Raw genomic sequence first — 57,671 nt, 5'->3', positions numbered from 1 at the left:
TTCAATCTCTAACAGGACACCATAATGCAGTCCGGAAACCGGCACCACAGCGCGGGCGGGTTTCCAGCTCCCCAGCCACTGCGCGTAAAGCGCATTAAAATCATCCCATAATGCGATGTCAGCCAGATAGACTCTGACCATCACCAGTTGCGATCGGGTAAGATTCTCCTGGCGCAGGCAGGTATCCAGACTGGCAAAGACCTGCAGGACCTGATCGGCAAAGGGCGCGGCGCTGAGCATCTCCCCTGCGGGCGTGGCCGGTAACAGACCCGAAATAAACATCATTCCTGCCCCCAGACAATAGTGGGAGTAATGACCGGGATGCGGCTGATCATTGATATCACGCGCCTGCAATCGCTGAAGCATATTTTCTCCTTACATCATACCGGGTTGTTTCAGGGCGCTGCCATCGCGGAAACGACTGTAACGGAACGCCGTGGGGTCCACGATGGGATCATCACCGGTCACCAGATCGGCCGTCAGGCGGCCGGCACCGGGCCCGATGCCAAAGCCATGCCCACTGTAGCCCGCCGACAGAACCAGACCGGGAAGCTGTGGCACGGTGGAGATGACCGGTATATCGTCAGGCATACAGTCGATGACGCCGCCCCAGGCCTGCGTGACTCGCAGCCCGGCCAGCGCAGGATACTCACGGCCGATGGCCATCAGCCCCTTTTCCACCACGCCATCCGACACCGTCGGGTCCAGAATGCGGATTTTTTCAAAGGGTGACGGGCGCTCCATTGACCAGCGCGCCAGCGACTCCGGTCCCTGTAAAAAGGAGGTCAGGCGAATTTTGGTTTCCAGATTGAGCCGACGTGCTTTGTATAACGGGAAGAACTGACGGGCATATTTCAGCCCCTGAATGCCGGGCTCAAGACGACCTGTGCCGGACAGTGCGATGGTATAACCGCCGTCCGAGCGTGGCCGACAGGCAAACGCATCCGTATAGAAAGGCCGGGTAATCACCTGTTCGACGGGATAAGTACGAAACGCACTGCCGATGACATTACCTGCAGGTAAATCGATGCCTTGCCGGCGACAAAACAGCGATGTCCAGGCACCTGCGGCGCAGACCACGCGCGAGGTTTTAATCAGACCTCTTTCCGTGATCACCCCACTCACCTGACCTGCCGAAATATCCAGCCCGCGCACCGCACAGCGCTGAAACAGAAAGGCGCCTTTTTTCACCGCCGCCTCCATCAGGCCTGGCGCGGCAAGCGCGGGATCGGCATAACCGTCATCGGGTGAATGCACGCCGCCTTTCCACGCTGTGCGGCTACCGGGCGTCATGGCTTTTGCCTCTGCGGCATTGAGAATCTGGCTACGAATGCCGTATTGCTTCGCCATTTTCCCCCAGTTATCCCAGTTGCGGATGTCCTTTTCCGCGCACGTTGCATAGACCAGCCCGGTGGCGCGGAATCCCACGTCCATGCCGATTTCCTTGCTCAGTTCATGCCAGCGTTGCAGCGCATGCAGGATCAGCGGGATCTCCCGTTCATCCCGGTTAAGCTGGCGGCACCAGCCCCAGTTACGGCTTGACTGTTCAGCCCCGACCAGGCCCTTTTCGATCACCGCCACCCGATAGCCTTTTTGGGTGAGCGCCCAGCAGGTTGCCGCGCCGACAATGCCTGCCCCAATAATCACTACATCCACCGAGTCGGGAAAATGCGTACTGTCCTGAACCAGCCTGAGCGGTGCGGGCATAATATCTGCTCTCCAGCGAAAGGTTAAAAATCGATTAATACACTTTTATAGCGCTGACAGGCCTCAAAGGCCTGGCGGCCCAGATCTTTACCAAAGCCGGATCCCTGAAAACCGCCGGTAGGGATAATGAAATCCCAGGTGCGGCGATAGCGGTTAACCCACACCGTTCCGCTGTCCAGCGCGCGCATTAAGCGCATCGCCCGTGGCATGTTCAACGTGTGGACGCCCGCGCACAGGCCAAAGACCGCATGCTGCGCCAGCGCCAGGGCTTCTTCCTCATCGGTAAAGGTCTGAATGGTCAGCACCGGTCCAAAAATCTCTTCGTGCAACGCCACGTTATCCGGGCCGACGTTCTCCAGCAGTGTGGGCTGCCAGAACCAGCCTTCTTTCGTATTGTCGTAGCGTTTTCCACCCACCAGCACCCGCGCCCCCTGAGCGACGGACTGTGCAATAATCGTGGCCACTTTTTCACCCTGGCGTGCGTCAATCAGCGGACAATACCGTGTTGACGCGTGCCAGGTCATGCCGGGCACGGGTTTCTGACAGCGTGCAATCAGCTTTTCTGTAACACGTTCAGCAATGCCTTTCTGAATAATCAAACGTGTTCCGGACACGCAGGCCTGACCGGCATTCACCGTGAATCCCAGAAAGAGGCGCTCGGCAATCTCGTCGGCGTCGCCGGCGTCATCAAAGACCAGCTGCGGGCTTTTGCCGCCCAGCTCCAGCGTGACCGGTTTAGTGCCGTGCAGGGCCGCCTGGCTCATAATCGCCGCACCGGTGGCAGTGGAGCCGGTAAAGGAGACCTTGCGCACCAGCGGATGCGCTACCAGCGCATTACCGGTGACCTTGCCGCTGCCCTGGATCACATTCAGCACACCGGATGGGATCCCCGCCTGCACCGCCAGTTCGGCCAGACGGGCCGTTGAAAACGGCGTCAGTTCAGACGGCTTCAGCACCACCGCGTTGCCTGCCGCCAGAGCCGGGCCGCATTTCCAGGAAGCCATCGACAGGGGAAAATTCCACGGCGTGATTGCGCCGATCACCCCATAGGGCTCAGGCACCAGCATGCCCAGGCTACTGTGCTGCGTTGGAAACACGTCACCGCTGTATTTGTCCGCGCATTCGGCATAAAAACGCAGGGCCGCCGCGGTAAAGGGCACTTCGATATTGCGTGCATCGGTGACGGGTCGGGTCGATCCGACGGCTTCCAGCTGCGCCAGGTATTCACTGTCTTTTTCGATTAAGTCTGCCCAGCGCGAGAGGGCTGCACCCCGTTCTCGTGGCGAACAACCCGACCAGCCGCTGCTGATGCGCCGTGCTTCGGCCACGGTCACGGCATCGTCGACGGTACGGGCATCCGCCTCATGGATCTCTGCATAATGCTGACCGTCAGAAGGCCGTTTAATGCCCATAGCCTGACCGCTGGCGGATACAAATTGTCCGTCGATAAAGTGTCCGCTGGACAGGTGAACGTCATCGGGATTGAAATCAGTCATACGTGCCTCTTGAAAAAAGAAAGGAGCGGGACATCACCAGCCGGTGACGCGATGCCAGACTTCGTGTTCCCCGCTCTGGCTGTCCATTACCTGATACCGGGTGTGCATTCCGGCAGTGGCGCAGGCGTGATTGGGCAAAATCCGCAGCCGGGTCCCGAGCGAGAAATCCGTGACCTGGTGACCGCTGTCGGGCGGAATGGCGATAATGCCGTGTTCCTGATTGGTGGACGACAGCAGGAGTCCGGTGGATCGCCCTTCGCTGTCACATACCAGACCGTAGGCAAAGTCGGTTTTTTGCGAGGCGGTGCCACGGTCGCGCGACATCGCCATCCAGCCTGCATCGACAAACAGCCAGCCTTTTTCAGCGTTGTGGCCAATTACCGTGGTGACAACAGAAAGCGCGATATCGTCGGCGGTGCAGACGCCGAGGTTGGTCATAAACAGATCGAAAGTGGAAAACACCCCGGCGCGCACTTCCGTTACCCCGTCTAAATCCCTTACGGCATGGGCCGTGGGCGTTGATCCCACGCTCACTACCGGACAGGTCACGCCAGCCGCGCGAAGGCGCTTAGCCGCTTTGATGGCGGCCTGGCACTCCGCCCGTGCCGCCTGTGCAATCTCGTCCTGCGTACGACAGTGATACGATTCCCCCGCGTGAGTTAACACTCCTTCGACATGCATTCCGTTCTGCTGCAAATACGCGCCAATGTCGGTCAGGGCGCTGTCGTCCGGTTTTATGCCGCCCCGATGACCATCGCAGTCAATCTCGATAAACACGCTAAAGGCCACCTGATGCTGCTGCCCGTATGCAGATACGGCCTGCGCCTGTGTCAGACTGTCGAGCAGAAGATGCACTTGGGCACCTGGACGCAGACAGGCCGCGATGCGCGGCAGCTTGTCCGGCGCAATCCCCACGGCATAAAGGATATTGCGGTAACCTGCGGCAGCAAACGCCTCGGCTTCAGCCAGTGTGGACACCGTGGCCGGTGAAGCCCGGTCACGCAGTAGCCAGGGGGCCGACTGTACCGTGCGTAGCGTTTTCAGATGGGGGCGAATCTGACAGTGCAGGCTATCAATATGATCGTAGAGCCTGCGGATATTCCGCCTGAACTTCACTTTGTCCAGCAGCAGATACGGCGTTGTCAGTGAGGGATCGTTAAGCATCATTGTCTGTCCTGAGGGGTTTACTGGATGCTCTCATCAATGCATTTAGTTTAAAATGCAGACACACCCAATTAATGATTAGGTTTGAACCTAATGATCAACAGTGACGATCTGCGGTTTTTTCAGGTGATCTCCGCCAGCGCGACCCTGGCCGCCGCCGCCCGCTATCTGGATATCACACCACCGTCCGTGACCCAGCGGCTGCAGCACATTGAACAAAAAATGGGCATTAAGCTTATTTTGCGTCCGGCAAAACGGATCATTCTGACCGACGAAGGTGAAGCGTTATTAGCACGCGCGCGGCTGATTTTGCATGAGCTGGACCAGCTACAGGATGTGATTGACCAGACCCGAAACCGGATAAGCGGCACGTTGCGGGTACTGGCTCCGCTGGGCTTTGGCTCGGAATATATCGCGCCCTTGCTCTCCGATTATGTTGACCAGCATCCCGATCTCAGCGTGGATCTGATGCTGTCAGACAATCCGAACTGGATGCAGGCCGATAAATGGGACGTGGCGATCTATATTGGCAACCTGCGGGACTCGTCGTTGTACAGCACCCGAATTGCACCTAACCGCCGCGTGCTGTGCGCTTCGCCGGATTATCTGCAGCGCCACGGTGTGCCCACGCATCCCGCTGAACTCACGCAGCACCACTGTCTGGTTATCCGTGAAAATGCTGAGGACGTGACTCGTTGGGTGTTTGCGCATCAGCATGACCCGGTCACCGTCAAAATTACGCCCCGTCTGGCAAGTAACGATGGTCGGGTGATTAAACGCTGGGCGCTGCAAGGCAAAGGGATTATGGTGCGCTCGATCTGGGACATCAGCAGTGAAATTAAACAGGGGCGACTGGTCCCACTCCTGCCTGAATTTATGCTGCCGCCCGCCGACATTGCCGCGCTGACCAGCATGCCAGAAATCAAACGCCTGCCCCGTACTCAGGGCTTTATCACGTTACTGAAAACCACCTTTAGCGCGCCGCCGTGGATGCAGAACGAACAGTAAGCCACAGGTCTTGTTGGGGGGACAGGCGTGCTTCGCGGTCCACAGGGCTTATCAGTCGCTCACGCCAGCTGTTGCGAACGGCATGAGGTCTGAAGCACACAGGAAACGGGTTGAGTGTGCTTGAATCGCTTTGTGTTAGTGACGGTATCGCCTGGCCGGACAGCCCGTGAAAATTGTGCTTAAACGGCCAGGCGTGCTTGACCGTACCCGTGCGCCCGCCTCCAGCGGATAAATCTTCGTAAAAAAAATTATTTTTTTCTGCATCCAGTGACGCCCCTGCTCTCGTATCTCTCTTTGCAAGACACTTACCCACTCTCTCTTATGAGGATTTACGATGAAAAAGTTCTTCGCTGTTGCCGTAGTTTCAAGCGCATTCCTGTTTACTGCCGCCTCATTTGCCGCAATGGAGTCGGGCTCCGTGATGGTCGGTGGCGCTGCGATGTACCCTCAGAAAAATATCGTTGAGAATGCGGTGAATTCGAAAGATCACACCACGCTGGTGGCGGCGGTGAAGGCGGCCGGTCTGGTTGACACACTACAGGGTAAAGGGCCGTTTACCGTCTTTGCCCCAACCAATGCCGCGTTCGCGAAACTGCCCGCCGGTACCGTCGATAATCTGCTTAAGCCGGAAAACAAAGCGCAGTTGACCAGCGTCCTGACCTACCATGTTGTGGCAGGCAAATACGACATGAAAGCGCTGGAGAACAAGATTAAGCAAGGCGGCGGTCATGCTGAACTGAAAACCGTTAACGGCCAGCCGTTGTGGATTATGAATAATGGCCCACACAATATTCAGCTGAAAGATGCACAGGGTAACGTGGCCAATATCAGTACGTATGACGTCAACCAGAAAAACGGCGTGATAGATGTGATTGATACCGTATTAATGCCGAAGTAATTCTCTATACTCAAACGGAAAATCACATCATTCAGGATGATTATGGACAAGGTGCGGGCAGTGGAGCAGGTAACCCTGATGCAGGCGATCGTGAAAGGCGATCGCCTGGCGTTCGAAAAACTGTATCGGCAAACCTCGCCGCACCTTTTTGCCATTGCCTTACGGATGTTACGCCATCGCCCCTGGGCGGAAGAAGTGCTGCATGACTGCTTTCTCACCATCTGGAGCAAAGCGGAGACCTATGATCCAGCGCTGAGCGCGCCGATGACCTGGATGACGCAGATCGTTCGTCATCGTTGTATTGACTGGTTACGTAGCGGACAGGCGCGCATGGCCAGTACAGAAGAACCGCATGATGATGCCCTGCTGGTCGTCGATACCGACGAACCGGACAGCAGGCCCGATGATGCCCAGGCTGCGCGCCTGCGTCGCTGTATGGAAAACCTTAGCAGCGAGCAACGGCAGAGCGTTACGCTGGCCTATTATCAGGGCATGTCACACAGCGATATTGCTCACTGGCTACAGCAGCCGGTAGGTTCGGTGAAAAGCTGGATCCGCCGTGCCATGGCCCACCTTCGGGAATGTGTCGGACTATGAACAGACAACAACGTGACGATGCACTCTCTGCCGAGTACGCCATTGGTACGCTGCGTGGCCCCGCCCGGTTACGCTTTCAGACGCGCCTGCTGACCGAGCCAGATCTGGCCGAACAGGTTGCCAAATGGCAAACGTTACTCGCTGGGCTGGACAGTCAACTGATACACGAAATCCCGCCGGATCGGGTCTGGAAGAAAATTGCCCTGAATCTGCCCGAAAAACCCTCTGCCCGCCCTGCCCGACGCGCCGCACTGGGCTGGATGGTAGCGGCGGCCATTGCGGTCCTTGCCCTTTTTTCCTGGCGCATGTTTTACGTGCCAGAGTTTACCCCGCTTACCGTCATGAGTGACGCTCAGCAACACAGCCAATGGGTGGTCAGCGCCGACCACGATTTAACCCAGCTACGGGTGACGCCATTGCAGCCGGTAACGGCTGACAGCCACACCAGCCTGCAGTTATGGCTGATTCCAACAGGCAGTCGTCCCATTTCGCTGGGGTTACTTAACACTGAACAGGCCACCCAACTGACACTGAAACGGCAAGATTCCCTGAAAAACGCGGTGGTCGCCATCAGCCGGGAGCCGCGGGGCGGCTCACCGACGGGGCAACCCACCGGGCCCGTACTTTACAGTGGTAAAATATAGGCCCGACATGCAGTGGCAGTCCTGTCACTGCGTGTCACCGACATATCAGAAATGTTGCCAGTTTGCGTCCTGATTTGATGCCGATGCGCTCGCTATCGCGAAGGCGGGTTTGAGCGGCGCCACCGTGCGCGCCTGTACAGCGGGAGCCTCGGTCAGCACGAAGGCGGCAACAAGATCATTCAGTGCGCCTGCCTGATCCATCAGCGAGCGCGATGCTGATGACGCTTCCTGCACCAGCGCGGCGTTCTGTTGCGTAACGTCATCCATCTGATGCACAGCCTGATGGACCTGACTGATGCCCAGCGACTGCTCCTGAGACGCAATGGCAATCTCATCAACCAGATCGGTGACCTGGCGAATTGCATCATTCATGCGCCCCATATTTTCCCCGACCTGCTCTGCCTGGCTGACGCCCGTTTCCACATAACGCATCGACGATTCGATCAGATCTTTAATCTCCCGTGCGGAGGCCGACGAGCGTTGGGCAAGATTACGCACTTCACCGGCCACCACGGCAAAGCCACGCCCCTGCTCGCCGGCACGGGCGGCCTCAACGGCGGCATTGAGTGCCAGGATATTGGTCTGAAACGCCACACCTTCAATCAGCGCGATGATGGCGGTGATTTTCTCCGAACTCTGTTTTATGTCGGTCATGGTGCCTAACATGGTGTGCACTTTGTCAGAGCTGTCACTGGATATCTCACGCGCGTTTTTAGACAACTGGCTGGCAAGACGGGTATTTTCAGCCGTCTGACGAACCGTTTCGCTCAGTTCAGACATGCTGGCCGCCGTTTCCTCAAGCGACGCGGCCTGCTGTTCGGTTCGTGAGGAGAGATCTTCGTTACCGGCTGAAATTTGCGACGAGGCCGTGCTGACCGAGTGGGCGGACCGTTCGACGGCAGACAAAGACTGCGCCACATTCTCCACCAAAGCATTAAATGCTTTTGCCGTTAACCCGATTTCATCTTTACGTGCGTCATCGGCACGCAGCGTTAAATCAAGCCGCTCGCTGGCGTGCTCCATGGTTGTGCGCATACCATTCAGATGGCGACGAATGCTTAATATAGTACGAACAGATAACGCGCCCAATATCAGGATAATGGCGCTGGAACCGGCGATTAAGGCCCATAAGGTTTGATGATAAACGCGGTTATTCTCTTTTTGAAAAGCCGCGCCCACCTGCACATTAAACTGCAGTTGGTTCTGATAACTTTCAATGAGATCACGGATAGACTGCCCCACACCGTCCGGGCCTTGCAAGGCGGAAAGAGAATGAGCGTCATCATGCGAACGCGAGTATTCAAGGAAGGCAGGTAAGCGCGTCTGGATCTGTTTAATCAGTGCCAGCGCATGTTCACTTAACTGCTTATCCTGATCGTTGGTAATTTCATTTTTTAAATAGAACAGGGTCAGGCCTTTCAGCGTATCCATCTTCGCAGCGATTTCTTTTTCGAACTCAACCTGCTTAGCCGAATCTTTGGCACTCTGGTGGCGATAAAGCGATACGTTAACCCGATTACTGCCGTTGACCATTTTATCAAGGTCTACAATTGAAGGTAGCGTGTTGTCTTGCACGTACTGAAAACGCGACTGAAAGCCTGCTAACACCATGATGACGATCACTACCATCGCGACCATAGCGGCGGAGAGTAGAGAAAACGTCAGGAAAAGTCGCTGTGTAATAGTCATATTAAAACCCCGAATATTAAGACGGTAATTCTGTAAGTAATGCTGAATAACGCCAGCAATAAATATATCGACGCTTCAGGCATTAGCATTAATGTTAGATGGTGCTGTGTCGCAAAGATATCAGGACAAAACGTTTATTTTCATAAAAACAGATTAGCCCGCTGAATGAGAGTTTGACTATTAAAGGCAGAAAGGAAAATTAAAAAGAAGAAGTGATAATGATTAAAAATAAACAAAAATTATTTTAAGCCATCGTTTATCCAACCTTATTTAAAACGACACACGACATTAATCAGTAAAAGTTGGCTAAAGACAGCGCAAAATCGTCTTCACCCCCTGTCCACGAAACCGTATTTGTCTTTTATTTTTTGAAATTAATTAGCCTTAAAAAATCGCTGACAGCATTAATCATAAATAAGGACTATTAAAAAATATTTTTTTAAAACGGCAGAGGCTGCGTGGTGTTTCCTGTACGGGCTGATTACACTTTGAGGAACTGTTCTGAGCGTGCACGGACGCGTCCGCATGCTGTTACGAGGGAGGCAGCGTTGAGATGAGACCTTATCCGCGTGTGTTGACCTGGCAGGCGAATCACGCGTCAGGGGGAAACGGTAGCGGTAAAGGGTCAGCGTCAGGCCTCACTGCCGGATAAATCGACAGTTGTATAAAAATGCCGTAAAAATAAAGCGCAAAGCTGTAAAAATGCAGTACATAACATCACCAGCTACTCCCTAATTCACAGCAAAACGCGTAATGTCATGCTCAGCGTCAACCGGTGTAACTGTCGGTTTGAAGCTTATGATGACGTGAAATACAACAGGACATTAAATGGCCCAGTCTGAAAAGCAATCCCTTCCAGCCGGTATGCTGGCAGCAGCAGGGATCGTATTTGGTGATATCGGTACCAGCCCGCTTTATACCTTAAAAGAGTGTCTTTCTATCCTTCCTTCTGGCGCGGTCACCGAAGAAGCCGTGATGGGCTTTCTGTCGCTGATCTTCTGGGGACTGATGCTGATTGTGACGGTGAAATATGTCATGTTCATCATGCGCGCCGATCACGATGGCGAAGGGGGAATACTGACCTTAATGTCGCTGGCCCGGCAAAATGTTGGCGCCACGCTCAGCCGCATCATTGTGCTTGCCGGTTTGACGGGCGGCGCCTTTTTTTACGGCGACGGCATTATCACGCCGGCCATCTCAGTGCTGTCTGCCGTTGAGGGGATCGAGGTTGTTGCACCCGCGCTGGATCGCTATATCGTGCCGCTGGCTGTGGTGATTCTGACTCTGTTATTTGTGATTCAAAAACACGGCACTGAACGGGTCAGCCGCGTCTTTGGGCCGATTATGCTGGTGTGGTTTATCACCCTGGCGATACTGGGCGTGCACGGAATTCTGATGAATCCCCATGTTCTTCATGCGCTCAACCCGGCATTTGCGCTGAAATTTCTGCTGAATCATGAAGCCCTGTCTTTCGCAGCTTTGGGCATGGTGGTGCTGGCGGTGACCGGTGCGGAGGCCCTGTATGCTGACATGGGGCATTTGGGGAAAACCCCCATCAGGCTGGCGTGGCTGATCATTGCCCTGCCTGCTCTGGTGCTGAACTATTTCGGTCAGGGGGCGCTGGTGCTGGCCAGTCCCGGCGCGATACAAAACCCGTTTTATATCCTGGCCCCGGTCTGGGCGCAGATTCCGTTAATCATCCTGTCGACGCTGGCCACCGTTATTGCGGCTCAGGCGATCATTAGTGGGGTTTATACCCTGACACATCAGGCAATTCGTCAGGGCTTTTTGCCGCCGATGCGCGTCATTTTCACCTCGGCAACCGAATCGGGGCAAATCTACATTCCGGTAGTGAACTGGTTACTTTTCGGTGCGGTGACCGTCGTCATCCTGGCCTTCCGTCAGTCCTCGGCCCTCTCTTCGGCGTACGGCATCGTGGTGACCGGCACCATGGTTCTGACAGCCTGCCTGGCCGGTATCGTCGCCTTTAAAAACTGGAAATGGCCGCTGCCCGTGGCGCTGGTTTTCCTGCTCTGTATGTTGGCGATCGACGTTCCGTTGTTTATTTCCAACCTGATGAAACTGCTGTCGGGCGGCTGGGTTCCCGTGTTGCTGGCGATGACGATGCTGATGCTGATGCTGATCTGGAGCGGAGAGCGTTCAAGGCTCATTCGTCGTCTGACTGACGATCCCGTCAGGTTAAAAGCCCTGATTAGCTCGCTGGAGGCTTCGCCCCCGATGCGGGTTGGCGGTACGGCAATTTTTCTGACCCGCAAAGAGTATGAAATTCCGCAGGCGCTGCTGCATAACCTGAAACACAACCGGGTGCTGCATGAGCGGACGGTTCTTCTGCATATAAAAACGGTTGACCTGCCGCGTGTTCATAACCAGAAGCGCATCGCGCTACGTCAGCTTTCGCCGTCCTTCTGGCAGGTGACGGCCGAATACGGCTGGCATGAACGGCCTTCCATGAAAGATGTGTTGCACCTGTGCGGGCTGGAAGGATTTGGCTGTACGTTAAATGAGGCGTCGTTTTTCACCTCTCACGACACGCTGGTGATGAAGAAACGACGCGGTCTGGCACATGCCCGTGGTGCCATCTTCCATTTCTTCCAGCGCAATGCGTTACGTGCCCATGAACAGTTTATGATCCCGCCAAACCGCGTCATTGAGCTGGGTGGGCAAAAAGAGTTTTGATTGACGTACCCGGGCAGCGTCTTCATGTGACGCTGCCCGGGTTATTCCCTCCTCAGCCTTTACGCACCGTGGTGACGGGTCAGTACGTCTGGCCGGAAGCGGCTCAGCCAGTCCTGAGCAAAGCGCGCATAATCCGCATACGCACCGCCCTGGGCAGCCAGTTGCTGGAAAACATTAAGCTGTTCGGGTGGACGGCGATGCTGCCCAAGCTTCAGCGTGCCGCTGATGTGGCTAATCTCTATCCTGACACCGGTGATGCCCTGCATCAGTTTTTGTTGATAATCATCGGGAAGCCGTTGTTTATCCTGCCTCAGGCCCGGTTGAAACGCGGCTAACATTCTGTCCAGCGACTGGCCCAGTTCCGCCTGCGTCATCAGCCTGCTGATGCCTTTCACGCTGACGGCGGCATAGTTCCAGGTTGGAACGGCAGGTGACGCCAGATAGTAATCCGTACTGATAAAGGCATGCGGACCCAGAACGCTCAGCAGGCACGGCTGCTGCGCCAGCGCAACCCGTTGCGGATTATTGCGTGCCAGATGTGTTTCAAGAACGTTTTCACCGTTGAAGCAAAACGGAATATGGCTGATTTGCAGATCGCTGCTCACCAGCGTTCCAAACGTGTGCTGCGTGAGAAAATGTCTGCACTCTTCCGGCGTCATGCTGGTGTCTTTTACGTTAAGCATTCACAATATCCTGGCTGAATTCCCTTTCGTCTTTATGCCATTAACCCCTCACCTCTGTCACGCTGCGAAACGTGACAGGATGAAAAAGGAGCAAGCGATGTCAGAAATCACTTCAGGACAGTGCCACTGTGGTGCGGTTGCGTTTACTGTTGAACTGCTGGATGGACTGAATACGGCCCGACGCTGTAACTGTTCATTTTGCCGGATGCGCGGTGCCGTGGTGGTGTTTGCCCTTGCTTCGGGGCTGACGATCCACAAAGGGAAAGCGGCGCTGAGTGAATACCGCTTTAATTCCGGACAGGCGGTGCATTATTTCTGCTCGGTTTGTGGTATTTACACCTTCCACCAGAGCCGCTCTAATCCCGAACAGTTCGGGGTTAACGCGGCGTGCCTGACAGGCGTTTCCCCTTTTGATTTCGCCTCCGTTCCCGTGACGGATGGCATGAACCATCCCAAAGATGGGGGCAAAGGCGGCGTGGCGGGACATCTGATTTACCAGCCGGAAACGTCATGATCCCTTCAGGTCAGCGAACGGACCTGTTCGAGCATCAGCAATGAATGGCTGAAAATCGCATCGGCCACCACCAGAGAAACCTCTTCTGGCAGGCTGTCACGTACCCGGATCATCGCAGCCGGTAAAGCAGATACAAAGCCATTCAGGATAGCGTGCATCTGCTCCTCACTGAACCGCATGCTGCGGGCACTGGCCAGAAAGTGTGAGGGCGCGATCTGCGTGATGCGATGCAGCTTGCCCGCCGGGCCTGTGACACCAAGGGGTAACTGGATGTCATCGCGGTCCATTTTGCGCTGAGAGAGCGCGGGCCAGGCGGAGACCAGACACCGAAACGGTGCCAGCCGAAAACTCCCCTCGCGCTCGATGAACAATCTGATATGTCGGGCATCCAGACTGGTGATGCCTGTTAACCACTGAAATACCAGGCAACGCATTATCGCTTCGCGATCGGTAAGCGCGCTGCGCGATCCCATCAGTAATCCCATCAGTGCCTCAAGGCCCGGACCGCCCGATTGTTCATGACTGCACGCGGGCGGGAATCCCAGCGCCTGGCACAGGTTTTCGGTGGGAAGGCGGTAGCACTGCGTCCGGTCCGCATTCCAGCGACGGTCGTCACGCGTGATGCACAATTGCCTGCCCCCGCCTTCCTGGTGAAGCGGCCTGGCATCCGGTACAGGCAGGCCCAGTTCACGCGCCAGCGCAAGACACAGAAAGGCGTTGTCGCTGTCGGCATGTGCGCTGGCCATATCGGACATTATGGATTCGTCATCCAGCTCAACGGGCTGCTGGTTTACCGGCAGCATGATAAGTGCACCCGGTAACCGGTGTCCCACTTTTTGCAATACGGCGAAAACCCCACAGGATTTTGTCTGGAAAGCATGATTCTTTTCCTTTTCTGTCAATGGGATAGGCCTTATCAGGTTTTCGAAGAAATAGCTCACCCTGACTGAGTGGTGGGCGGCACGTTGCAGCGGCAGTGACAGTGAGAGAGGCCGGGTGAGCGGATGCTGAAGCCAGCTGGCAGCGTACTGGAAGCTCAGCGTCCCGTCATGATGCTGCATTAACGTTCCGACCCGCTCACCGTTCATCCAGGCGATGAGTTTTGCCATTACCAGGCATCCTCCGCTGGCGTGGTCGGGGGCGTTTTGATCTGCAGCGCCAGAGCAATATCCAGCGCCTGCAAAATTTTAAACAGCGTTTCCAGTGAGGTAGACTCAGGATAATTTTCAAAATGAGACAGCGTTGCCTGTTTCAGGCCCACGCGTTTGGCCAGGTCGGTTTGGGTCCAGCCCTGCTGCTGACGCAGGCGTTTCAGCTGATTGGCTAACTGCCGGGGACTGTAAATCATCTTGCGCGCTCCATCATTCATCAGAATTTATCCCTTGGAGGGGATATTTATAGCGTAGATGCCCCTTTTGATAACGGCAATATTATCCCTTACAGGGGATATAAGGACAAAAAATGAGCAGGCCCGTTAACACCACTTTTTCGCTGACCGTGACTCACACGCTGAGTGAGCAGGACAAGCAGGATCTCTTTACCGGGCTGCGTGCCTGGAATCATCAGTTTATTGACACGGCGTTATGGGGACCGCTGTCGGTCATGTGTCGTCACGATCAGGGGCCGTTACAAGGCGGGCTGGCTGGCAGCATTAAAGGCCGCTGGCTGTGTATTGATTACCTGTGGGTCAGTGAAGCCCAACGTGGTGCGGGCCTGGGCGGTGAGCTGATTCGAGCTGCGGAACAGGCAGCTGTGGCCAGAGGCTGCCACAGCGCACAAGTGGATACCTTTAGCTTTCAGGCCCTGCCCTTTTACCAGAAACAGGGCTATGTCCTGAAAATGTCGCTGCCGGATGTTCCCGAAGCCGGTATGCAGCGTCATTACCTGACGAAAACGTTGTGCGAGCACACCTAAACGCGCCTGCCCATCCGCTTAATGGGCAGGCGAAGGCCTCAGTCGGCAACATTGACCGAGCAGGTGCTTAACATCCGCCAGTGTGTCGGCAGCACACGCGTTTCTCCCGTTACCGTTACGGTGCTGACGCCATGAATATCACGGCACGAGGAACCTGTCTGCAACTCGAACTCTCCCGGTTCGACAATACGTTTACCATCGCCACGGGTAAAGTTGAGCATATCGACAGGAAGCGTAAAGCACAGTTCGGCTGACGCGCCTGGCGCCAGCGTGACGCGCTGAAACGCTTTCAGTTCCTGAAGCGGGCGTACCCGGCTGGCGATTCGGTCACGAACATAGAGCTGGATCACTTCGCTGCCCTGCCGTTCCCCCCGATTGGTCACGGTGATCCGCAGGCGGATCTCGCCATCGATCGCGACCTGATCCTGTTCAGGCTGAGGCGCGCCCCAGTCGAACGTCGTCCAGCCCAGACCGAAGCCAAACGGATAGCGTGCGCCAAAATGAAACGCGATGGGCGTTCCACCGCTTTTCAGTTTGTGGTTGTAATAGAACGGCATCGCGCCGACGTTTTTCGGGATACTGACCACCAGTCGCCCCTGCGGTTCTGCCCGCCCCGTCAGCACATCGGCAATCGCCCAGCCGCCTTCCTGGCCCGGCGCCCAGGCGAGCATAAAGGCCGCGACGCGCTCCTCCATTCCTTGCAGGTTGTAAGGTCGCCCACCCGTCATCACCACAATCAGGGGCTTACCTGTGGCGGCCAGCGCCTCCAGCAGCGGCTGCTGAACGCCGGGCAGAGTCAGGCTGTCGGTATCCGATCCTTCGCCTACGGTGCCGCTTTGAAACAGCCCTGCCAGATCCCCCACGCAGGCAATCACGACATCGCTTTGTCGGGCAACCTCAACCGCCTCGTCAATCAACCCGGTATCCTGAGACACCGGCGACTGCTGCATTGGTTTCGCCCCGCTGTCCCCCGGGAAAACCGGCGCACCGGCGGTGCGGGTTTCAATGATATGGCACCCTTTGGCATAGCGGACCTGCTGCTCACCCAGATAGTGTTGCAGTGCGGCCAGCGGCGTGGTGACCTGCGATGTTTCTTCCAGCATATCGCTGATGATCAGGTGAACCGGAAAACTGTAGCCGCTCAGCAAAGCCAGCGGATCGTCAGCACAGGGCCCGACTACCGCCACGCGCGCGCCGGTTTTCAGCGGCAGAATCCCGTTATTTTCCAGCAGCGTAATTGACTGTGTGGCGACCGTACGCGCTACCTGACGGGTTTCCTCGTGCTGAAGACAAATGTCCGCTTCACGGATGTACGGATCGTCGAATAACCCCAGGCGAAATTTTTCTGTCAGGATACGGCTGACAATACGGTCAATCGTCTCCATCGACAGCAGTTGACGGGATACCGCCTCGGCCAGATGACGCGCGCAGTCATCCTTAGGCAGTTCGACATCCAGACCGGCATTAAACGCCAGTGCCGCCGACTCCGCCGCATCCTGCGAAATGCCGTGATGCTGATGTAGCAAACTGACGCCGCCATAGTCCGCCACGATAAGGCCATCGAATCCCCACTGCTCCCGAAGCACGTCGGTCAGTAAAAAACGATCGCTGTGGCTGGGTTGATTATCGATGTCATGGTAAGCGGGCATGACCGAGCCGGCATTAGCCAGCTTTACGGCCATTTCGAACGGCAGCAGGAACGTGTCGTTCAGTTCGCAAAAACCGAGATGGACAGGCGCATGATTGCGCGCACCTTCGCTAAATGAATGGCCTGCATAGTGTTTGAGCGTAGCCAGCAGATCGCGCCGCTCGCCCTGTAAACCTTCGACATAGGCCGTTGCCATCACGCCCACCAGCCAGGGATCTTCTCCAAAGGTTTCTTCCGTTCTGCCCCAGCGGACATCCCGTGACACATCCAGTACCGGAGCCAGCCCCTGCTTACAGCCAACGGACCGCGCTTCGGCACCGATATGCTGTGCCGCCCGTTTCACCAGCCCGGCATCCCAGGTAGAACCGTAGTTAAGCGAGGACGGAAAGAGCGTAGCGCCTTTGCAGAGTAAACCCACGAGGCACTCCTCATGAAACAGGGCCGGGATGCCAAGGCGCGAGCCTTCAACCAGGTCGCGTTGTAAACGGTTCGCGGCACGCACGCCAGTGACGGCATCAACAATGTGCGTGCCCAAAGGACGGGTAATCTGACCGACGCCGTGCGTTAACTGCGCCTTCAGGATGGTGTGTTCGCTGACGCCCGTGAAGTCATCGCTCAAATCGCTTCGCGGCTGATGATTGCCCTGTTCATCCAGGATGAGCCAGTAGGCGTGCATCTGGGCGAACTTCTCTTCGGCCGTCATGCGCGACAACAGATCGTCTACGCGTACGTCAATGGGCTGATGAGGATCCTTATACATCTCGGTCATGTTTCTCTCCTTTCGCTGAGATCAAATTGTGTTTTCAGCATCGTGTCGGGCTTCTGCGGCGCGTTTTGCCGCCAGCGCTTCGGCAATCGCATTGACTCGCGGGCTGTTAAGTTGATAGAAAAAAAGCAGAAGCAGCATGGCGATAAACAGCACGCCGGGGATGATGTTATGCATCAGGTTGATGGTGGTAATGACCTGGGGTGACTGTGCAGCGACGCCGGGTTGGTAGTGCACCAGACCGAGGATCCAGCCCACGACGGCACCGCCCATGGCCAGGCCAAATTTGATGGCAAATAAGGCGGTCGAGAAAACCAGGCCGTCGAGACGTCTGCCGCTGCGATGTTCTTCATAATCCACGACGTCAGAAAACATATTCCATTGAACAGGCGTGGTCAGATTCTGAACAAAGCCAAAAACAATATTTAACCCAATGATTAACCAGACCTGGGACGGTGGAATTAAATAAATGACCGTCAGAAAGAAAACAAAACTGACAAGACAGACCTGATAAGCACAAATGCGGTCGAATTTTCCTAATATACGTTCTGATAAAAATGCACCGCATAATGCGGCTATCATGCCCGTCACAATAAAAGTAAAGACCAGGTCAGGTCGCCGTAAGACATAATTCATGTAATACAGGGTCGATGAGCCGCGCGTCACGACGGCGGTCAGGAGCAGGATGTTAAAAATAATAATGATGCGCCACTGATTGTTTTTAGCGAGCAGCTTGAGATCCGACCACATTGACCCCGCTGTATCGTTGTGGGGTAAATAACGCTCACGCGTCATAAAGAAGCAGCAGTAGATTAACACCACGCCCAGAAATCCCATCAGGCCCATGGCGTAAAGGTAACCCTTTGCCTTGTCTCCCTGCCCCAGCCATTCGACCAGCGGCAGGCCGATCACCGTGACCACCAGTCCGCCGATAAACGCACAGGCAAACCGCCAGGATTGCAGCGAATGGCGCTCGCGTGGATCCAGGGTCAAGGCTCCGGGCATCGCGCAGTAAGGCACATTGACAGCAGAATAAATAAAACTGAGAATTGCATAGGTGACGCAGGCATAGACAATTTTGGCGGTCGGGCCTGCATCCGGCACGTAAAAGGTGATCAGGCAACTGACGCCGAACGGAATCGCGAACCACATGAGCCACGGGCGAAAACGGCCATGACGGGTTCGGGTACGATCGACCAGTGCCCCAATACAGGGATCGACAAACGCATCGGCCAGGCGCACCACTAAAAACATGGTGCGCATAATCGCGGCCGGTAAGCCGAACACATCCGTGTAAAAATAGGCCAGAAATAAGGTGGCGGTTTGCCATACCATCGAACTGGCGGCATCACCGATGCCGTAACCCAGTTTTTCTTTCGTTTTAAGCTCAGAGGATATAGTCATTATAATTCGCCTTATAATTCGGTAATTACCTGTCTTAATCAGCTATCCCTGGCCCACGCGCAGGCAGGCCCGGCTCAAGTATTAGTAAACTGCGCCAGGTCAACAATTACCGAAATTAACAGCCAAATTATGATTTTTAGTTTTTTCTGTGGTTTGTGATACAGGACATATTGATTACTCTCTAATATAAAATTTTACGCGAACCGGGGATGAAAAATAGCGATGTGCATCTGGCATTAATCTGTTAAAAGCCCCTTTAGCACAAACCGACTGGGAAAATATGCATTTTTGAAATAGTATTGTTTAGTTACTATTTGTATTGTGTTCTGCCGCGTTATGACAAATAATATCCCTTCAGGGACAGTTTTACCGCTTGAGACGCTTTATCCTGCCCATTGACAGACAGAAAACGACGCCATTCGCTCGAATAATGGTTAATTAACTGAACGTCATAGTGAAAAGCTTGTAAAATCAGTGCAGGATAACCGCGAGGGCCGCAGTAACTTTTAAGAGGAAATGGAATGCTTGAACTGTTTGACGTCAGTTACGAAGAACTGCAAACCACCCGTTCAGAAGAACTTTATAAACTTCGCAAGAAAACATTTAGCGATCGTCTGGGATGGGAAGTCATTTGCAGTCAGGGAATGGAGTCCGATGAATTTGATGGGCCCGGTACACGTTATATTCTGGGAATCTGCGAAGGACAATTAGTGTGCAGCGTACGTTTTACCAGCCTCGATCGTCCCAACATGATCACGCACACTTTTCAGCACTGCTTCAGTGATGTCACCCTGCCCGCCTATGGTACCGAATCCAGCCGTTTTTTTGTCGACAAAGCCCGCGCACGTGCGCTGTTAGGTGAGCACTACCCTATCAGCCAGGTCCTGTTTTTAGCGATGGTGAACTGGGCGCAAAATAATGCCTACGGCAATATCTATACGATTGTCAGCCGCGCGATGTTGAAAATTCTCACTCGCTCTGGCTGGCAAATCAAAGTCATTAAAGAGGCTTTCCTGACCGAAAAGGAACGTATCTATTTGCTGACGCTGCCAGCAGGTCAGGATGACAAGCAGCAACTCGGTGGTGATGTGGTGTCACGTACGGGCTGTCCGCCCGTCGCAGTCACTACCTGGCCGCTGACGCTGCCGGTCTGATAAGATCCAGTTCTACACCCAGTCTGATAGCCTGTCGGGCGTTACTGACGCCCAGTTTCACAACCACATTCTTGATGTGAAACTTCACGGTACTCACAGAAATGCCCGTAATAGCGGCTATCTCAGCATAGGTTTTGCCCATACTCGCCCAGTACAACACCTCATTTTCACGCGAGGAAAATATCGTTTTGTCCGCGCTCTGATTTAACGCCGGGGCTCGCTCGCCTTCGGTACCGGCCAGGCGGTACATCTGCTCGTTAAAATCAATCAGCAGCATCTGCATCGTGCCCTGTTCGGCAGCAAGGCGTTGCTCCAGCGCAGCCTGATCGTTGCCTTTAATGATCACGGACAACAGAGCAAGGTTGTTCATGTGGTCGTGCAGGACATAGGTAAAGCCGTTAACAATGTTGTATTGCTTGGATAAAGAGAAAATTTTGGTGAACCGCAGGTCGGACATCAGCGTAATATTCTCATCCCAGGCAAACGGCGAGGTGCGTTTAAAGGCCGTGAGAATAACCGGATCGGTCAGCTGAAAGTTGTTAGCGCGGTATAACCTAATCCATTCGTCAGGATAACTGGAAATAATCAGAACATTTGAAGGATTTTTTTTGCTCACAACAGTGTAAGCGTAATCCGGACTACCCAGCGGAGATAACTTTCTCTGTATGTAAGTCTGAAGCGTATCCGTTATTGTTTGATTTTCAAGGAAAAAAGAAAACATTCAGGCTCCATGCTGCTTCTTTTACTTAACGTGGACTTAACCTGCACTATAGTACAGGTAAGATGATACTTAAGAGTAACTTACAATGAATCATTCAGAGGTTACAATGGCTTCAGTTGTTTAGCGGTAAAAAAAAACCTGACCTGTACGGCCAGGTCGCTAAAACAGCCAACACCAGGGAAAACGTCCGGCCAGACGTCACAAAATATAAAGTGATGCTGGCCGGGACACTCATAGTAACATCTTTGAAACATTTGTACAAACATTCACGGTTACTCAATCTGCAGCAATTCTCCCCCTTAATGACTGTTAATACAATCTCTTATTTTCTCCCGTAATAACTGCTAGTTTCTCAGCCACTTAGGCGCTATTCCCCTTTCGTGCACGCCCTCTCTGTTTCCTGTCAGGCTGGTCTGCGCCCCTGAATGCGGCCCCGCTGGCCCTATATTCCACTATTTCCGCTGCGCTTATCGGTAAATTCAGGGGATTTAAAACGTCTTTTTGCCGTTTTTTAACTGCCTGAGCGCAAATAATAAGCATTTGAATGTGACAAAAATCACATCTGTGCCAGGCTTAAGTTCTCTGACACGACTGTTTAAGGAGCTTACGCATGACAACGTCAAATAAGGCTATTCTCGATCCCGATCGTTTCCCGAAGCCGCCGTTCAGACAGCAGCCGCAGCAGGCACCCGGCCTGGCGAGCGAAATGGACCCGCCACCCGACCACGGTGAAACCAGCTATCGTGGTCACGGTCGTCTGACTGGCCGTAAAGCCCTGATCACAGGGGGAGATTCCGGTATCGGTCGCGCTGTGGCCATCGCCTATGCACGTGAAGGTGCCGATGTGGCAATTAACTATTTGCCAGAAGAAGAGTCCGATGCGGCTGAAGTGATTAAACTGATTGAAGCCGAAGGCCGTAAAGCCGTGGCCATTCCCGGCGATCTGCGCTCAGAAGCCTTTTGCCAGAAACTGGTGAATGAAGCCGCCGACAAACTGGGCGGACTGGATATTCTGGTCAATAATGCCGGACGCCAGCAGTTTAATGAATCCATTCGTACGCTGAGCACCGAAGATTTCGATGCCACCTTTAAAACGAATGTTTACGCGCCCTTCTGGTTAACAAAAGCGGCGCTGGCTCACCTGCCGCGCGGTGCAGCGATTATTAATACCTCATCTGTGCAGGCGTTTAAACCCAGCGATATCCTGCTGGATTATGCGCAGACCAAAGCCTGTAATGTAGCCTTTACCAAAGCGCTGGCAAAACAGCTGGGGCCGGAAGGCATCCGCGTGAATGCCGTTGCGCCAGGTCCGTACTGGACACCGCTGCAGCCCAGTGGCGGCCAGCCGCAGGAAAAAGTGGAACAGTTTGGTGCTGATGCGCCGCTGGGCCGTCCCGGTCAACCGGTTGAAATCGCACCGCTCTATGTCACTCTGGCTTCCGATGAGTGCAGTTTTGCCTCCGGTCAGGTGTGGTGTTCAGACGGCGGTACAGGCACAGTGTAACGCATCGATCTCCGTCGATATGATGGCCGCCCTGTGCGGCCATTTTTAGTTCAGTCCGATGCCAGCATAGCCATGATGGCAACCGCCGCGTTGATACGCTCCGGATTGGGATAGTTTTTATTGGCCAGCAGGATTACCCCGCTGTTTTGTTGCGGGACGAACGCGATATAGGCACCAAAGCCCTTTGTGGAGCCGGTTTTGTGCACCCAACTGGCGCGATCCATGGGTTGAGCCGGGCTCAGAATGGTCGCGGGCTGTGTGGACAGCGCGGCCTGAGTGTCACTGGCGGCAACGATCGTCTGGCTGTCAATGGGCCAGGGGTAAATTTCCCACCCCAGCCCCTGATACCGTTCACCTGCGCGCAGGTAACGAGATTGCGCGGTCAGAATGCCATTGCGCAATGCCGTATTCCCGGACGACAACCCATTGGGATTCGCATTGGCCTGCATAAAAGTCATCATGTCGCGCGCGGTGGACTTCACGCCGCTGGTCTCTGCTGACAGCATACCCGGCGAGACGCGTACCGGTTTACCGTCCTGATAACCCCAGGCGTAATCAAACATCATCGACGGGGGCACCGTATAAAAGGTGCGTGTCAGCCGCAACGGCGTGATAACGTCCTTTTGCATCGCCTCCTCAAATTCCCCCTTCACCATCAAATAGCCCAGCAGACCAATACTGACATGAGAATAGTGACGCTGTGTACCCGGCGCGGCGTCCGGTTGCCACAGCTGCGCGTAAGCCAGTAGTTCATCCTGACTGGTTACCTCATCGGGCAGATGTAACGGCAGTCCGCCTGCGCTGTAGGTGGCAAGATGGACCATCCGTCGGCTTTGCCACTGCGGGCCGTTTAACGCGGGCCAGTAGCGGGAGACCGGATCGTTCAGACGCAGCGCACCGTTACGAATCAGCACGCCCGCCAGCACGCCCGTGAATGTCTTACTGACGGACCCCAGTTCGAACAGCGTATTTTCTGTTACCCGCCGGTCGCTCGCGGTATCGGCCACACCAAAGTTAATGTACTGAGGGCGACCTTTATACAGCACGCCGACCGACATGCCGGGAATGCCCTGCTGCGCCATCAGCGGATCAATCACGCTTTTCACCCGTTCGGCGATGGTCTGAGACGACAAGTCAGCCGCCTGGGCGCTGGCGGTAAACGCAATCAGTAATGCAGTGAGAAAAGATTTCATCAGTACTCATTCAGGTGACAGGTTATTGACACTGTGCCGCACAGGATTGCACACAGAGCTGTGCCTGAGTACTGCAGTCACTTGAGTTTCGCGTATTACAATGAGATTGCTCAACATAACAGCGAGTCTGACAGCTGGAGAGATCACATTTCGCCGCGACGGGCGTGAGTTGCGGCAACGGTGTGCGAGGGGGAAACGTGTGAGCGGGCTGCGCCAGGGCGCTGCTGCCCATGAAGCAGGTCAGCAGCAGAGCATACAAGTTTTTCATAACCGATCTCCAGAGATATGCGTCAGACAAGTATGATGACTCTGACGCATAACGTCTGGTAAATCTTGCTAAATTGAGAGCGCGGGCGGATGTTCCACGGCCTGGACCACGCCACGGCGATAAATATCGTTCAGTCTGGCGCAATACTGACGCGGATCGTGCTGCTGCTTGATGCGCAGAATCGCGCCCTCGCCTTTTTCCGTTAACAGCTGTGGCTGCGCAAGAATGTCCAGCAGGGTTGTCTTAATGCCGTCTATTAATGCCCGACGTAGCCGGTGTTTCTCGGCTTCGCTGTTGACCTGATATTCGCGGTCATCGTTGAGTTCGCCATCAATCAGCCAACCGGCGGTGGGCGGATTAATTTCAGGCAACGCACGAACGTTACTGGTCAATACCGGACAGCCGCTGGCCTGCATTTCCAGTACGGAAAACCCGTAGGTTTCCTGCCAGGTCGGCAGCAACCCCACATCGCTTTGCTGGAACAACTGCATCAGTTCACGATTATCCTTGCGGGAATGGTGCGTGAAGCAGGCATGGCGCGTGATGCGATCTTCAATGTCCCGATAAAAGGCGTCGTTATCCTGGAAAGCGCGATGGGCAACATTATGACGTTTCGTCAGCTCACCAATCAACTGAACGTCGAGTTGGCCAGCATCAATCTGTCCCGTTTCAATCAGCTCGCTGATGGCCAGCACGACTTCTGCGCCTCCTTTACGGTAAAACTCGTTGCCAACGAACACCAGGCGGAGTTTATCGCTTTGCCGTGGGCGCTTCTGTTGCGTAAACAGGGTTTGCGGTGGATGCATCACCAACGTTTTTGCGCGAATTTTCGCGGCGACATCGGGTTTAAACAGCTTCATCTGAATATGCAAGGTGGCATCGGAAATGGCGATCAGGCCAAAACAGTTATCCTTGAGCAAATACGGAATCAGTTGTTTGAGTTCAGGATTATCCTGCTTGGCGACGCCCGCTACAGGTAGAACACGCGGCAGCTCAGTCTCGAAGGTCGCGACCCAGTTCATGGGCGTAATGGCGACTTCATTAAACAGATGCAGGATATCGGGCTTCTCCCCTATTGCGAAGGGCACGGGGACAAACACAAAGCGTTTATTCTTCTTGAGTAAACGTGTACGCAGCGGATTGAGGAAATAAAACAGGTTGCGCTTTTTCAGGTTGATGTAGTGATTGTCCGGATTCACCAGGATATTGCGCTGCTCCGGATAGTGCGTATTGCTGATGCCAATTTTCATGAAAGATTCCGAAGTCGTTGTTGTAGGGCGTGATCTATATCACGCTCTGAATTGCATGTTTCATAGGCAACATCTTAAAAGCGCGTGGTTTATGTGGTTTACAGAATATTCCTGCACTGGCGCGGTGCGGCCTTTTGCACGGTTTGCGTGCAGGCTGGAAAGATTATTCCTCAATATCAGCGAGTTGCGCCCTGTTCATGCGGGTTGCCGCCTTTTCATCGCCTGGAACAAAAATTGCAAGATATGACGCAATGCAAAGGAGAGAACATATGAAAGCGATCGTTATCGGTGGCGGAATGGGCGGCATGACGGCGGCCCTCGCGCTGGAGCAACAGGGTTTTCAGACGGAAGTCTATGAGGCGGTAAAAACCATTCGGCCCGTCGGCGCTGCGATTTCGGTCTGGCCAAATGGCGTGAAATGCCTGAATTCGCTGGGCCTGAAAGACAAAGTCCGCGCGCTGGGCGGTAATATGGCCTTTATGGCCTATAAGGATGCATTGTCGGGTGAAACCCTGACACGGTTCAGTTTATCGCCGCTGGTGCAGCAGGTAGGGGAATTCCCCTATCCGATTGCCCGCGCCGAGTTGCAGGCCATGCTACTGGATGCCTACGGCCGCGACAGAGTGCATTTTGGTAAACGTATCGTGCAGGTGGAACAGCACGCCACGGGCGTTGTCGCCACCTTCGAAGACAACAGCCAGGCTGAAGGCGATTTTCTGGTCGCGGCAGACGGCACGCACTCTGTTGTGCGGGACTATGTGCTGGGGGAAAAGCTGCCACGCCGTTACGCGGGCTATGTGAACTGGAACGGTCTGGTGAACATTGATGAGTCCATCGCGCCTGCGGACCAGTGGACAACCTTTGTAGGGGATGGCAAGCGCGTATCGTTAATGCCGGTAAGCGGAAACCGCTTTTACTTTTTCTTTGATGTCCCGCTGCCTGCGGGGCTGGAACAGGACCGCACTACCGCGCGTGACGATTTGCGCCGCTATTTCAGCGGCTGGGCAGCCCCGGTGCAAAAACTGATTGCGGCCATTGATGTGGACACCACCAACCGGGTTGAAATTCACGATATCGAGCCGTTTCAGCGCTTCGTGAAAGGCCGGGTGGTGCTGCTTGGCGATGCCGCGCACAGCACCACGCCGGATATTGGTCAGGGCGGCTGTGCCGCGATGGAAGATGCCATTGTACTGGCTTCAGCCCTGGCTGCGCATTCGCTTGGCATCGAAGATGCGCTGCTGCGTTATCAGGCGCGCCGCGTTGACCGTGTCAAAGACCTGGTTCTGAAAGCGCGCAAGCGTTGTGATATCACGCATGCAAAAGATCCGGTGATGACGTCGGAGTGGTATCAGTCATTAAGAAATGAAACCGGCGAGCGCGTACTGGCGGGCTTGTGCGAGACCATTGAAGGCGGTCCGCTGGGGTAAAAAACAAAGGGCGGATTCTCCGCCCTTTGTTGCTCAGTCGGCCAGGCCGCGATTTTTTAACATCGGCTCAAGCTTCGGTTCGCCCCCGCGCCAGGCTTCATATAACGCTTTGAGATCACTGCTGTTGCCGCGAGACAGGATTTGCTGGCGGAAAATATCGCCATTTTTGCGCGTCAGCCCGCCGTTTTCGACGAACCACTGGTAGCCGTCATCCGCCAGCATCTGCGTCCAGATATAAGCGTAATAACCCGCGGCATAGCCACCGCCCCAGATGTGCTGGAAATAGCTGGAGCGATAGCGCGGCGGGACGGCCGCCATATCGAGATCATCACTGCGCAGCGCCTGTTGCTCGAATCCGTCAACGGACTGTACCGGCTGACTGCCATCCAGGCTGTGCCAGTGTAGGTCCAGCAACGCGGCGGCCAGCAGCTCGCTCATCTCGTAGCCTTTATTAAACTTGCCCGCCCTGATGATTTTTTCATGCAGCTCGGCGGGCATCTGCTCACCCGTCTGGTAATGGCGGGCATAATGACGAAACACCTGTGGCTCGCTGGCCCAGTGCTCGTTGATTTGTGAAGGGAATTCAACAAAATCACGTGGCGTTGCTGTGCCGGACAGGCTGGGATAACGCTGGCTGGCAAACAGGCCGTGCAACGTATGCCCGAACTCATGAAACAGGGTTATCACCTCATCCCAGCTCAGGAGCGCGGGTTCCCCCTCCGCGGGTTGCGTGTAGTTGCAGACGTTGTAAATCACGGGTTTGCTGTCGAGGAGCGTGGACTGATTAACAAAGTTGCTCATCCAGGCGCCACCGCCTTTACTGTCGCGTTTGAAGAAGTCCGTGTAAAACAGCGCAAGCCCACTCCCGTCAGCATCGAAAATTTCGTACACCTGTACATCCGGATGGTAAACCGGCAGATCGTGACGTTGCGCGAACGTAATACCATAAAGCTGCGTGGCCGCCCAGAAAACGCCCTGTTCCAGGACCGTGTTGAGCTCAAAATAGGGCTTGATCTGATTCTCATCTAAATCGTACTGCGCTCGCCTGACCTGCTCGGCGTAGAAATTCCAGTCCCAGGCGCTGAGGGTAAAATCCCCCTGCTGCTTGTCGATCGTTTGCTGAATCGCCGCGGCTTCGCGTTCGGCCCTTGCCCGGGCGGCAGGCACAATATTACGCATAAACGCCAGAGCGGCCTCGGGCGTTTTGGCCATCTGATCCTGCAGTTGCCAGGTCGCAAAACTGGCGAATCCTAACAACCTCGCCTGTTCGGCACGCACCTGTGACAGCCGAAGCACTAACTGTCGGGTATCGTTATCATCGTTTTTCTCACTGCGCGTCAGGGCCGCATGAAACAGGGCCTGGCGCGTTGCGCGCACCGTCAGCGATTGCAGCGCGGGCTGTTGCGTCGTGTTTTGCAGCACCAACAGCCACGCGTTTTCCAGACCGCGCGCCTTCGCGGCGGCCCTGGCGACGGCCAGATCGGACGCGCTCAGACCGGCTAACTGTTGCACATCCTCGACGACCAGACCGCCGGCCTTCGTGGCCGCCAGCAGCTTATTCGTGAACTGGGTACTGAGCCGCGCCGCCTCCTGATTCAGGGTTTTCAGTTGCTGTTTCTGCGCTTCGGGCAGATTGGCACCGGCAAGCTGAAAGCGCTGCCAGAGAATTTCTACCAGACGTCTGGATTCGGCATCCAGCTGGTTTCGTTGCACATAGACCTGATCGATGCGTGAAAACAGCGGACGATTCAGCATGATCTCATCATTAAGCGCGGTCAGTTGCGGCGTAATCTCTTCATCGATCTGTTGTAAATAGGGGCTGGTATTCGCCGAGGTCATGGCATTAAACACCAGGCTTACCCGGGTCAGCAGCTGGCCACTTTTCTCCAGCGCTTCACAGGTATTCTGGAACGTCGGGGCATCAGCGGATGTCGCAATGGCCAGGACTTCCTGACGTTTCTCTTCGATACCGGCATGCAGCGCGGGCAAAAAGTCCGTTTCCTGAATCTGGTCAAACGGTGGCGTGTGATAAGGCAGACTGCTGACGCTAAAGAAAGGGTTTTGACGGGCGTTCATAGGCGCTCCTGATAGTCTACACAGTGTTTCATAGTGGCAGGTCGCCTCGGGCAGAACAACCTATCCGCGTTGTTGCCGGTACACCGCAATAATCTCACCCGCAATCGCCACGGCGATTTCGGCGGGCAGTTTCCCTTTTACATCGGGTAAGCCCACCGGGCAGCGCAGGCGCGCCAGCCGGACGTCGTCGATGCCTTTGCCGGCCAGACGATAGCGAAAGCGCTGGCTTTTTGTCTGCGAGCCAATGACGCCCGCGTAGTGGAAATCTCCCCGTTTGAGAATGGCTTCACAGAGCGCCAGATCCAACGGATGGTGGTGCGTCATCACGATATAATAGCTGCCAGCGGGCGCCTCAGCCACTGCGTCCAGCGGATCGTCAGGCTGCTGGATGCGCACCCCGGGCGGCACGGATAAAAAAACATTTTCCCGGCTGTCAATCCAGTTAATGTGACAGGGTAACGTTGCCAGCACATTCACCAGCGCCTGGCCCACATGGCCCGCGCCAAACACCAGGATTTCCGGCTGTGCCTGTAACAGGGGTTCGAATAACATGGTGGTCATGCCGCCGCAGCACTGGCCCAGCCGTGCCCCCAGACTGAAATCCTCTGTGTGCGGGCTGGCCTGCCCGCTTTTCAGCAGTGCGCGGGCCTGCGCGATACACTGAAATTCCAGATGTCCGCCGCCAATTGTTAAAAAGGTTTCCTTCGCCGTCACCACCATTTTAGCGCCGCCGTCCCGGGGCACCGAGCCACGATCGCGCAGCACAGTGACCAGTACGCAAGGCTGGCGCGTTTCACGGAGATGGTGCAGGATGCTTATCCAGTCATGGAAAATCATCCGCGCCTCCCGGCCATACGCTGTGCGCCCCAGAATACCCGCTCCGGCGTAGCAGGCGCGTCCAGCCCCGGATGTTGGCGATAGTCCGCGAGACTGGCGACCGCATCCTGTAATGCGCACCAGGCGGCGATCCCCAGCATGAAAGGCGGCTCGCCCACTGCCTTGGAATGGAATACCGTATCCTGCGGATTCTTACGGTTTTCGACCAGTGTGACGCGCATATCGGCGGGCACATCGCTGATTGCCGGAATTTTGTAGCTGGCCGGACCGTTCGTCATCAACTGGCCTTTGTCATTCCAGACCAGTTCCTCACAGGTCAGCCAGCCCAGCCCCTGCACGAAGCCGCCCTCGACCTGACCGATGTCAATGGCTGGATTCAGTGAGGCCCCGACATCATGCAGAATATCCGCCCGTAATAACCGGTATTCGCCCGTCAGCGTATCCACGATCACTTCGCAACAGGCGGCCCCGTAAGCGAAATAGTAAAACGGTTCGCCCCGACCAGCCTGACGATCGTAGTGGATGCCAGGCACGCGATAATATCCCGTCGCGGAGAGCGGCACCTGATTAAGCCAGGCAAGCTGGGCGACCTGAGCGAACGTGTAATAGTGATCGCCTGCGCGCACCACGCCGTTGTTGAAACTTACCGCCTCGGGGAGACAGTTATGTAGCGAACACAGCATAGTGCGCATGCGTTCACGCAGGATTTCCGCCGCATTTTGCGCCGCTTTGCCGTTCAGATCCGTACCACTGGAAGCCGCGGTCGGCGACGTATTGGGCACTTTGCCGGTGTCTGTGGCGGTGATCTGGATCTTATCGATATCGATTTGCAGCACCTGCGCGACAATCTGCGCCACTTTGGTATTGAGCCCCTGGCCCATTTCCGTTCCGCCGTGGTTGAGTTGTACTGTGCCATCGGTGTAGATCAGAATCAGCGCACCGGCCTGGTTGAGAAAACTTGAGGTGAAAGAAATCCCAAACTTCACCGGCGTCAGCGCAAGACCGCGTTTTAGCAGCGGACTGCTGGCGTTAAAGGCCGCGATGGCTTCCCGCCGCGCGTGGTAATCACTGCTGATTTCCAGCTGTTCCGTGATCTCATCCAGCAGATTATCTTTCACCTGCTGGTGGTAATGCGTGATATTGCGCTCGTGTTTACCGTAGTAGTTCCGTTTACGCAGCGTCAGCGGATCGATTCCGCGCTCGCGGGCGATATGGTCCATAATCTGCTCTATCGCCACCATGCCCTGCGGGCCGCCAAACCCGCGAAACGCAGTATTGGACGCGGTATTGGTGCGGCAGCGGTAACCGGTAATCCGCGCATCGCCGAGGTAGTACGCATTATCGGCATGAAACATTGCCCGATCCACAATCGATCCGCTGAGATCCAGTGAGTAACCACAGTTACCTGCCAGATCGATTTTCACGCCACACAAGCGGCCGTCATCCTCAACCCCCACGTCGTAGCGCACAAAAAACGGATGCCGTTTGCCGGTAATACGCATGTCATCACGCCGCGCGAGGCGCATTTTCACGGCGCGCCCGGTCAGCCTGGCGGCGACAGCACACAGGCAGGCAACACCGGCGGCCTGGGTTTCCTTGCCGCCAAATCCGCCGCCCATACGCCGCATATCAATCGTGACCTTGTTCATGGTGATGCCCATGACCTCGGCCACCAGCTTTTGAATTTCAGTGGGGTTCTGCGTCGAACAAAAGACCTGCAATGCGTCGTCTTCGCCGGGAATCACCAGGGCGGTTTGCGTTTCCAGATAGAAATGCTCTTGTCCGCCAATGTGGAACGCCCCCTGAACCCGGTGCGGCGCGCGCGCCAGTGCCGCCTCAACGTCACCGCGCTGATGAATATGGGGTTCCTGCACGAAGCTGCCCTGCTTCAGCGCGTCTTCGACATCCAGCAGCGCCGGAAGATTGGCGTACTCAATCATCGCCGCGTTAGCGCCCTGACGCGCCGCTTCAGGCGTTTCGGCCAGTACGGCAATCACAATCTGGCCCACATAGTGGACGATATCCTGTGCCAGAAGCGGATCGCCTGGCTGCAAGGGCCCGATATCATTGACGCCGGGCACATCCTGCCAGGTCAGTACGCGAACTACGCCCGGAACCGCGTAACAGGGTTGCAGATCGACACGTGTAATACGCGCATGCGCGTGGTCGCTCAGACGCGGACAAAGGTGCAGTAAGCCCGGCTGTTCTGCTTTATCATCAATATATTGCGCTTCACCGGAGACGTGTTTTTCCGCACTTTCGTGTTTTTGACTGCGTCCTACGCCCGTGGTCATATCGCTGGCGAACAGGACGGGTAACGCAGATTCAGGCAATGCCGGACGATTATGAGACATAGCGGCTTACCTCTGTGATGGCGAGTCCGTTTGAACGGTAAACATAACGACGCAACAGGTTACAGGCGACCTGCAGACGGTAATCTGCGCTGGCCCGGAAATCGCTCAGCGGCTGAAACGTCGCTTCCAGCGCCTGACAGGCTCTCGCCAGCGTTTCCGGCGATAAGGCGGTACCACACAGCGCCTGTTCACAGGCGGCCGCACGAAGCGGCGTTGCCGCCATACCGCCGAATGCAATATGCGCACGCGTGACGATGCCGTTATCGGTATGAATATTAAAGGCGGCAAATACCGCTGAAATGTCATCATCCAGTCGTTTTGAGACTTTCCAGGCCACAAAATCCGGTGACACCGTCACTTTAGGAATCAGAATGGTGTGAATAAACTCCCCCGGCCTTAGCACTGTCTGTCGGTAGCCCGTGAAAAAGCCATCGAGCGGCACGGTGCGTTGCGTGTCGCCGTGCTGCAGCAGTAGCGATGCATTAAGCGCCAGCAGCGTAGGCGAGGCATCACCAATCGGCGAAGCGTTTGCAAGGTTGCCGCCCAGCGTGCCGAGTTGACGAATTTGTAGCGAGGCAAAGCGCGTCAGCATTCCGGCAAAACCCGGAATCCGCGTCGCCATAAAATCGGCGATGTGCTCCAGCGACGCAGCGGCACCCAGTTGATAGTGTTTATCGTCCTCGCCGCAGGCTTTCAGTGCGTCAACCTGCCCCAGGGCAATCATTTTGGGGAGATGCTGGTCGCGCTGGGTAATCAGCAGGCTGAGATCGGTGCCACCCGCCAGCAATGCGGCATCAGGATGGGCGATACAGCATTCGGCAAGCTGCTGCACGGTTTTCGGGATAAAACAGGTGCGACCGTTCTTTTCCAGCGTCTGGATAGCCTCGTGTGTCAGGTTCATCAGCTGTTCAGTCACCTGCTGTGCCTGACGATCAAAGCTGTCGGGCTGAACATCGCTCAGGCTTTGCTCGGCAGCCGCCATGATGGAACGGTAACCGGTACAGCGGCACAGGTTACCCGCCAGCGCATGTTCGGCCTGCTGACGATTCCACTCAGGCTGGTTTTTTTGCAGACTAAACAGCGACATGACAAAACCCGGCGTACAGAATCCACACTGCGAGCCATGGCAGTCCACCATCGCCTGCTGTACCGGATGCAGGCTTTTTCCCTGGCGTAAATCCTCAACCGTAATGAGTTGCTTACCCTGTAGCCCACTGACCAGCATCAGGCAACTGTTCACGGTCTGATAGGTGAGCTTCCCGTCTACGACACTGCCCAATGTGACGCTACACGCGCCGCAGTCGCCGGAGGCACAGCCCTCTTTGGTGCCGCAGCGACGCTGATGCGTACGCAAATACGACAGGACCGTCAGATTGGGATCGAGATGCTCTTCTGTCACCGGACGGTCATTAAGCAGGAACTGAATCATGCGGCGTTCTCCTTTGCTGCGGATTGCCAGACCGGGCGACCGTTAACCCAGGTTTGTACGATATTTCTGTCATCGCCGAGCGTCATCAGCACAAACAGTTTTTCCCAGATATCTTTACTGTTTGCCATGCGTAACCTCTGCAAGGCGGACACGGCGGGATCCAGCACCACAAAGTCCGCTTCTTTGCCCGGGGCGAAGTTACCGATGTGTTTATCGAGATCCAGCGCATGGGCGCCGCCCAGTGTGGCATGATAAAACGCTTCTGCGGCGCTCAGTTTGTACTGCTGCAGTTGCCCCACTTTGTAGGCTTCTCCCAGCGTTTGCAGCATATTGAAGGTGGTGCCGGCGCCTACATCGGTGCCGATGCCCACCTTAACGCCCTGCTGCCAGCTCCGCTGGATATTGAACAGGCCGCTGCCCAGAAACAGATTTGAGGTGGGGCAAAATGCTATGGCGGAGTTCGTATCATGCAGGCACTGCCACTCCTGTGTTTCCAGATGCAGACAGTGCGCGAATACGCTGCGGCGCCCGGTCAGCTGATACTGATGATACACATCCAGATAACCGTTATGGTCAGGAAAAAGCTGCTTCACCCAGGCCACTTCGTGGGGGTTTTCGCTAAGGTGCGTATGAACCCAGACATCCGGGTGACGCTGGCGAAGCGCCTGAACTTTCTCCAGCAGCGCCGGAGAAGAGGTCGGAGCGAAACGCGGCGTCAGCGCATAATTAAGGCGGCCGCGCTCGTGCCAGCGCGCAATCAGCGCCTCCGTCTGGGCATAGCTCTCTTCTGGCGTTTCTGTCAGGTAGTCCGGGGCATTGCGATCCATCATCACTTTGCCTGCGATAATACGCATATTGAGCGCCTCGGCTGCGCTGAACAGCGCATCTACCGACTGCGGGTGCACCGTGCCGAAAATCAACGCGCTGGTCGTGCCGTTCGCCAGTAACTGCTGCAGGAAAAATGCCGACATCTGCGCGGCATGATCCGGGCAGTGATACTGCGCTTCCACGGGAAAAGTGTACTGATTCAGCCACTCCAGCAGTTGCTCGCCAAAGGCACCGATCATTTCCGTTTGCGGATAATGAATATGGCAATCGACAAAGCCCGGGATGATCAGCTTACCGCGCAGGTCAATCATGACGCCTGCATTCAGGCTGTCTGTGCTCTCCTGCCAGGGACGCAGATCGACAACACGCCCTTCACGCAGCGTCAGCACGCCATCGTCCAGATAGCGTGCCTGCGCCAGTATCGATTCGGGATCGTGTGCCACTGCGGCAAAATCGAAGAAGCTGGCGCGAATCGCCGCGTCCGTATATGTCAGCATAATGTTTCCTCTGCCGGGCGGGATAAATGTCGCCCTGTGCCTTAACCCTGGTCTCTGTTTGAACATTTTGCAAGAGTCATGCCAGCCTTGCTTATAAAATAAAAACTTATATATCAGCAACTTAATCAAAAATATTCGTTGCGCAACGAAAAAACGTCTTAATACACGACGCAAACGGTTGCCATTCTTTCGCAATCGGTTGCCTGCATGATGATGGCCAAAATGCGCCTTGCCAGCCTGAGGGGTTTGCACAATAACGGGGCAGGCTGCACAATAACGGCGCAGACCGTGGGCGACCGTGCACGTAAAATTCAGCGGACATCGCCAAAAATGCCGTGTTAAGGTGAAAGGAACACCATGAAACGGAATAAGGGAAACACGATGATTATTTTTGTTACGGGGGCAACGGCAGGGTTTGGTCAAAGCATTACCCGCCGGTTCATCGAAACAGGACACAAAGTGATCGCAAGCGGCCGTCGCGCAGAACGTCTGAAAGCGCTGAAAGACGCGTTGGGCGACAACCTGTATACGGTGCAACTGGATGTGCGCAACCGGGCCGCCATTGAAGAGGCAATTGCACACCTCCCTGCAGAATGGCGCGACATTGATGTGCTGGTCAATAACGCGGGTCTGGCATTAGGCATTGAACCGGCGCACCGGGCAGATGTGAATGACTGGGAAAATATGATCGACACCAACACGAAGGGGCTGGTGTATATGACGCGCGCCGTCTTGCCTGCGATGGTTGAGCGTAACGTCGGTCATATCATTAATATCGGGTCGATTGCCGGAAGCTGGCCCTATGCGGGCGGTAACGTGTATGGGGCCACCAAAGCCTTTGTCCGTCAGTTCAGCCTGAACCTGCGCACCGATTTGCACGGCACCGCCCTGCGCGTAACGGATATTGAGCCAGGCCTGGTTGGCGGCACCGAATTCTCTAACGTGCGCTTTAAAGGCGACGATGACAAGGCTGATAAGGTTTATGAGGGCGCGACAGCACTGACGCCGGAAGATGTGACTGAAGCGGTTTACTGGGTGGCAACCCTGCCTAAACACGTCAACATCAACACCCTGGAAATGATGCCCGTCAGCCAGACGCTGGCAGGCCTTAAAGTGCATAAACCCTGATTAAGAGGCCAGCCCTCGGGCTGGCTTTTTACGCTTTGCCCCAGCCCAGCACGATAATCAACATGCCGCTGAACGCAATCAGCGCACCACTCCAGTCCCAGATACTCAGTTTCACCCCGTCTACGATGCGCAACCAGACCAGCGCCGTGAGAACATAAACGCCGCCGTAAGCCGCGTATACGCGTCCACTTGCCGCCGGATGGAGCGTCAGCAGCCAGACAAACAGCGCGAGACTCAGTGCGGCAGGCACTAACAGCCAGGCCGACGCGCCCTTTTTCAGCCACAGCCAGGGCAAAAAACAGCCTGTGATCTCTGCCAGGGCGGTAATAAAAAACAGTAATGCAGTCTTGATCAGCACGTTAATCTCTCAGGCAGGTAAACGACATGCACACTGCTGGTGAGCATCTGAGCGGCAATGGTATACTATTGCGCACAGGCTGCAAAAGTTTACCCACAGGTAAGCCCGTGTTAACTGAAGGATATTACGATGAAAAAATTGCTTCCGGTTCTGATGGTGGCCCTGCTTTCTGTCACGGCATTTGGCGTGAGTGCAAACACCGATCGCCTGATAATTGAAAATGGCAGTAGCGCGCTGAATAATGAAGCGGCCCGTCAGAGTAAAGAGCAGTGGAATGACACGCACATGCTGCGCAATAAAGTGAACCGCCGGGTGGAAAAAGAGTTTGATAAAGCGGACCGCGCGTTTGATACCCGTGACAAGTGTGAGCAGAGCGCTAACCTGAATGCCTACTGGGAACCCAACACGTTGCGCTGTCTGGATCGCCGCACCGGTCGTCCGGTACTGCCGTAATTTTCAGCTATAGTAATGACTGACGCATGACAAAAGGAAAAGGTTATGAAGATGAAGCATGCATTACTGACAGTGACGTTTTTGACATTCCCACTGCTGGCGCAGGCCTCCTGTGAATCCGTAAAAGCGGATATCAGCCAGAAAATTATCCAGAACGGTGTGCCCGAATCAGGCTTTAGTCTGGATGTGGTGCCCAACGATCAGGCCGACCAAGCGGGCGGACAGGTTGTCGGTCATTGCGATAACGACACACAGAAAATCGTTTATAAAAAGCTGGGTCGTGATGACGGGGCGGTGGTCCCTGACAGCGCGGGTAGCTCGCAGGACACCTCAACGCAGTAACGCTCAGGGCGACATTGTCGCCCTTCTCTTTTTCGTTTTCTCTCCTGTTCCCGTCCGAATCGCACCCTGACGACTAAACGGTCCGGTATCAGTCGGCCTGTTGCGGCTGCTGACGCGGCATTTTTCCGGCGACCCACATCGCCGATAACGCGATAACCAACGCCACGATAAACACCCAGTGCAGTGAGGCAGCAATCGCCTGTAACAGGTGCTGCAGCTCATCCGGAGCCAACTGGTCGCGGGTTGTCTGCGACATAATTTGCTGCACCGGATCCTCTGCATGTGGCAACCGCCACTGCAGGTTGAGGTTTAGCACGGCGCCCATCACCGCCGTTCCCAGCGCGGAGCCAATCATACGGCTGAACATTACCGACGCCGTGCAAATACCGCGAATGCCATATTCGGCATGATTCTGCACAGACACCAGAAACGTCGTGCTGGTCATCCCCATGCCGGTGCCGATGAGGAATGAGGTGAAGCCTGCCTGCAGTAGCGAACTTTCTCTGTGTAACAGCAGCAGTAAGGCGCTGCCTGCAATTAACAATAATGCGCCCAGCTGGGCGGTAAAACGATAGGAAGTGAACAGCATCAGGCGGCCACTGACCGTACTGGCCAGCGGCCAGCCGATGGACATCATCGCCAGCGCGGTGCCGGCCTGAAATGGCGAACCGCCCGTGACGCCCTGTATCCATGTCGGTAAAAACGCGCTGACGCCCATCATGGTCGCCCCAATCACCAGGTTGCCTATATTGCCGGCAATAATCAGCTTACTCTGCCAGAGACGCATCGGAAACAGGGGCGCCTGTGCCTGCTGTTCATGGCGGGTTAACTGCCAGCCGGCCAGCCCGCCCACAAGTAAAAACAACAGGAGCCAGTAGCCCAGTTGTTCTGCCTGTAACAGGGCAATCAGTACGGCGCTGATGCACAGCGTCAGCCAGCCACTGCCAATCAGATTCAGTGACGGGGCCGGCTGTTTCTGTGAATGTGTTGGCAGCAGGATGGCCAGCAACAGCATACTGATGATGCCAATCGGGACATTGACCCAGAAAATCACCGACCAGTTGAAGTGCTGGACCAGCCACGCGCCCGAGAGCGGCCCGACAATCGCCGCCACGCCCCAGACGCTGGACAGCCAGCCCTGCACGCTGGCCCGCTCACGGGGGGAATAGATATCGGCCACAATCGTGGACGTCAGCGGCATGATGGCCCCGGCCCCCAGGCCCTGAAAGGCGCGGAACACGATGAGCCAAAACATGCTGTGCGCAAAGCCGCATAACACCGACCCTGCCAAAAAAAGCGTGATGCCCAGAAACAGCATCCTCTTTCTGCCCCACAGATCCGCCAGGCGCCCATAAAGCGGTACGCTTATGGCCTGCGTCAGCAGGTAAACCGAAAATACCCAGCCAAACTGCGCAAAGCCCCCGAGCTGGGCGACAATTGTTGGCATCGCGGTGGCCACAATAGTGACTTCGATGGCGGCCATAAACATGGCGAGCATGCAGGCGAAAAGAATCCAGTTGCGGCGCAGCGGCGCGGAAGTGCTGTTGATCATGATGCTCCCTTTTTGCGTTCCCTAAGGCTAGCGCAAATCTGCGCGTCCAGGAATCAATTCAGTGCTTTTGTGACGTTGTCACCTAAATCGGGGTGAATCAGGTAGTTTCGCTGTTAAACCAGTTGTAGTAAGGGCTGCGGCGATTTTGACACCATGCTATCTCCATGATTTTACCGATAAAAGCTGGCGCGCTTCGCTTGACGTTGCTATAGGTTTAAAACTGCGTTGACTGTGATTAACGAAATTACGCAGAAATTCGCAAACGTTTTACACGTTTAACAATCGGCATGGTTTTGGACGCGGCGGCCCTTTTTGTGGCGTCTGTCATGTCGGTTCAGGGTTTGATAACAACAGATTGGTCTACAGGGAGAATCCGTATGCATAACGCTTCGCTGGCCAAACGTGCCGGTCTGGCGCTGCTTGCTGTGATAGCAGTGTTGGGCGCACTGGTTTGGGGGCTGGGCTGGGATACACTGGTCGCCCGCCGCGTTGATCTCATCTATCTTGGCCAACAGCACCTGTTTTTAGTGTTCTGGTCAATGCTGTTTGCCCTGCTGGTCGGTATTCCCAGTGGGATCCTGCTAAGCCGTCCCTTTGCCCGTCGCTGGGCAGAATATGTCATGCAAATCTTTAATGTGGGCAACACGTTGCCGCCGCTGGCCGTACTGGCGCTGGCCATGGTGGTGATCGGCATTGGCGATAAGCCGGCGCTGTTTGCCCTGTTCCTGGCCTCGCTGCTCCCCATTGTCCGCAACACCTATGCCGGACTGAGCGCCGTTCCGCCCTCACTGATTGAAGCCGCTAACGGTATCGGCATGACAAAATGGCAACGCCTGCGTCAGGTTGAGCTGCCGAATGCGCTGCCGGTCATTCTGGCAGGGGTGCGCATTGCGACAGCCATTAACGTTGGCACCGCCCCGCTTGCCTTCCTGATTGGTGCCAGCAGCTTTGGCGAGCTGATTTTTCCGGGGATTTACCTCAATGACTTCCCGGTCCTGATTCTGGGCGCGGTGGCAACGGCGTTAGTGGCCCTGATACTGGATATGTTGCTGGCGACGTTAGGCCGTTATCTGAGTCCGCACGCTGCGGCATAAAACAGGAGTTGATGATGCTTACGCGTTGGATTAAGCACTGTACGCTGGCCCTGACGGCGACGCTGGCGCTCAGCCAGAGCGTTCAGGCTGCCGCCCCGCTGGTGCTGGCGACGAAAAGTTTTACGGAACAACACATCCTTTCTGCCATGACCGTGATGTGGCTGCAAAAGAAAGGGTTTCAGGTTATCCCAAAACGCAACATTGCCACGACAATCAGTCGAAATGCCATGATTAACAAGCAAATCGACATGACGTGGGAATATACCGGTACCTCACTGATTATTTTCAACCATATCAACAAGCCCATGTCCTCACAGGAAGCTTACCAGACCGTTAAAAATCTGGATGGCAGGCTGGGGCTGATCTGGCTTAATCCAGCCCCGATGAACAACACCTATGCTTTTGCTATGCAGCGGGCGCGGGCGGATAAAGAAGGTATTTCTACCCTGTCGCAACTGGTGGCCAAAATTGATCAGGTGCGCAAAACCGACCCGAAACATAACTGGCGACTGGGGCTGGATCTGGAGTTCTATGGCCGTTCGGATGGGATGAAGCCGCTGCAGAAGACCTACAACCTCACGCTGGACAGACCGCAAATTCGTCAGATGGACCCGGGTCTGGTGTACAACGCGATCCGCGACGGTTTTGTTGATGCGGGCTTGATTTACACCACGGATGGGCGCGTAAAAGGATTCGATCTCAAGGTGCTGCAAGATGATAAGCACTTCTTCCCCAGCTACAACGTGACGCCGGTCGTACGCAAAGATGTGCTGGAGAGCCATCCCGGCCTTGAGGCGGCGCTGAATCAGCTTTCACCGCTGATTACGGATGAGGCCATCACCGAGATGAACAAGCGCGTGGATATCGATCATCAGTCACCGGAACAGGTGGCGCGCGATTTCCTTCAATCCAAAAACATGCTGTAAGGAGGCATCGTGGATACCCTTCATTACATCATTGATAACTGGAATAACCTGCTCACGCTGACCTGGCAGCATACCTGGCTGGTGCTGGTCGCTGTGGGCTTCGCCATTCTGGCCGGCGTGCCGCTGGGCATTTTAATTGTCCGCATTAAATGGCTGGCCACGCCGGTACTGGGCATCGCCACCATCGTGTTGACCATTCCGACCATCGCCCTGTTTGGTCTGATGATCCCGCTGTTTTCGCTGATCGGTCAGGGAATCGGTGCGGTGCCTGCCATCACGGCGGTGTTCCTGTATTCCCTGCTGCCGATTGTACGTAATACCCATACCGCGCTGGAAAACCTGCCGGATGGCTTGCGTGAGGCCGGTCGGGGCATTGGGATGACGTTCTGGCAGCGTCTGCGCTGGGTTGAGATCCCTATGGCCCTGCCCGTCATTTTTGGCGGTATCCGCACCGCCGTCGTGATGAATGTCGGCGTTATGGCCATCGCGGCGGTGATCGGTGCGGGCGGACTTGGCCTGCTCCTGCTTGATGGCATCAGCGGAAGTGACGTGCGCATGCTGATTGCCGGCGCACTGATGATTTGCCTGCTGGCGATTGTTCTTGACTGGCTGCTGCACCGTTTGCAGCTGGCGCTGACTCCTAAGGGAATTCGATAATGATAAAACTTGAAAATCTGACGAAAACCTTCAGCCAGAAAAATGGCACGCTGATGAAAGCGGTGGACAATGTAAGTCTTGAGGTGCCGGCGGGCGAAATGTGCGTACTGCTGGGCCCTTCCGGCTGTGGGAAAACGACCACACTGAAAATGATTAACCGCCTGATTCCGGCCACCAGCGGACGTATTCTCATCAACGGTGAGGACACCAGCACCCAGGACACGACCACGCTGCGCCGCAATATTGGCTACGTTATTCAGCAAATTGGTTTGTTTCCTAACATGACGATTGAGGAAAACATTACCGTCGTACCGCGCATGCTGGGCTGGGACAAAAAACAGTGCCGCGAGCGGGCCACCGAATTAATGAGCATGGTGGCACTGGATCCCACGAAATTTCTGCATCGCTATCCGCGCGAAATGTCGGGCGGGCAACAGCAGCGTATTGGCGTTATTCGCGCGCTGGCGGCGGATCCGCCGGTTTTGCTGATGGATGAACCTTTTGGTGCGGTGGACCCGATTAACCGTGAAGTCATCCAGAATGAGTTCCTGGATATGCAGCGTCAGTTAAAGAAAACGGTCATGCTGGTCAGCCACGATATTGACGAGGCGCTGAAACTCGGTGATCGCATCGCCGTATTTGGCCAGGGCAAAATTGTGCAATGCGCCAGCCCGGACGAATTACTGGCGACGCCAGCGAATGATTTTGTCGGGTCGTTTGTCGGTCAGGACCGCACTCTGAAACGTCTGCTGCTGGTGCAGGCGGGTGATGTGACCGATCAGCAACCGACCATCACGGTGAAACGTTCGACGCCACTGATGGATGCGTTCAGCACTATGGACGATAACGATATGCGTTCCATTACCGTCGTGGACGACGATGGTAAACCGCTCGGGTTTGTTAAACGTCGCGAGGCGCGTAGCGCCAGCGGTCGCTGTGAGGATATCCTGCACACCTTCCGGGTAACCGGCAAAGCCGAGGAGAACCTGCGCGTGGTGCTGTCAAAGCTGTATGAACACAACACGGTGTGGATGCCGATTGTGGATGAAGAAGGCCGTTACAGCGGGGAAATTTCGCAGGATTATATCGCGGACTACCTCAGTTCCGGCCGTACGCGTCGCCGTCTGAATCCCTGAAAAATCAGGGCCGCACCCCGGTTGCGGCCCTTTTCCATCGAGCGGGTTTCGTGTTTCGCATCCTGTGTCACTGTCTTTCTTATTAGCGTGTGTTTTCAGATGAAGGGCGTCAGGCTATTTTCGCCTTTGCAACCGACAGCTTGTCGGCATCGAGCAGGGAGATATCCAGGTAGCGGGACACATCACGCTGCTCAACACGCGGCAAATAGGGCAACTCACCCAACAGCGGCGCAGGAAGCTTGTCACGCAGGACTGAAATGATCTCCGCATAGTGCGCCAGCCCCGGATTGATCCGGTTTGCCACCCAGCCTGCCAGCGGTAAGCCATCACCCAGAATAGCCTCAGCCGTCAGCAACGCATGGCTGATGCAGCCCGTTTTAATCCCCACGACCAGGATCACCGGCAACTGTTGTTCCACCACCCAGGCCGATAACGGCTGGGCATCATTCATCAGGCTGCGCCAGCCTCCTGTGCCCTCAACCACGACGCGATCGGCCAGTTGATGCAGGTTCTTTAACCCCTGACTGATTCGCGCATAGTTAACCTCACAAGGCGGATAACCCCCGATTTCTTCTTTTTCGAAAATAACGGGATTCACAGCCTGATAAGGCAACGTCATGGACGAGGCGCTTTGTAAAAACAACGCATCTTTATTTCTCAGGCCCTCTTCCGTTTTGACACCACAACGGGCAACGGGCTTGTAGCCTGCGGCACTGAAACCGGCCTGAATAAAACTCTGTAACAGGGCGCGCGACACAACGGTTTTTCCCACTTCGGTATCTGTTCCCGCAATAAATAGCGTTTTCACTCGACGTCTCCTTCACCAGCGGTTTCGACTCATCGGCGATGAGTCTTTCGTGCGAACAGACATTCTAAGGAAGGAAAAGCACAGGCAGATTGCGTTAGCGCAAGGTTAGTGTTGCTTAACCTTGTAGTAACTTCACTAACAGGTAACCGCTATAGAGCGAATCTTTAATGAGCGCCGCCGCACCGAGTGTGCCAGGCTCAGTAAACTCAGTAGGTGCAAGCTGAATGCCTGCGCTGTAAGCCGGTAACGACTGCTGATGAATGGTGTTTTGTACCGCCGGGAACAGGATGTCCGCCGCCTGATTTAGCGGTGAACCGATAAGAATATGTTGAGGATTGAAGATGTTTACCATCATGCCAAGCAGCCTGCCCACATGATGCCCTACCGTGGCGATGGCATCGCGGGCCAGCCTGTCACCCGCCCGGGCCGCCTCACAGACCGCCTCCAGCGTTAAGGTTTGATGATGTAACAGGCTGTCGGGCTGTCCTGGCAGACGCTGAGCAACAAGGGCCAGCAGACTGCCGGTACTGGCCACCGTTTCCAGGCAGCCATGATTCCCGCAGTAACATTGCTGACCATAGGGATCGACCTGCGTATGGCCCACTTCGACCAGCGCACGTCCGCTTTTGTGCAGTAACTGTCCGTCCGTGATCACGCCCGCCCCCACGGTTTCATCAATGACAATCTGAATGACATCCTGCGCACCGCGCGATGCGCCAAACAGGGACTCTGCCAATGTCCAGGCCGAGATATCATGCTGGATAAACACCGGCAGGCCGGTTCGGGCCGCCAGGGTGCTGCCCAGTGGCATATCATGGCAGTTATAACCGGGTAACCGGTGCACCACGCCTGATGCGACGTTGATCAGCCCCGGCAACGTGATAGCAATGGCGGTCAGCCTTTCCAGCCGCTTTTGATGGCGGATAAAAAACGCATCAACATGGTCGGTCAGTGTGGTCAGTAAGGATTGGGTGGGATCATCCGGGAGGGGCAAATGGTCTTCAACCAGCGCCCTGCTGCTCAAATCGCGAAGCGTCAGGGTCAATGTGCCACGGTGCAGGCGAAGGGCCAGGTAGTGCCAGGCCTCCGTGTCCAGAATTAACCCGATAGCGGGACGACCACGCGCGCCCGGATCCTGAAATTCGGTTTCCTGAACCAGATGGGCATCCAGCATTTCCCGGACAATTTTGGTAATACTGGCTGGGGCTAACTGGGCGCGCCTGGACAATTCAATGCGCGAGACGGGGCCATGCTGATCAATTAATCGGTAAACGACGCCAGCATTGATTTGTTTAATTTGGTCAATATGGCCAGGTTGGCTGTCCGAACTCACACCCTGCTCCGGTTATTTTCGCGCTTCTAAATAAATATCCGCTATGGTGCGGCAGATTCACCTTTTGCGGCAAATATTTGCTTAGATATGTGATTTATCACACATAATTTTTCCGCCTTTAGCGAGAGCGTTCGTTTTCCCGCCGCAACAGCGCCATCATATGGGCCATCTGCGCGCTCATTTCCCGTTGCGCAGACCAGACCAGCCACATTTCCGAAAGTGCATCCGGTTCATCAAGCGGCAGCCAGACGACATTCGTCAGGCGGGCATGGCTGAACGATGCCGGTAAAATAGACACGCCTAAACCGGTCGCGACCAGACCGAGAATTGTCATCGCCTCGCCCACTTCCTGAGTGATATAGGGTTTGATCTGATAGCGTTGCAGTAAATCGAGTATTTCGCTGTAAAGCGCCGTTCCCACCTGCGGATCGAAAAAGACAAAAGGCTCACTGGCCAGCGCCTGTAAAGAAATCTTCCCGGCGGACGCCAGCGGATGGGCTTTGTGCACCACCGCGCATAGCGGCTCCTGTAACAGGAGCTGATGATGCAGATCGGCAGGCAGCGGCGTGTTGCGCATCACACCCAAATCGAGTTTCCCTTCATGGAGCGGCGTCAGCTGCTGCCGGGTATTGATTTCCTGCATCTGAACATGAACATCAGGCCAGCGCTGGCGGAACAGGTAGAGCGCATCCGAGACGACACCAATAAAAGCGGCAGAGGAGGTAAAGCCAATGCGCAGTTCCCCTTCTTCTCCCCGATGTAGTCGTGCCGCACGCTGGGTCGCCTGCTCGACCTGCAACAGAATGGTACGCGCATCCTGCAAAAATTGTTGCCCGGCCGGCGTGAGCTGCACGCTGCGGTTGGTGCGGTTAAACAGCTGCGCCCCGGTTTCTGCCTCAAGGTGCATGATTTGCTGACTGAGCGGCGGCTGAGAAATATGCAGCCGCTGCGCCGCGCGGCCAAAATGCAGTTCTTCTGCAACGGCAATAAAATAACGCAGGTGACGCAGCTCGATATTCATAGGTTAAAAATATTATTTGAGATTATTAATATATTAGACAACCTAATCCGCTTTTCCTAGCCTTACGTTATTCGTTGTTTTTACTCATAAGGATTACTGTGAATCGCTCTTCATCGGCTGTCGCCCTGGACAGAAATGTGGCGCAGCAGCCTGCATCACCTTCTCAGGCGTGGATCGTGCGCGGCACTCCGCCCTTTATGCGCGTGACACTGGCGCTGTTTTCGGCCGGGCTGGCCACCTTTGCGCTGCTGTATTGTGTGCAGCCGCTGCTGCCGGTCCTCTCTGCACAGTTTGGCGTGTCACCGGCCGCCAGCAGTATTTCCCTGTCGATCTCCACCGCAACACTGGCGCTGGGCTTACTGATTACCGGCCCCTTGTCCGATGCTGTCGGTCGCAAATCTGTCATGGTCACCGCGCTGATGCTGGCTTCCGTCTGCACGCTGATTTCGGCCACCATGACAAGCTGGCACGGCATTCTGCTGATGCGGGCGCTTATTGGCCTGTCGCTCAGCGGTGTAGCGGCCGTCGGGATGACTTATCTCAGTGAAGAAATCCATCCCAGCGTAGTCGCCTTTTCGATGGGGCTGTATATCAGCGGAAATTCGATTGGCGGGATGAGCGGTCGCCTGATCAGCGGCGTATTAACCGACTTTTTCTCCTGGCGCGTCGCCATTGCCGCCATTGGCTGTTTTGCCCTGGCGGCCGCCCTGATGTTCTGGAAAATTTTGCCCGCCTCGCGGCATTTTCACCCGACATCCCTGCGCCCCCGCCATCTGGCCATTAACTTTCGCCTGCACTGGCGCGATGCGGGCCTGCCCTTGCTGTTCGCGGAAGGCTTACTGCTGATGGGGGCGTTCGTCACCCTGTTTAACTATATCGGCTATCGGCTGCTGGGTGCGCCGTGGCATTTAAGCCAGGCCGTGGTGGGACTGCTGTCCGTGGTTTACCTGACCGGTTCGTGGAGTTCGCCCAAAGCCGGCGCGTTAACCAGTCGATATGGCTGGGGGCCGGTGATGCTGGGCGCAACGCTTATCATGCTGACGGGCCTGCTCCTGACCGCCTTTCATGCCTTGGTTCTGATCTTTATTGGGATGATGCTGTTCAGTGCTGGCTTTTTCGCCGCACACTCCGTGGCCAGCGGCTGGATTGGGCCACGCGCGCGTCGCGCAAAAGGCCAGGCGTCTTCACTGTATCTGTTCAGTTATTATGTGGGGTCCAGCGTGGCGGGTACGGCAGGGGGCTTTTTCTGGCATCAGTTTGGCTGGCCGGGTATTACCGTGTTTATCTCTACCCTGCTGCTGCTGGCTCTGGCGGTCGCGTGGCGGCTGCATCAACGCAAACTCTAGCAAAACTTAACAAATTTTCCGGGCACAATGTGGCCCGGAAAATCCGCTGTACAAGAATTGTCCGTATTATCAGTATCATTGCTAACTACCGGTGTTTCCCCGCTATAATCGGTTTAATCCCAAAGATTAATGCCATCTTTGAATTCACTGTTAGGGGAGACCTCATGGCGCATTACTATTACGTCAATAAACAATCCGGTTACAACGATAACCATGTGGTACACGCCAAAGGCTGTCGCTACCTTCCGGGTCTGGAAGACCGACTGTTTCTGGGCACGTTTTACTCTGCAACAGCGGCTATACAGCAGGCCCGAAAATATTATGCCAGCGCATTAGGCTGCGACGACTGTTGCCCGGTTATGTCTGCTCAAACCCCACCCCTGCATGACAGCGTTGGACTGAAGCACGGTATCGATTTCTGATCACAGCGCATGCCTTTGCGATCCCATTCAGCCGCGTTTTTCCCGAGGATGGCGGAATATCGCCGCCATCTGCCCTGTCAGCCCGCCATTCAGTTGCTGCCGACCTGCCCCTGTAGCCGTCCCGCTTTAAGTCGCCAATTCGTTAAGCATTTTGCCTTTTTTCCGTTATCTTAGAGGCCTTACTCTTCATACAGGGATTTAACATGCGTGATAAATATGCGGCGTCTCAAATTGCCCTTCACTGGATGACCGTGCTGCTGCTGATTATTGTCTATGCCACGATGGAGCTGCGCGGTTATGTGGAACGGGGCTCCTGGCAGCGCTTTGTGATGACCGTGACACACTTTAGCGCGGGCGCAACCATTCTGGTGGTGATGCTCTCACGGTTACTGCTGAAAATTCGCCATCGCAGCCCCGCGATTACGCCCCCCGTACCGCGCTGGCAAACGGGCCTGGCACACCTGACGCACACGTTGATTTATGCCTTATTTATCAGCCTGCCGGTGCTGGGTATCGCCTCACGTTACCTGAAGGGCCGTGAGTGGTTATTATTCGGCATTCCCATGCCGGTCGCTGCGGAACCTGATTTCGATCTCTCTGATACGCTCGTCGACTGGCACGAAACCCTGGCGCCACTGGGCTACTGGCTCATCGGCTTACATGTCGCTGCAGCCCTGTTCCATCACTATGCGCTGAAGGACAATACGCTGCTGCGTATGATGCCGGGACGCGGGACGCGCCAGCCCTGATTCCCTGACGCTGCACATCGGGCTAAAAAAATCACCATAATCTGCGCCAGGTGGTTCCACCCGGCGCTTGATTCCTACACAATAGCCACTAAATTGTGACGCAGGTCACTTTCGTGGGATGATCGTTGTCATCCTCTTTTGACGCACAGACAGATTTAACTTCTCATGCCTTTAACAACTGTTTCCCGTAAAACGGCCTGGCTACGCGTGGTGCTGCTGGCCATCGCCGCTTTTGTTTTCAATACCACTGAGTTCGTACCGGTGGGTTTACTGTCGGATATTGCTGCCGGGTTTTCGATGAAAACCGCTGAAGTGGGCATTATGCTGACGATTTATGCCTGGGTGGTGGCGCTGCTGTCCCTGCCGTTAATGCTGCTGACGCGTAATGTTGAACGGCGGTTACTGCTTACGGTACTGTTTAGCCTCTTTGTAGCCAGCCATGTTCTTTCGACATTCGCCTGGAGCTTCAGTTCGTTAATCGTTTCCCGCATTGGCATTGCGCTGTCACATGCGGTGTTCTGGTCCATTACCGCCTCACTGGCCATTCGTGTGGCGCCTGCCGGTAAAAAAACGCAGGCGCTCAGTATGCTGGCAACCGGTACGGCACTGGCCATGGTGCTGGGGGTGCCCATTGGTCGCGTTGTGGGGCAGGCGCTGGGTTGGCGCACCACCTTTGGCGTGATCGGGCTGTCAGCGTTGATCCTGATGATTATGCTGGCGCGCGTCTTGCCGCGTCTGCCCAGTGAACACACCGGTTCATTAAGCAGCGTACCGCTGTTGTTCCGCCGCCCGGCCCTGGCAGGCATGTACCTGCTGGTTACACTCATTGTGACCGCGCACTATACGGCTTACAGCTATATTGAACCCTTTATGCAACTGGTGGCGAATGCCAGCGAAAGTTTTACCACCCTGCTGCTGTTACTGTTTGGTTCTGCCGGCATTATTGGCAGTCTGCTGTTCAGTTCGCTGGGTAAACGCTTTCCCTCAGCATTGCTGATCAGCGCCATCGCCCTGGTCACCTTATGCATGGGGCTGTTAATTTTTGCCGCCGTGCGTCCTGGCGCGATTATCACCCTCTGCGTCGTCTGGGGAATGGCGATGATGATGATTGGCCTGGCGATGCAAATCCGTGTCCTGTCACTGGCACCCGATGCCACCGACGTGGCGATGTCGCTGATGTCCGGCATTTATAACATCGGCATCGGTGCGGGCGCGTTACTGGGCAGTCAGGTGAGCGTATATATGAGCCTGTCTGACGTCGGTAACGTGGGGGCGATGATCGGCCTGGTCGCGCTGCTGTGGTGCGTGTATATTTTCCGGCGCTACCCACAGTTACGCTCTAATGGTTAACTGAAGCAGGCTTCTGCGCCTCGCAGAAGCCTGCCGATGCGTCTTCGTCTGCTATCATGCACTGCGGCACTGAACGGCCAGACGACCTGTTCCGGCGCCCGAAGGGGCAGCGCGTCAGAAAGGTGCTAAACACACCCGATAACCGCTTATATTGTCAGAGGATGCTCTTCTACCTGACTCATCCATTACATCCGTTAACCTCGAAAAAGGATCAACGTTCATGACGAGAAAGTGGTTAACGCTGTACCTGTCGCGTAGCGTCAGCCGGGTGATGTTGCAGGATCTCCAGGCCATCTTACCTGCTGAGGCGGTGAAAATTTTCACGAATGATTTAGACGACGTTCGCTACGCTACAGTAGAATGCGTGCAGGCAGAAACGACCTGCGCCTTGATTGCCTCGGCGATCATCGTCTGGCGTCAACTGGGGCATATTCATCTGCTGCTGTATACGCAGGGTGAAGTGCAGCGTCAGATCACGGACGCCACGCAGTTTGAATTATTTACTTTGCTGAAGAACAACCGTGCCGCCTTGCGGCTGGCCTGACGTGGCGTAACCTCACAGGATAATTATGAGAATTGGTCTGCTGTTCCCCATCGCTATCATCGTGGCAGGTATTGGCTTTCTCGCCTGGTTCATCGGCAGCGGCCTGGCGATGCCTGGCTCCTGAGATCAGCGTAGCTGGCTGTCTTTACTTCCACGCCGGTTGTAGAGACTGCTCTCTTTTTTCTGCTTATCGATCTTTTCCTGACAGGAAACGCAATAACGCACACCCTTGAGTGCCTGACGGCGGGCTTCGGGAATCGGCTCGCCGCACAGTTCGCATTCTGTGGCACTTTCCCCCTGTCCCAGTGACTGACGCACACGTTCGATACCGTCATTAACGGTGCTGTCGATTTGCTCCTGTACTGCCCCTTCTGCTGCCCAGCCGTTTGCCATTTTTGTGCTCCACTTCATTACCTGTACAGGTTAACTGTACAACATATCAGGGATTTTGCAGGCAAACCGACTCACCTCCCTGTGAAGCCGGTGACGGACATTACGGCTTAATATCGACCTGATAAAAGATATGTTTGCCGAAGGGATCCACTTCGTAACCGGTCACCGATTTGCGGATCGGTTCGAAAATGGTGGAATGGGCAATCATTACGGCTGGCATCTGGTCGTGCATGATTTGCTGCGCCTGCAGATACATGACCGTACGTTTGGCTTGATCGGGTTCGGCACGGGCGGCGGTAATCAGCTTTTCAAAGGGCTGATAGCACCATTTTGATGAGTTCGATCCCCCTTTCGCCGACGTGCAACTGTAAAGCGGACCAAAGAAGTTATCCGGATCCCCGGTTGCCGTCGTCCAGCCCATCAGGGCCGCCTGATGTTCACCGCTGCGCACACGTTTCAGGTATTCGCCCCATTCGTAACTGACAATATTGGCTTTGATGCCCACTTTTGCCCAGTCTGCCTGGATCATCTCCGCCATTCTGCGTGCGTTGGGATTATAGGGACGCTGTACCGGCATCGCCCAGAGCGCAATTTCCGTCCCTGGTTTTACGCCTGCCTGTTGCAATAACGCTTTCGCTTTTTCCGGATCGTAATCGTAATCCTTCAGGTCTTTGTCGGCACTCCAGACGCCGGGGGGCAGAATGTTTTTCGCCACCACGCCAGTGCCTTTAAAAATCGCCTCGATAATAGCAGGCTTGTTGATCGCCATGGCCAGCGCCTGGCGAACCTGCACATTATCGGTCGGGGCTTTGGTGGTGTTAAAGGCCAGGAAACCGGTATTCAGTCCCGCGGCCTGTTTCAGCGTGATGTCCGGATTTTGTTTCATTTTTTCGAGATCGGCAGGATTCGGGAACGGCATGATTTGGCACTCATTTTTTTCCAGTTTGGCGTAGCGCACTGCCGCGTCTGGCGTGATGCTGAAAATCAGCCGATCCAGTCTGGCCTTGCCCTGCCAGTAGTCCGGAAACGCCTTATACAGAATGCGTGAGTCTTTTTGATACTGAACCAACTGGAAAGGCCCTGTTCCGATGGGATCGCTATCCACTTTTTCCGGTGTGCCGGCTTTCAGCATCTTGTCTGCATATTCTGCCGAGTGAATGGAGGCGAAATACCAGGCCAGATCGGCCAGAAATGGCGCTTCCGGGTGCGCCAGCGTAAAGCGCACGGTGTGATCGTCAACGCGGTCAATGTGGGTGATTAACGTGGCCAGTTCAAGACTGTCGAAGTTGGAATAGTGCCCGCCCGAGACGTTGTGATAGGGATGGTTGCTGTCCATCTGGCGCATAAAAGAGAAGATGACGTCATCCGCATTAAAATCACGACTGGGCGTAAACAGCTTATTGCTCTGAAATTTAACGTTATGCCGCAGATGGAACGTATAGACTTTGCCGTCGGGACTGATCTCCCAGCGTTCTGCAAGGCCTGGGATTAATTCTGTGGTGCCGGTTTTAAAATCAACCAGGCGGTTAAACACCGGCACGGCACTGGCATCCACGCTGGTTCCCGAGGTGTAAAGTTGCGGATTAAAGTTCTCCGGTGAGCCTTCTGAGCAGTAGACCAGCGTCGTCGCGTTGACACTTCCTGCCAATGCGATACCGGCCGTCAGCAATCCCAGGGTTGTAAACCTGTTTCTCATTATTATCCTCGCTTTATGTTGACTTCTATATATCAGACTCTCTAAATAAACGGTGCAAACAGTGGATTGATAGCATGAATCTTCACCATAGCGAACCCCGCATGTAGTCAACTAATAAGGATTAGTGATGACCGACAAACTTCAGACGCAGTTGATCACGCGTTTTTTCCGTTATCTGGCGGTGAGCAGTCAGAGTGATGCAAAGTCCAGCACCTTACCGAGCACCCCGAATCAACATGCGATGGCGGCGCTGCTGGCGGATGAATTGCGCGAACTGGGGCTTGAACAGGTCGTCGTTGATGAACAGGCGACGGTAACGGCAGTTAAACCGGGCAACTGCCCTGACGCGCCACGCATTGGGTTTATTACGCACATTGATACGGTTGACGTCGGTCTGTCACCTGATATTCACCCGCAGATCCTGACCTGGCAGGGCGAAGATCTGTGCCTCAATCCCGAACAGAACATCTGGCTGCGCCGGGATGCGCATCCTGAAATTGCCCCTTATATGGGCCAGGACATTATTTTCAGCGACGGGACCAGCGTGCTGGGCGCCGATAACAAAGCGGCGGTTAGCGTTGTTATGACGTTAATGGAAAACCTGCAGGGTCAGCACGGTGATGTAGTCGTCGCGTTTGTCCCCGATGAAGAGATTGGCCTGCGCGGTGCCAAAGCGCTGGATCTTAACACCCGCTTTAATGTGGACTTTGCCTGGACCATCGACTGTTGTGAACTGGGTGAAGTGGTCTATGAAAACTTCAATGGCGCGGCGGCAGAGCTGCGTTTCACCGGGGTTCCCGCCCATCCGATGTCCGGTAAAGGTGTGCTGGTCAACCCGCTGCTGATGGCCCATGACTTTATCAGTCACTTCGACAGGCAGGCGACGCCCGAACACACGGAAGGCCGTGAAGGCTATATCTGGTTCAATGAAATGCAGGCCAATGCCAGTGTTGCGACGCTGAAAGCATCGATTCGCGATTTCGATCTGGCGAGCTTTGCCGCGCGCAAAGAACAATTGCAGCATGTTGCCAGCCTGATTGCTGAACGCTATCCCACCGGACAAGTCGAGATAACGATTCACGATATTTACAGCAATATCAGCAATGCCATGGGCGACGACCGCCGGGCGCTGGATCTGATTTTTGCTGCCATGCGCGATCTGGACATTACACCCAAAGTGATTGCCATGCGCGGCGGTACCGATGGCGCGGCCTTATCTGCCCGCGGTATTTTCACCCCTAACTTTTTCACAGGCGCGCACAATTTCCATTCACGTTTCGAATTCCTGCCGGTGAAGTCGTTCGTTAAGTCGTATCAGGTCGCGGAGAAACTGTGTTATCTGGCGGCGCAATCGGGGAGTACGGCAAAGACAGGCAGTTGAAACATCACCGCCTTCATGATGAAGGCGGTAGTCATATTGATTAGAAGGTGACCCAGTCGCCGTTGTCCGCCGTGGCGGCTTTTGGACGCAGTACAGGAGACGGTGCTGTTGCAGGGCCTGCAGACGCCGCTGGCGGCCTTCTGTCCTGTGTCAGCGCTACCGGCGCATCGCTCGATAACCGGAACTGTGCAACAGAAGCCTGAAGCGCTTCCGTCTGCAGCGCCAGCGCGCTGGCGGCGGCAGAAACCTCTTCAACCAGAGCCGCGTTTTGCTGCGTCACACTGTCCATTTCCGTCACGGCCGTACCAACCTGAGAAATGCCCTTGCTCTGCTCTTCCGAGGCGGCGGCGATCTGCTTCATAATTGCATCCACATCCTGGACGGATTTTAAAATGCCGCTCATCGTGCCGCCGGTGGTACCCACCAGTTCCGCGCCCTTTTCCACGCGCTGCACAGAATCGGCAATCAGCCCGGCGATTTCTTTCGCCGCACCGGCGCTGCGCTGTGCCAGATTGCGCACTTCACTGGCGACGACGGCAAAGCCTCGCCCTTGCTCACCGGCACGCGCGGCTTCTACGGCCGCATTCAGTGCCAGAATGTTGGTCTGAAACGCAATACCGTTAATGACGTTGGTGATCTCAGCGATTTTCTTCGAGCTGTCGGAAATGCCGTTCATGGTGGTCACAACTTCATCCACCAGGTTGCCGCCCTGCTTCGCCGTCAGCGTTGCCGCTTCGGTCAGTGCACTGGCCTGACGGGCATTTTCCGCGTTAAATTTCACGGTCGCGGTCAGCTGTTCCATACTGGCGGCGGTTTGCTCCAGCGCGGCAGCCTGCTCTTCCGTACGGGAGGACAGATCGTTATTACCAATAGAGATTTCGGCGGCACCGCGCGAGATATTCTCTGTGCCGCTGCGAATGGCACTGACCGCATCACGCAGGCTGTCCTGCATCGCACTGAGCAGCGGAACCAGTTTACCAACGCAGTTACGGCCCATATCCTGAACGGGTTTACTGAGATCCCCTTTGGCGATTACGGCAAAATGTTCGCGAATCTTCTCCAGCGGTTTGACCAGCATTGTGACCAGATAACGATCGGTAAACAGCAGAATCAGCAGACCAATCACCACGGTGGCTGAAATCATCGTTTTAGTCACGGCGGTCAGGCGATCCACTTCGACACGGGTTTGTCCCAGTTTCTTGTTGGCCACGTTGTTAAACGCTTCGGTGCTGGCACCGAAGGCGCGGCTGAGCGCAGGTGTGACGTCATTCGCCTGTTGACGATAGGCATCCAGCGAATCCTGACGGGCACGCTGCAACTGCACGGTGACGCCCTGATCCAGCAGTTGCTGCCATTTATCAATGACCTCATTCGTCACGGCCGCGTCCATGGGTCCGGGTGACAGCTGTTTAAACAGCGCCAGTTGATGACGCATGTTATCTAACGCCTGCTGTACCGGAGCAAAGGCGGTGTCATCCTGGGCGACACCAGCGCCCTTTTTCTCCATCACACGCGACAAACGCGTAATCATACGAAAATACTGGTCGTTACCCTGACTTAACGCGGTCATCTGCTCAACGATATGGCGATCCACATCATTGCCATCACTGAGGGAGTTAAGCGAATGAATGCTGAACAGCCCAATGCCGCTCCACAACAGACTAAACAGTCCCAGAATGGTCAACATAACCGTGCGAATAGTGAAATTTTTAAGCATACCCATACAGAAATCCCTTGAACGTTAATCCGTAAAACCGGACACAGGAGATTTATCGGCAGCTCGCGGGAAAATGTAACGGTATTGTTATTTTTTTTCATCCACCCGCACAGATAATGTGCGGGTGAAAATGTGCAGGCCGGCGTACGTCTGGCATGCACCGCGCTGGTTCACCCTTTACAGTCGCACCAGGCGGGACATCATCAAACGGAACAAAGCGAGGCGGCGGCGCATAAAAACCGGTAACAGTTTGAGGGCCGCTTGACCTTGCCATCCCAGTGACATTGTCACGTCATGCTTTTTGCGCCACGCGGGCCAGCGTTGTTTGCCTTCAATCATCGTCGTGTGCGGGGTTACATCACGTGCGAAGCGAAACCAGTAATCGCAAACCTGTTGAGAAAAAGCATGGTCTGCGGCGGTAAAGGTGCGGTCGTCGTCGGCAGGCGGCATCATCGCCAGCGTATTCATCACGTAAGGGATTTCATTACCATGCCAGGTGCCATGCGGGTAGAGATCGCGCGATCGTTCTGAAACGTAGTCGAACCAGTAGCGCCAGCCCGGCATGCCCGCTTTCTCCTGCGCACGCATGATCAGCCAGGGAACAATGCTAAACGTCATATCCCGCGCGACAGCCCGCCCCAGCAGCGCATCATCCCCGGTACGGTAAATCCAGCGCAGTAACCGATAATGAAAATGGTTATTACGCCGTAGCTGTCCCACCACGGCGGCAGCCTCCACGCCAAACCAGACCAGTACGCTCGCTTCATCGCTGTTACTGCCCGCCATCAGCGGCAGGCGGTGCTGTTTTCCCGCCATCAACGTTTTCAGGACCGGCTCGGGCAGCACCGTATCACCGGCAATGGCCACCGGACCGAGGCCCAGCGAGCTGTCCAGCGGCCAGAAGGCGTCCGCAGGCAGCTCACGCAGCTGCGCCATGCTGGCATCCGCCGGTAAACCCAGCGCGGTCGCCACCATAACGCCTTTTTCACGTGCCGCGTCGCGGGTGACGTCTGGCAGGCTATAGGCACTTTGCACGATCCCTTTGTGGAACAACCCCGGGACAGCGGTGAGCAGCAAAGCGAAAGCACACTGCGGGCGCCCGACGATTCGCCAAACAGCGTCACGTTGCTGGCATTCCCGCCAAACGCGGCGATATGCTGCTGTACCCATCGTAATGCCGCGATCTGATCAAGCAGCGCGAAATTGTTGATATGGCCCGTGTCAGCCTGCTCTTTTTCCAGTGCGGGATGAGCAAAAAAACCCAGATGTCCCAAACGGTAATTAAGGGTCACCACCACCGCACCCCGCGAGGCTAAGGGTTTTCCACTATAGGGTGCCAGCCCACCTGAACCGATCGTAAAGCCACCGCCGTGAAGCCAGACCATGACCGGGAGTGGAACCTCTGGCTGCAGCTCTGGCGTCCAGACGTTGAGGTACAGGCAGTCTTCACTGAATACACCAGGATCGCCTCCGCCAATCGCCAGGCAGTAGTCACGATTCTGCCAACTCGCTGCAGAAAAGTGCTGTGCATTGCGTACACCGTGCCAGGGCGTAACCGGTTGTGGCGCGCGCCAGCGATACGCGCCGACAGGCGGTGCCGCATACGGAATGCCCTTGAATACAAAGATCCCGTCATCAAGGGTGCCCTGCAGTTCTCCGTCAGTCAGCGCGATTTTCAGGCCGTCATTTTTCATGCAGTGTTCCTTGTTAGCGTGCCTTTTCATTATTTCAGGCAATCTGATGTTGTCCAGTTCTGACGCGTTGTTAAGCAAAACGGTAAATGCGCTGAAAAATCGCCCGAAGGCGTCGCCGTGATTGACCCCTGTCATGAAAATGTTTTTAGTAGAGAGCGTAACGAAAACGCCTTTGAGGAACTGACAATGTTTAGCGGTATCAATCAGGTTTTTGTGCGCATGACCGATCATCCCGATCTCGGCAAACTGTTGCTACGTCTGACTCTGGGGGGATTATTGCTGTTTCATGGTGAGTTTAAGCTCGTGCATGGCGTGGGCTGGATTGCCCATTTACTGCGACAACACGGTCTGCCGGGCTTTATCGCCTGGGGTGCCTGGATAGGGGAAATAATTGCACCGCTGATGCTGATCGCAGGCTTCATGACCCGGCCAGCGGCGTTTATCATTGCCGTGAATATGGTTGTCGCCACGCTGCTGGTCAAAACCGGCGCAGTATGGCATCGCACCGATGTCGGTGCCTGGGCACTGGAAACGGAAGCACTTTACCTGTTCGGCGCTCTGGTGGTGATGTTTCTGGGGGCGGGAAGATTTACGCTGGTCCGTGATACGCGCCTGCAGTAAAGGAAAAACGGGGCGGTTCCGCCCCCGTTCATATTATAAGGTGATGCCGCAGCGCTGTAAGGACGCCCGCTGCCGCTCCGCATACAGCACCATTTCATCCTGCACGGGGCAGCCCAGTGCGGTTTCAAAGCTGCTCCGGCTTGCCTGTCCCGCCGAACGTGTCGGCGTTTTGTCCCCGAGATTAGACTGAAAAATCCCTGCCGCACTGACAGGCAGAAAATCTTCATAAATAATAGGGTCCGCCAGAATCCGCCCCTGCTCAATCAGACTTGCCAGTGATTCCCCACGCTGCGGCGGTTCCGCTCGCCCTTTTTCGCTGAGCCGATAAGTAAACCAGGCTAAGCCGGCTTCACGTAATGCGTTTTCATCATCCGGGAAAGCCGCAAAGGTCGCCGTGAGCTGCTGCTGGTGCTGCTGATTATCCGCACCGCTCCCGGCTTCGCTGAGCAGACGATCGTAAAGCGCGCGGCCCTGCGGCGTTAAGGCCGCGCCGCGCTGTTCGATCTCACCGAAGCGCGCCGTGTGCGTGCCCTGAAAACCGTCGGTGAAAATGACGGGTTCTTCCAGTGCCTTGAAGCTGGTC

At 55.3% G+C, this 57,671-nt stretch carries 52 protein-coding genes and 1 pseudogene (2 of these 53 cut by a window edge); 25 read left to right on the top strand and 28 right to left on the bottom strand.

All coding sequences use genetic code 11. The annotated features are described in order from the left end of the window. The 4 genes in view from GC087_RS11815 to GC087_RS11800 are tightly spaced (at most 33 nt apart) and all read right to left on the bottom strand, a layout consistent with a single transcriptional unit that may run on beyond the window. On the bottom strand, window positions 1–366 hold the 5' portion of the coding sequence (locus GC087_RS11815; RefSeq protein WP_006119165.1) for a RidA family protein. Its footprint begins 24 nt before the window's first position; only the first 366 of its 390 coding nucleotides appear in the window; its start codon is at window positions 364–366; the stop codon falls past the left edge of the window. A 9-nt stretch (window positions 367–375) separates the two neighbouring features. Further along, on the bottom strand, window positions 376–1,707 hold the full coding sequence (locus tag GC087_RS11810) for an NAD(P)/FAD-dependent oxidoreductase (protein ID WP_058701886.1): 1,332 nt from the start codon (window positions 1,705–1,707) through the stop codon (window positions 376–378). Between the two features lie 23 nt (window positions 1,708–1,730). Continuing rightward, window positions 1,731–3,203: an aldehyde dehydrogenase family protein gene (locus GC087_RS11805; protein WP_058701885.1), complete on the bottom strand. Its 1,473-nt coding sequence runs from the start codon at window positions 3,201–3,203 to the stop codon at window positions 1,731–1,733. A gap of 33 nt (window positions 3,204–3,236) precedes the next feature. Beyond that, a complete protein-coding gene (locus tag GC087_RS11800) occupies window positions 3,237–4,367 on the bottom strand; it encodes an alanine racemase (RefSeq protein ID WP_058702017.1) in 1,131 nt (376 codons plus the stop codon). Between the two features lie 93 nt (window positions 4,368–4,460). On the opposite strand from GC087_RS11800, the gene GC087_RS11795 reads away from it, so the two are divergent. The 4 genes from GC087_RS11795 to GC087_RS11780 all read left to right on the top strand — a co-directional run bounded on the left by GC087_RS11795 (window position 4,461) and on the right by GC087_RS11780 (window position 7,514). Then, the gene (locus GC087_RS11795) at window positions 4,461–5,375 is read left to right on the top strand and encodes a LysR substrate-binding domain-containing protein (protein ID WP_006119169.1); all 915 of its coding nucleotides are present in this window, start codon (window positions 4,461–4,463) and stop codon (window positions 5,373–5,375) included. A 334-nt stretch (window positions 5,376–5,709) separates the two neighbouring features. Then, the gene (locus tag GC087_RS11790; protein ID WP_006119170.1) at window positions 5,710–6,273 is read left to right on the top strand and encodes a fasciclin domain-containing protein; all 564 of its coding nucleotides are present in this window, start codon (window positions 5,710–5,712) and stop codon (window positions 6,271–6,273) included. Window positions 6,274–6,315: 42 nt separating this feature from the next. Further along, complete coding sequence (locus tag GC087_RS11785; protein WP_033741702.1) at window positions 6,316–6,870, top strand: RNA polymerase sigma factor; 555 nt, start codon at window positions 6,316–6,318, stop codon at window positions 6,868–6,870. Beyond that, a complete protein-coding gene (locus GC087_RS11780; RefSeq protein WP_058701884.1) occupies window positions 6,867–7,514 on the top strand; it encodes an anti-sigma factor in 648 nt (215 codons plus the stop codon). Before GC087_RS11785 ends, GC087_RS11780 begins: the two co-directional genes overlap by 4 nt. A 45-nt stretch (window positions 7,515–7,559) precedes the next feature. Here the strand turns inward: GC087_RS11780 and GC087_RS11775 are convergent, their stop codons facing one another. Continuing rightward, window positions 7,560–9,203, bottom strand: coding sequence for a methyl-accepting chemotaxis protein (locus GC087_RS11775; protein WP_324028425.1), 1,644 nt, complete (start codon window positions 9,201–9,203; stop codon window positions 7,560–7,562). Between the two features lie 828 nt (window positions 9,204–10,031). Here GC087_RS11775 and kup point away from each other — a divergent pair. After that, window positions 10,032–11,900, top strand: coding sequence for a low affinity potassium transporter Kup (gene kup / locus GC087_RS11770; protein ID WP_205956469.1), 1,869 nt, complete (start codon window positions 10,032–10,034; stop codon window positions 11,898–11,900). Between the two features lie 59 nt (window positions 11,901–11,959). On the opposite strand, the gene GC087_RS11765 is transcribed toward kup, so the two are convergent. Further along, window positions 11,960–12,583: an FMN-binding negative transcriptional regulator gene (locus GC087_RS11765; RefSeq protein ID WP_050504986.1), complete on the bottom strand. Its 624-nt coding sequence runs from the start codon at window positions 12,581–12,583 to the stop codon at window positions 11,960–11,962. A 97-nt stretch (window positions 12,584–12,680) separates the two neighbouring features. On the opposite strand from GC087_RS11765, the gene GC087_RS11760 reads away from it, so the two are divergent. Next, on the top strand, window positions 12,681–13,097 hold the full coding sequence (locus tag GC087_RS11760) for a GFA family protein (protein ID WP_324028424.1): 417 nt from the start codon (window positions 12,681–12,683) through the stop codon (window positions 13,095–13,097). A gap of 5 nt (window positions 13,098–13,102) precedes the next feature. On the opposite strand, the gene GC087_RS11755 is transcribed toward GC087_RS11760, so the two are convergent. Both GC087_RS11755 and hipB read right to left on the bottom strand, forming a co-directional pair. Continuing rightward, entirely contained in the window at window positions 13,103–14,206 is a 1,104-nt protein-coding gene (locus GC087_RS11755; protein WP_324028423.1) for a HipA domain-containing protein, read from the bottom strand. Then, window positions 14,206–14,445, bottom strand: a complete 240-nt coding sequence (hipB, locus tag GC087_RS11750; RefSeq protein ID WP_033741710.1) for a type II toxin-antitoxin system antitoxin HipB — start codon at window positions 14,443–14,445, stop codon at window positions 14,206–14,208. The genes GC087_RS11755 and hipB overlap by 1 nt, the downstream gene beginning before the upstream one ends. Window positions 14,446–14,558: 113 nt before the next feature. On the opposite strand from hipB, the gene GC087_RS11745 reads away from it, so the two are divergent. Beyond that, window positions 14,559–15,011 (top strand): GNAT family N-acetyltransferase, encoded by a 453-nt coding sequence (locus GC087_RS11745; protein ID WP_324028422.1) that lies wholly within the window; start codon window positions 14,559–14,561, stop codon window positions 15,009–15,011. Between the two features lie 38 nt (window positions 15,012–15,049). Here the strand turns inward: GC087_RS11745 and GC087_RS11740 are convergent, their stop codons facing one another. Both GC087_RS11740 and GC087_RS11735 read right to left on the bottom strand, forming a co-directional pair. Then, complete coding sequence (locus GC087_RS11740; RefSeq protein ID WP_324028421.1) at window positions 15,050–17,428, bottom strand: glycoside hydrolase family 3 N-terminal domain-containing protein; 2,379 nt, start codon at window positions 17,426–17,428, stop codon at window positions 15,050–15,052. Between the two features lie 21 nt (window positions 17,429–17,449). Next, window positions 17,450–18,829 (bottom strand): MFS transporter, encoded by a 1,380-nt coding sequence (locus tag GC087_RS11735; protein ID WP_324028420.1) that lies wholly within the window; start codon window positions 18,827–18,829, stop codon window positions 17,450–17,452. A 521-nt stretch (window positions 18,830–19,350) separates the two neighbouring features. Here GC087_RS11735 and GC087_RS11730 point away from each other — a divergent pair. After that, window positions 19,351–19,983, top strand: a complete 633-nt coding sequence (locus GC087_RS11730) for an acyl-homoserine-lactone synthase (RefSeq protein WP_006119202.1) — start codon at window positions 19,351–19,353, stop codon at window positions 19,981–19,983. On the opposite strand, the gene GC087_RS11725 is transcribed toward GC087_RS11730, so the two are convergent. Next, window positions 19,955–20,704 (bottom strand): helix-turn-helix transcriptional regulator, encoded by a 750-nt coding sequence (locus GC087_RS11725; RefSeq protein ID WP_039340302.1) that lies wholly within the window; start codon window positions 20,702–20,704, stop codon window positions 19,955–19,957. The two genes, GC087_RS11730 and GC087_RS11725, sit on opposite strands and share 29 nt — an antisense overlap. Window positions 20,705–21,314: 610 nt before the next feature. Here GC087_RS11725 and GC087_RS11720 point away from each other — a divergent pair. Next, window positions 21,315–22,208 carry an SDR family oxidoreductase gene (locus GC087_RS11720; protein ID WP_033741719.1) on the top strand — a complete coding sequence of 298 codons (894 nt, stop codon included), beginning with the start codon at window positions 21,315–21,317 and terminating at the stop codon, window positions 22,206–22,208. Between the two features lie 50 nt (window positions 22,209–22,258). On the opposite strand, the gene ampC is transcribed toward GC087_RS11720, so the two are convergent. Then, window positions 22,259–23,401 (bottom strand): class C beta-lactamase, encoded by a 1,143-nt coding sequence (gene ampC, locus GC087_RS11715; RefSeq protein WP_324028419.1) that lies wholly within the window; start codon window positions 23,399–23,401, stop codon window positions 22,259–22,261. Window positions 23,402–23,737: 336 nt separating this feature from the next. Beyond that, entirely contained in the window at window positions 23,738–24,919 is a 1,182-nt protein-coding gene (locus GC087_RS11710) for a glycosyltransferase family 4 protein (RefSeq protein WP_324028418.1), read from the bottom strand. Window positions 24,920–25,188: 269 nt separating this feature from the next. Between GC087_RS11710 and hpxO the strand changes: the two genes are divergently transcribed. Next, window positions 25,189–26,346, top strand: a complete 1,158-nt coding sequence (gene hpxO / locus GC087_RS11705; RefSeq protein WP_039340296.1) for an FAD-dependent urate hydroxylase HpxO — start codon at window positions 25,189–25,191, stop codon at window positions 26,344–26,346. 33 nt (window positions 26,347–26,379) lie between these two features. Here the strand turns inward: hpxO and dcp are convergent, their stop codons facing one another. Genes dcp through guaD form a run of 5 tightly spaced genes read right to left on the bottom strand, consistent with a single transcriptional unit; the run spans window position 26,380 to window position 34,367 of the window. Continuing rightward, on the bottom strand, window positions 26,380–28,422 hold the full coding sequence (gene dcp, locus GC087_RS11700) for a peptidyl-dipeptidase Dcp (protein ID WP_324028417.1): 2,043 nt from the start codon (window positions 28,420–28,422) through the stop codon (window positions 26,380–26,382). A gap of 60 nt (window positions 28,423–28,482) precedes the next feature. Continuing rightward, window positions 28,483–29,259, bottom strand: coding sequence for a xanthine dehydrogenase accessory protein XdhC (xdhC, locus tag GC087_RS11695; RefSeq protein ID WP_058701875.1), 777 nt, complete (start codon window positions 29,257–29,259; stop codon window positions 28,483–28,485). After that, window positions 29,256–31,613, bottom strand: coding sequence for a xanthine dehydrogenase molybdopterin binding subunit (gene xdhB / locus GC087_RS11690; protein ID WP_324028416.1), 2,358 nt, complete (start codon window positions 31,611–31,613; stop codon window positions 29,256–29,258). Before xdhB ends, xdhC begins: the two co-directional genes overlap by 4 nt. Then, window positions 31,603–33,042 (bottom strand): xanthine dehydrogenase small subunit, encoded by a 1,440-nt coding sequence (xdhA, locus tag GC087_RS11685; protein ID WP_058701873.1) that lies wholly within the window; start codon window positions 33,040–33,042, stop codon window positions 31,603–31,605. Before xdhA ends, xdhB begins: the two co-directional genes overlap by 11 nt. Next, on the bottom strand, window positions 33,039–34,367 hold the full coding sequence (guaD, locus tag GC087_RS11680) for a guanine deaminase (protein ID WP_324028415.1): 1,329 nt from the start codon (window positions 34,365–34,367) through the stop codon (window positions 33,039–33,041). The genes xdhA and guaD overlap by 4 nt, the downstream gene beginning before the upstream one ends. A gap of 381 nt (window positions 34,368–34,748) precedes the next feature. On the opposite strand from guaD, the gene ydfG reads away from it, so the two are divergent. Continuing rightward, on the top strand, window positions 34,749–35,495 hold the full coding sequence (gene ydfG / locus GC087_RS11675; RefSeq protein WP_033742210.1) for a bifunctional NADP-dependent 3-hydroxy acid dehydrogenase/3-hydroxypropionate dehydrogenase YdfG: 747 nt from the start codon (window positions 34,749–34,751) through the stop codon (window positions 35,493–35,495). Between the two features lie 28 nt (window positions 35,496–35,523). On the opposite strand, the gene GC087_RS11670 is transcribed toward ydfG, so the two are convergent. Further along, window positions 35,524–35,850 (bottom strand): YnfA family protein, encoded by a 327-nt coding sequence (locus GC087_RS11670; protein ID WP_058702016.1) that lies wholly within the window; start codon window positions 35,848–35,850, stop codon window positions 35,524–35,526. 156 nt (window positions 35,851–36,006) lie between these two features. Here GC087_RS11670 and GC087_RS11665 point away from each other — a divergent pair, with 156 nt between their 5' ends. After that, the gene (locus GC087_RS11665; RefSeq protein ID WP_232368641.1) at window positions 36,007–36,306 is read left to right on the top strand and encodes a DUF1283 family protein; all 300 of its coding nucleotides are present in this window, start codon (window positions 36,007–36,009) and stop codon (window positions 36,304–36,306) included. Window positions 36,307–36,351: 45 nt separating this feature from the next. Next, window positions 36,352–36,648, top strand: a complete 297-nt coding sequence (locus GC087_RS11660) for a DUF1161 domain-containing protein (protein WP_058701871.1) — start codon at window positions 36,352–36,354, stop codon at window positions 36,646–36,648. A gap of 88 nt (window positions 36,649–36,736) precedes the next feature. Here the strand turns inward: GC087_RS11660 and GC087_RS11655 are convergent, their stop codons facing one another. Continuing rightward, window positions 36,737–38,200, bottom strand: a complete 1,464-nt coding sequence (locus GC087_RS11655) for an MDR family MFS transporter (protein ID WP_324028414.1) — start codon at window positions 38,198–38,200, stop codon at window positions 36,737–36,739. 377 nt (window positions 38,201–38,577) lie between these two features. Here GC087_RS11655 and GC087_RS11650 point away from each other — a divergent pair, with 377 nt between their 5' ends. From GC087_RS11650 to osmV, 4 genes are read left to right on the top strand one after another with little or no spacing between them, the layout of a single operon-like run. Then, the gene (locus GC087_RS11650; protein ID WP_006119222.1) at window positions 38,578–39,294 is read left to right on the top strand and encodes an ABC transporter permease; all 717 of its coding nucleotides are present in this window, start codon (window positions 38,578–38,580) and stop codon (window positions 39,292–39,294) included. A 14-nt stretch (window positions 39,295–39,308) separates the two neighbouring features. After that, window positions 39,309–40,220, top strand: coding sequence for a glycine betaine ABC transporter substrate-binding protein (locus GC087_RS11645; RefSeq protein WP_058701868.1), 912 nt, complete (start codon window positions 39,309–39,311; stop codon window positions 40,218–40,220). Between the two features lie 9 nt (window positions 40,221–40,229). After that, the gene (gene osmW / locus GC087_RS11640) at window positions 40,230–40,877 is read left to right on the top strand and encodes an osmoprotectant ABC transporter permease OsmW (protein WP_324028413.1); all 648 of its coding nucleotides are present in this window, start codon (window positions 40,230–40,232) and stop codon (window positions 40,875–40,877) included. Next, window positions 40,877–42,013, top strand: a complete 1,137-nt coding sequence (gene osmV, locus GC087_RS11635; RefSeq protein WP_039340279.1) for an osmoprotectant ABC transporter ATP-binding protein OsmV — start codon at window positions 40,877–40,879, stop codon at window positions 42,011–42,013. Before osmW ends, osmV begins: the two co-directional genes overlap by 1 nt. Before the next feature lie 109 nt (window positions 42,014–42,122). Here osmV and bioD read toward each other — a convergent pair whose 3' ends face one another. The 3 genes from bioD to GC087_RS11620 all read right to left on the bottom strand — a co-directional run bounded on the left by bioD (window position 42,123) and on the right by GC087_RS11620 (window position 45,175). Continuing rightward, entirely contained in the window at window positions 42,123–42,821 is a 699-nt protein-coding gene (gene bioD, locus GC087_RS11630) for a dethiobiotin synthase (protein ID WP_324028412.1), read from the bottom strand. 115 nt (window positions 42,822–42,936) lie between these two features. Further along, the gene (locus GC087_RS11625) at window positions 42,937–44,154 is read right to left on the bottom strand and encodes a sugar metabolism global transcriptional regulator Mlc (protein ID WP_006119228.1); all 1,218 of its coding nucleotides are present in this window, start codon (window positions 44,152–44,154) and stop codon (window positions 42,937–42,939) included. 118 nt (window positions 44,155–44,272) lie between these two features. Continuing rightward, window positions 44,273–45,175, bottom strand: a complete 903-nt coding sequence (locus tag GC087_RS11620; RefSeq protein ID WP_324028411.1) for a LysR family transcriptional regulator — start codon at window positions 45,173–45,175, stop codon at window positions 44,273–44,275. 98 nt (window positions 45,176–45,273) lie between these two features. Between GC087_RS11620 and GC087_RS11615 the strand changes: the two genes are divergently transcribed. The 6 genes from GC087_RS11615 to GC087_RS11590 all read left to right on the top strand — a co-directional run bounded on the left by GC087_RS11615 (window position 45,274) and on the right by GC087_RS11590 (window position 49,710). Then, window positions 45,274–46,521, top strand: a complete 1,248-nt coding sequence (locus tag GC087_RS11615) for a multidrug efflux MFS transporter YnfM/SxtP(Kp) (protein WP_324028410.1) — start codon at window positions 45,274–45,276, stop codon at window positions 46,519–46,521. 164 nt (window positions 46,522–46,685) lie between these two features. Continuing rightward, window positions 46,686–46,943 carry a hypothetical protein gene (locus GC087_RS11610; protein WP_033741742.1) on the top strand — a complete coding sequence of 86 codons (258 nt, stop codon included), beginning with the start codon at window positions 46,686–46,688 and terminating at the stop codon, window positions 46,941–46,943. A 203-nt stretch (window positions 46,944–47,146) separates the two neighbouring features. Continuing rightward, window positions 47,147–47,692, top strand: a complete 546-nt coding sequence (gene cybB / locus GC087_RS11605; RefSeq protein WP_324028409.1) for a cytochrome b561 — start codon at window positions 47,147–47,149, stop codon at window positions 47,690–47,692. A 165-nt stretch (window positions 47,693–47,857) separates the two neighbouring features. Continuing rightward, complete coding sequence (locus tag GC087_RS11600) at window positions 47,858–49,042, top strand: sugar transporter (RefSeq protein ID WP_039340269.1); 1,185 nt, start codon at window positions 47,858–47,860, stop codon at window positions 49,040–49,042. Window positions 49,043–49,262: 220 nt separating this feature from the next. Beyond that, entirely contained in the window at window positions 49,263–49,586 is a 324-nt protein-coding gene (locus GC087_RS11595; RefSeq protein ID WP_006119236.1) for a hypothetical protein, read from the top strand. A 25-nt stretch (window positions 49,587–49,611) separates the two neighbouring features. Beyond that, on the top strand, window positions 49,612–49,710 hold the full coding sequence (locus GC087_RS11590; protein ID WP_015700245.1) for a YoaK family small membrane protein: 99 nt from the start codon (window positions 49,612–49,614) through the stop codon (window positions 49,708–49,710). A 2-nt stretch (window positions 49,711–49,712) separates the two neighbouring features. Here GC087_RS11590 and GC087_RS11585 read toward each other — a convergent pair whose 3' ends face one another. Both GC087_RS11585 and GC087_RS11580 read right to left on the bottom strand, forming a co-directional pair. Continuing rightward, window positions 49,713–49,979, bottom strand: coding sequence for a DksA/TraR family C4-type zinc finger protein (locus tag GC087_RS11585; RefSeq protein WP_006119238.1), 267 nt, complete (start codon window positions 49,977–49,979; stop codon window positions 49,713–49,715). A gap of 100 nt (window positions 49,980–50,079) precedes the next feature. Further along, the gene (locus GC087_RS11580) at window positions 50,080–51,675 is read right to left on the bottom strand and encodes an ABC transporter substrate-binding protein (protein WP_058701863.1); all 1,596 of its coding nucleotides are present in this window, start codon (window positions 51,673–51,675) and stop codon (window positions 50,080–50,082) included. Between the two features lie 127 nt (window positions 51,676–51,802). On the opposite strand from GC087_RS11580, the gene pepT reads away from it, so the two are divergent. Then, window positions 51,803–53,056, top strand: a complete 1,254-nt coding sequence (gene pepT, locus GC087_RS11575; protein ID WP_058701862.1) for a peptidase T — start codon at window positions 51,803–51,805, stop codon at window positions 53,054–53,056. Between the two features lie 40 nt (window positions 53,057–53,096). Here the strand turns inward: pepT and GC087_RS11570 are convergent, their stop codons facing one another. Next, complete coding sequence (locus GC087_RS11570) at window positions 53,097–54,779, bottom strand: methyl-accepting chemotaxis protein (protein ID WP_324028408.1); 1,683 nt, start codon at window positions 54,777–54,779, stop codon at window positions 53,097–53,099. 171 nt (window positions 54,780–54,950) lie between these two features. Then, window positions 54,951–56,467 (bottom strand): annotated as a pseudogene (locus tag GC087_RS11565) (carboxylesterase/lipase family protein). A 186-nt stretch (window positions 56,468–56,653) separates the two neighbouring features. On the opposite strand from GC087_RS11565, the gene GC087_RS11560 reads away from it, so the two are divergent. Then, complete coding sequence (locus GC087_RS11560; RefSeq protein ID WP_058701859.1) at window positions 56,654–57,088, top strand: DoxX family protein; 435 nt, start codon at window positions 56,654–56,656, stop codon at window positions 57,086–57,088. 33 nt (window positions 57,089–57,121) lie between these two features. On the opposite strand, the gene GC087_RS11555 is transcribed toward GC087_RS11560, so the two are convergent. Next, window positions 57,122–57,671: the 3' end of a 2-oxoadipate dioxygenase/decarboxylase HglS gene (locus tag GC087_RS11555; RefSeq protein ID WP_058701858.1), read on the bottom strand. Its footprint extends 791 nt past the window's final position; only the last 550 of its 1,341 coding nucleotides appear in the window; the start codon falls outside the window, past its right edge — the gene reads right to left on this strand; its stop codon occupies window positions 57,122–57,124.

Origin of the sequence: Pantoea sp. JZ2 (assembly GCF_035191405.1) — a bacterium.
Lineage (GTDB): Bacteria > Pseudomonadota > Gammaproteobacteria > Enterobacterales > Enterobacteriaceae > Pantoea > Pantoea stewartii.
This window is presented reverse-complemented; position numbering and strand designations above follow the sequence as displayed.

Excerpts from the sequence above, each read along its gene's own strand:
- GC087_RS11810 (WP_058701886.1), bottom strand. The coding sequence starts at position 1,707 with ATGCCCGCACCGCTCAGGCTGGTTCAGGACAGTACGCATTTTCCCGAC.
- GC087_RS11805 (WP_058701885.1), bottom strand. The coding sequence starts at position 3,203 with ATGACTGATTTCAATCCCGATGACGTTCACCTGTCCAGCGGACACTTT.
- GC087_RS11800 (WP_058702017.1), bottom strand. The coding sequence starts at position 4,367 with ATGCTTAACGATCCCTCACTGACAACGCCGTATCTGCTGCTGGACAAA.
- GC087_RS11795 (WP_006119169.1), top strand. The coding sequence starts at position 4,461 with ATGATCAACAGTGACGATCTGCGGTTTTTTCAGGTGATCTCCGCCAGC.
- GC087_RS11790 (WP_006119170.1), top strand. The coding sequence starts at position 5,710 with ATGAAAAAGTTCTTCGCTGTTGCCGTAGTTTCAAGCGCATTCCTGTTT.
- GC087_RS11785 (WP_033741702.1), top strand. The coding sequence starts at position 6,316 with ATGGACAAGGTGCGGGCAGTGGAGCAGGTAACCCTGATGCAGGCGATC.
- GC087_RS11780 (WP_058701884.1), top strand. The coding sequence starts at position 6,867 with ATGAACAGACAACAACGTGACGATGCACTCTCTGCCGAGTACGCCATT.
- GC087_RS11775 (WP_324028425.1), bottom strand. The coding sequence starts at position 9,203 with ATGACTATTACACAGCGACTTTTCCTGACGTTTTCTCTACTCTCCGCC.
- kup (WP_205956469.1), top strand. The coding sequence starts at position 10,032 with ATGGCCCAGTCTGAAAAGCAATCCCTTCCAGCCGGTATGCTGGCAGCA.
- GC087_RS11765 (WP_050504986.1), bottom strand. The coding sequence starts at position 12,583 with ATGCTTAACGTAAAAGACACCAGCATGACGCCGGAAGAGTGCAGACAT.
- GC087_RS11760 (WP_324028424.1), top strand. The coding sequence starts at position 12,681 with ATGTCAGAAATCACTTCAGGACAGTGCCACTGTGGTGCGGTTGCGTTT.
- GC087_RS11755 (WP_324028423.1), bottom strand. The coding sequence starts at position 14,206 with ATGGCAAAACTCATCGCCTGGATGAACGGTGAGCGGGTCGGAACGTTA.
- hipB (WP_033741710.1), bottom strand. The coding sequence starts at position 14,445 with ATGATTTACAGTCCCCGGCAGTTAGCCAATCAGCTGAAACGCCTGCGT.
- GC087_RS11745 (WP_324028422.1), top strand. The coding sequence starts at position 14,559 with ATGAGCAGGCCCGTTAACACCACTTTTTCGCTGACCGTGACTCACACG.
- GC087_RS11740 (WP_324028421.1), bottom strand. The coding sequence starts at position 17,428 with ATGACCGAGATGTATAAGGATCCTCATCAGCCCATTGACGTACGCGTA.
- GC087_RS11735 (WP_324028420.1), bottom strand. The coding sequence starts at position 18,829 with ATGACTATATCCTCTGAGCTTAAAACGAAAGAAAAACTGGGTTACGGC.
- GC087_RS11730 (WP_006119202.1), top strand. The coding sequence starts at position 19,351 with ATGCTTGAACTGTTTGACGTCAGTTACGAAGAACTGCAAACCACCCGT.
- GC087_RS11725 (WP_039340302.1), bottom strand. The coding sequence starts at position 20,704 with ATGTTTTCTTTTTTCCTTGAAAATCAAACAATAACGGATACGCTTCAG.
- GC087_RS11720 (WP_033741719.1), top strand. The coding sequence starts at position 21,315 with ATGACAACGTCAAATAAGGCTATTCTCGATCCCGATCGTTTCCCGAAG.
- ampC (WP_324028419.1), bottom strand. The coding sequence starts at position 23,401 with ATGAAATCTTTTCTCACTGCATTACTGATTGCGTTTACCGCCAGCGCC.
- GC087_RS11710 (WP_324028418.1), bottom strand. The coding sequence starts at position 24,919 with ATGAAAATTGGCATCAGCAATACGCACTATCCGGAGCAGCGCAATATC.
- hpxO (WP_039340296.1), top strand. The coding sequence starts at position 25,189 with ATGAAAGCGATCGTTATCGGTGGCGGAATGGGCGGCATGACGGCGGCC.
- dcp (WP_324028417.1), bottom strand. The coding sequence starts at position 28,422 with ATGAACGCCCGTCAAAACCCTTTCTTTAGCGTCAGCAGTCTGCCTTAT.
- xdhC (WP_058701875.1), bottom strand. The coding sequence starts at position 29,259 with ATGATTTTCCATGACTGGATAAGCATCCTGCACCATCTCCGTGAAACG.
- xdhB (WP_324028416.1), bottom strand. The coding sequence starts at position 31,613 with ATGTCTCATAATCGTCCGGCATTGCCTGAATCTGCGTTACCCGTCCTG.
- xdhA (WP_058701873.1), bottom strand. The coding sequence starts at position 33,042 with ATGATTCAGTTCCTGCTTAATGACCGTCCGGTGACAGAAGAGCATCTC.
- guaD (WP_324028415.1), bottom strand. The coding sequence starts at position 34,367 with ATGCTGACATATACGGACGCGGCGATTCGCGCCAGCTTCTTCGATTTT.
- ydfG (WP_033742210.1), top strand. The coding sequence starts at position 34,749 with ATGATTATTTTTGTTACGGGGGCAACGGCAGGGTTTGGTCAAAGCATT.
- GC087_RS11665 (WP_232368641.1), top strand. The coding sequence starts at position 36,007 with ATGGTGGCCCTGCTTTCTGTCACGGCATTTGGCGTGAGTGCAAACACC.
- GC087_RS11660 (WP_058701871.1), top strand. The coding sequence starts at position 36,352 with ATGAAGATGAAGCATGCATTACTGACAGTGACGTTTTTGACATTCCCA.
- GC087_RS11655 (WP_324028414.1), bottom strand. The coding sequence starts at position 38,200 with ATGATCAACAGCACTTCCGCGCCGCTGCGCCGCAACTGGATTCTTTTC.
- GC087_RS11650 (WP_006119222.1), top strand. The coding sequence starts at position 38,578 with ATGCATAACGCTTCGCTGGCCAAACGTGCCGGTCTGGCGCTGCTTGCT.
- GC087_RS11645 (WP_058701868.1), top strand. The coding sequence starts at position 39,309 with ATGCTTACGCGTTGGATTAAGCACTGTACGCTGGCCCTGACGGCGACG.
- osmV (WP_039340279.1), top strand. The coding sequence starts at position 40,877 with ATGATAAAACTTGAAAATCTGACGAAAACCTTCAGCCAGAAAAATGGC.
- GC087_RS11620 (WP_324028411.1), bottom strand. The coding sequence starts at position 45,175 with ATGAATATCGAGCTGCGTCACCTGCGTTATTTTATTGCCGTTGCAGAA.
- GC087_RS11610 (WP_033741742.1), top strand. The coding sequence starts at position 46,686 with ATGGCGCATTACTATTACGTCAATAAACAATCCGGTTACAACGATAAC.
- cybB (WP_324028409.1), top strand. The coding sequence starts at position 47,147 with ATGCGTGATAAATATGCGGCGTCTCAAATTGCCCTTCACTGGATGACC.
- GC087_RS11600 (WP_039340269.1), top strand. The coding sequence starts at position 47,858 with ATGCCTTTAACAACTGTTTCCCGTAAAACGGCCTGGCTACGCGTGGTG.
- GC087_RS11595 (WP_006119236.1), top strand. The coding sequence starts at position 49,263 with ATGACGAGAAAGTGGTTAACGCTGTACCTGTCGCGTAGCGTCAGCCGG.
- GC087_RS11590 (WP_015700245.1), top strand. The coding sequence starts at position 49,612 with ATGAGAATTGGTCTGCTGTTCCCCATCGCTATCATCGTGGCAGGTATT.
- GC087_RS11585 (WP_006119238.1), bottom strand. The coding sequence starts at position 49,979 with ATGGCAAACGGCTGGGCAGCAGAAGGGGCAGTACAGGAGCAAATCGAC.
- GC087_RS11580 (WP_058701863.1), bottom strand. The coding sequence starts at position 51,675 with ATGAGAAACAGGTTTACAACCCTGGGATTGCTGACGGCCGGTATCGCA.
- pepT (WP_058701862.1), top strand. The coding sequence starts at position 51,803 with ATGACCGACAAACTTCAGACGCAGTTGATCACGCGTTTTTTCCGTTAT.
- GC087_RS11570 (WP_324028408.1), bottom strand. The coding sequence starts at position 54,779 with ATGGGTATGCTTAAAAATTTCACTATTCGCACGGTTATGTTGACCATT.
- GC087_RS11560 (WP_058701859.1), top strand. The coding sequence starts at position 56,654 with ATGTTTAGCGGTATCAATCAGGTTTTTGTGCGCATGACCGATCATCCC.